This window comes from Methylobacterium sp. Leaf87 (assembly GCF_001422775.1).
GTDB lineage: Bacteria > Pseudomonadota > Alphaproteobacteria > Rhizobiales > Beijerinckiaceae > Methylobacterium.
The window spans coordinates 57,395-114,520 of sequence record NZ_LMMI01000034.1 but is presented as its reverse complement, the minus strand read 5'-3'; the positions used below and the strand labels follow the sequence as shown (position 1 = coordinate 114,520).

Sequence of the window (57,126 nt, the reverse complement as noted above, 5' to 3'; positions counted from 1 at the left end):
GTCCCGATGATCGGCCGACCCATGGGCTGATCGGGGAAGGCCGCCTCGGTGAAGGCCTCGTAGACCACGTCGTCGGGGGTATCCTCGATGGCGGCGTGTTCCTGAAGGATCACGCCCTTCTCACGCGCCAGCTCGCCGGCCTCGAACACCGAATCCGTGAGAATATCGCCGATGACGTCGAGGGCCACGCCGGCGTCCTCGCCCAGTACGCGGGCGGTGTAGCTCGTGCCCTCGGCGGAGGTGGCGGCGTTGATGTCGCCACCGACGTTCTCGATGTCCTCGGCGATGCGCCGGGCCGAGCGCGTGGTCGTGCCCTTGAACGCCATGTGCTCGATGAGATGGCTGAGCCCGCTCTCGTCCGGCCGCTCGTGCCGGGAGCCTGCGCCGACCCAGACGCCCAGGGTCGCCGTCGCGACACCCGGCATCGCCTCCGTGACGACGGTGACTCCATTGTCCAGGCGGGTGATCCGCAGGTCAGGGGAGGCGCCATGGGTGGCGAAGTGCTGGTTCATGGAATTCAGCCGGCCTTGGTGATGCGGGCGTGGGTGCGGATGAAGCTCTCCACGGCCGCCTGATCGTTGGCGACGCGGGAGAATTTTTCCTCGCGGTCGAGGAGGTCGGCGAGATGCGGCGGCAGGGCAGGGCGCGCTCCGCCGACGGCCTCGGACACGGCATCGGGGAACTTCGCCGCGTGTGCGGTCGCCAAGGCGACGACGGGCGTGCGCGGATCCTTATCGAGGAGCCGTCGGGCGGCATGGACGCCGATGGCGCTGTGCGGATCGATGACGTGACCGGTTTCGGCGAAGGTCCGGGCGATCTCGGCCTTCACGGCATCCTCGGGCACGGCGGTAGCGTCGAACTCGGCGCGCACGGTGTCGAGGACCGCCTCGTCGAGGCTGAACCCGCCCGACTGTTTCAGCCCGGCCATGAGCCGGCCGAGGCTGGACGAATCCCGGCCGAGGGCCTCGAACAGCAGACGCTCGAAATTCGAAGAGATCTGGATGTCCATGGAGGGCGAGGTGGTAGGCTGGACACCGCGGACCTCATAGGACCCGTGCTCCAAGGTCCGTGCCAGGATGTCGTTGGCATTGGTGCCGATCATCAGGCGATCGATGGGCAGGCCCATGCGCTTGGCGACCCAGCCGGCCAGGATGTCACCGAAATTGCCCGTGGGCACGGCGAACGAGACCCGCCGATGCGGTGCGCCGAGAGCGACCGCGCTGGTGAAATAATACACCGCCTGGGCGGCGACCCGCGCCCAGTTGATGGAATTCACGCCCGAGAGCTTCACCGCATCGGCGAACTCGGCGTGCTGGAACAGGGCTTTGACGATGTTCTGGCAATCATCGAAATTGCCGTCGATGGCGATGGCGTGGACGTTGTCCGCCCCGACCGACGTCATCTGCCGACGCTGGACCTCCGAGACGCGGCCCTCCGGAAACAGGATGAAGATGTCGACCTGATCGAGGCCGCGGAACGCTTCGACGGCCGCCGAGCCGGTGTCGCCCGAGGTGGCGCCGACGATGGTCGCCCGCGACCCGCGCGCCCGCAGGACATGGTCCATGAGCCGCCCGAGGAGCTGCATCGCCACGTCCTTGAACGCGAGCGTCGGCCCATGGAAGAGTTCGAGCAGGAATAGGTTGTCGTCGAGCTGGGTCAGCGGACACACGGCCGGGTGCCGGAACGTCGCGTACGAGTTCTCGATCATCCGATCGAAATCGGCATCCGCGATCTCGCCATCGATCAGAGGGCGCAGGACGATCTTGGCGGCATCGGCGTAGCGCAGGCCCGCGAGCCCCGCGATGGTTTCGTGCGACAGTTGCGGCCAGCTCTCGGGCACGTAGAGACCGCCGTCGCGGGCAAGCCCGGCGAGCAAGGCGTCGGAGAAGGAAAGGGGCGCCGCTGCGCCGCGGGTCGAAACGTGAAGCAAAGGGGCCTCCAGGAAGGCGCCCCGTCTACACCAAGCCGTCCGGCCTGTCGAAACCTGATGCGCCTCAGGTGCTGGTGCCCGGCGCCTTCTTGAGTTGGCACCCCGTGATGCGCCATGCACCGTCTGATTGTTTCTCCAGGGTGTAGAGGGCCACCCAGTCGATGCCGGCCTCGTCCTGCAGCTTCACACCGAGGGCGACACCGTTGGCATCGACATCCTCCACCCGGTCCACGCTGTAGCTTCGAGCGCGATAGACGGCGGCGTAGCCCTGTCGCACCATGGCGAGGAAGGTGTCGGGCGAGGGGAACATCCCCTGGATCGCAGGTGCAGCCTGGGCGTAGGCCGTCGCCGCATCGTCCTTCCGGAAAGCCTCGATCTGTCGGGTGACGGTGGCCCGAGCGGCCTCGCGCCCAGCTTCATCGGCGGCGTGCGCCGCGCTCCACGTCAAACCGAGGGTCAGCAACAGGATCGCGGCGCGCATGGGCACACTCCAGGGCGTGATCCGCCCTCCGAGAGAGTAGCGCACACCCCGTTGCCGGCAAGCCGACGGAGAACGGTCAGGCGGGGTCGGGTGCGTCGAAGAGGCGCTTCCAGGCGAACACACCGAAGACACCGATGAGGCAGCCGGCGATGCCGAACCACGTGAAGGCGTATTGCAGATGGTTGTTCGGAAGGTCGACCCGCAACTGACCGCCCTTCGGCCAGCCGCCCGGATTGGGAGTGGCGTCGGCTTCGACGAGATAGGGCAGAGGGGCCGCCAGCCCGGCTGCCGCGCTGATGCCGGCGATATCGCGGTTGAACCACTCGTTGCGCGCCGCATCGGGGGCGGGGACGAACATGGTCCGCGGCTCGGAACCCCGCAGGATACCGGTGATCGTGGTCTCGCCCGCGATCTGCCCGACCGTCCGGCTCGTCGGCGCTTTCAGTTCCGTGGGTACGAAGCCGCGGTTGACCAGCACCGTATCGCCCTCGGACCGCCGCAGCGGCGTCAGGACATAATAGCCCTGGAGCGCGCGACCGGGTGCGGCGCCGGCGGCCAAGCCATGGACGAGGGTCTCGCGGTCGTTGAGTAGCGTGCCGGTCACCCGCACTCGCCGAAACTCGTCGGCCTCTGGGTTCCACGTGCCCGGCGCCGGCAAGGACGCCGGTGGTTCGATGCGCGACCGGTCGAGGATGCGTCCGATGAGCGCTTCCTTCTGGCTCTTGCGATCGAGCTGCCAAACGCCGAGGCCGAGGAGAATCGCGAGACAAACGAGCGAGACGAGGCCGGGCGCGATCAGAGCTCGCACGGCCCCAGGTCGAACGGCCGACACTAGCGAAAGCGTCCCTGCTCGGCCTTGTTGGCGAATTGAAGGGCCGCGAGCACGCCCTTGAGAGGCCGAATGATGGCGAGGCTCAGACCAATGGAGAGCGAGCCGGCGACGACGGCGTGGACCCAGATCGGCGGCTCGTAGGAAATCTCCATCCACAGGGCGAGGCCGACCACGATGGTACCGACGATGGACATGACGAAGAAGGCCGGACCATCGCCGGAATTGAAGCCGGAATAGTCGAGACCGCAGGCTTCGCAGGACGGCGCGAAGGTGAGGAAGCCGTCGAACATGTGACCTTCCCCACAGCGCGGGCAGCGACCGCGCAGTCCTGTGGGAATCGGTGGGGGAAGCGGCCGCGTAGCGTCCAAGATTCGTACTCCTCGAGCCCGGGTGAGCATCGGCTCGATCTGGATATGGGGATAGGAGTTGGTCTCGACACGCGAAAGGGCGGCTCGCGCCGCCCTTTCATATCTCCCATGCAGCCGAGGGCGCTTACGATCAGTGGGCGGCGTGTCCGATGCCAGATCCCCAGACGTAGATCGAGGCGAACAGGAACAGCCAGACCACGTCAACGAAGTGCCAGTACCAAGCGGCGAACTCGAAACCGAGGTGCTGCTTCACGGTGAACTGACCGAGATACGCACGGTAGAGGCAGATGGCCAGGAAGATGGTGCCGATGATGACGTGGAAGCCGTGGAAGCCCGTCGCCATGAAGAAGGTCGCCGAGTAGATGCTGCCCGAGAAGCCGAAATGGGCGTGGGCGTACTCGTAAGCCTGACAGGCCGAGAACAGTACGCCGAGGATGATCGTCAGCCACAGACCATACTTCAGGCCCTTGCGGTCGTCGTGCAGCAGGGCGTGGTGCGCCCACGTGATGGTCGTGCCCGAGGTCAGCAGGATCAGGGTGTTGAGAAGCGGCAGGTGCCAGGGGTCGAAGGCTTCGATGCCCTTGGGCGGCCACGTTCCGCCGGTGAAATCGACGCGGGTCGATTGGATGGGGTCGGCGGTGTAGAGCGCGGCCTCGAAATAGGCCCAGAACCACGCGGCGAAGAACATCACCTCCGAGGCGATGAACATGATCATGCCGTAGCGGTGGTGGAGCTGCACCACGCGGGTGTGATCGCCGGTGTTGGCCTCGTGGACCACGTCTTTCCACCAGGCGTACATGGTGTAGAGCACGCCGATGGTGCCGGCACCGAAGATGTACGGACCCGGGCTGAGGGTGCCGATGGTGAGGCTCTTCATCCAGAAGACGGCCCCGAACGCCATCAGGAAGCCGGAGAAGGCGCCGATGAGCGGCCACGGACTCGGGGCGAGAATGTGGAAATCGTGGTTCTTGGCGTGCGCCTCGGCCATCTAACGTCTCTCCTGACCCCTGGGCCCCGACCGTGACGGCCCCGGGCTCTCTCATTGTTTCGGCTCGACCGGATGCCCGGCTTCCACGCTCAGACCCTTAATCGGCCGGGCGCGCTCTTGTCACGCTTGCTGCGTCAGAAATTCGATTTCTTTCCCGTGCCGCCCGTTGTCGCAAGCGCGGCCGTGGGCTGACCGTTCTTCGACGCGAAGTAGGTGTAGGACAGCGTCATCTCCGAGAGGTGCGCGGTGTTCGAATCCTGGCGTACGGCCGGATCGATGTAGAACACCACCGGGAAGTCCATGGTCTCGCCCGGCTGCAGGGTCTGCTCATTGAAGCAGAAGCACTCGATCTTGACGAAGAACGCGCCCATCAGCGCCGGCTGGACGTTGAAGGTCGCGATGCCGGTGGATGGTACGGTACCGGTGTTCTTCACCTTGAAAAAAACGGTCTTGGTTTCGCCCAGGCGGGCCGTGACTTCGGCGGCCTCGGCCTGGAAGCGCCAGGGCAGGCTGGAGGATACGTTGGTATCGAACCGGACCAGCATGCCGTCGTCGGTGGCGGCCGCCACCTGAGCGATGCCCTTGCGCGGGGTGCCGTCGAAGCCCGTTGCTTTGCAGAACATGTCGTAGAGCGGCACCGACGCGAAGGCGAGGCCGATCATTCCGAAGGCGAGGCCCGCGCAGGCGAACGCCGTGACGGCGGCCTTGCGGGAGGGATTCGTGCGATCGGTCATGGTGTCTCCCTCGCCACGCGTCAGAGCGCGCGATTGAGGACCTGAGGTCCGAGCTTCGCGATGGTCAGAACGTAGAAGATCGCCACGAGGGTGAAGAGGACGGCCGCGATGGCGAGGGAACGCTTGCGCCGGCGCTGCGCCTCCTCCGGCGTCAACGGCCGCGGCTGGTTCTGAAGGCCGCTCACGCGATCACCGTCCGAAACAGGCCAAGGCTGTGCTCGGCCAGAAGGGCGGAGAACAGTAGGAAGAGGTAGAGGATCGAGAAGCCGAACATGCCGAGCGCCGCCTTGCGCTCCGCCTCGCCCTCCCGATTGCGGAAAACGTGAACGCTGAAAGCCAGCATGCCGAGGCCACCCAGCAGCGCCGTCACGCCGTAGAGCAGTCCGCCGAAGCCGAGGAAGACCGGGGCGAGGCCGATGGGGAACAGGACGAGGGAGTAGTAGATGATCTGGCGGCGGGTCGATTGCGGCCCGGCCACGTTCGGCATCATCGGGATGCCGGCCTTGGCGTATTCGCCGGACTTGATCAGGGCCAGCGCCCAGAAGTGCGGCGGCGTCCAGATGAAGATGATGAGGAACAGGACGATCGACTCGATGCCGACGGAGCCTGTGACGACGGCCTGACCGATGACCGGGGGCAGGGCGCCTGCGGCACCCCCGATGACGATGTTCTGTGGCGTCGCACGCTTCAGCCACATGGAATAGAACACCGCGTAGAACACGATGGTGAAGGCGAGGAGCCCGGCGGCGAGCCAGTTCGAGGCGAGGCCGAGAACAAGGACCGAGCCGACGGATAGGACGATGCCGAAGGCCAGGGCTTCGTTGGGCTGGATGCGCCCGTCCGGAATCGGGCGCTTGGCCGTCCGGGTCATCACCGCGTCGATGTCGGCGTCCCACCACATGTTGAGGCAGCCGGAGGCGCCGGCACCAACCGCGATCATGAGCAGCGAGATCGTACCCACCACCGGCTGGATGTGGACGTTCGATACCGCCATGCCGACGAGTGCGGTGAAGATCACCAGCACCATCACCCGGGGCTTCAACAGGGCGAAGAAGTCGGAGACTTCGCCGCCGACGGCCATGATGACCGGTTGCGGCTCGGCGTCAGCGGATAGGCTGTTCGACAGGCTCGTCATGGGGACCTGCATGGGGACCTGATTGAGTTTGTCGTAGCGAATGGGGCTTCGGATCGCGCCGTCATCGAGTGTGACGTCCTGGCGCCGCCCTTTTCGGGATGCCCGCCCGCGAGTTCGGTGGGAAGGCATCCGGGAAAGAGCGAGGACCGCTGGCGCGGTCCTCGCAATCCGAAAAGCTGTGGCTTTTCTCTTAGTGGCCCGGCTCGTCAACGATGCGGGGCAGCGTCTCGAACTGGTGGAAGGGCGGCGGCGACGACAGCGTCCACTCGAGGGTGGTCGCACCTTCACCCCAGGGATTGTCGGCGGCGCGTCGGCTGGAGCGGAACGCCAGAACCACGCCGATGAAGAACACCACCATGCCGAGGGCGAAGATGTGCCCGCCCCAGGTCGAGACCTTGTGCCATCCGGCGAACGCCTCCGGGTAGTCGGCATAGCGACGCGGCATGCCGGCGAGACCGAGGAAGTGCATCGGGAAGAACAGTACGTTCGCGCCGATGAAGGCGAGCCAGAAGTGCAGCTTGCCTGCCCATTCGGGGATGATGTGGCCGGTCATCTTCGGGAACCAGTAGTAGACACCGGCGAAGATGATGAACACCGCGCCGAGCGAGAGCACGTAGTGGAAGTGCGCCACGACGTAGTAGGTGTCGTGCAGGTACTTATCGACGGCCGAGTTCGCGAGCACCACGCCAGTGACGCCACCGACGGTGAACAGGAAGATGAACCCGACGGCCCAATGCATGGCGGCGGTGAAGCGGATGGACCCGCCCCACATGGTGGCGATCCACGAGAAGATCTTTACGCCGGTGGGCACCGCGATCACCATGGTGGCGAACACGAAGTAGGACTGGGTCTGGAGCGACAGTCCGACGGTGTACATGTGGTGTGCCCACACGACGAAGCCGACGACGCCGATGGCCACCATGGCGTAGGCCATGGCGAGGTATCCGAACACCGGCTTGCGCGAGAAGGTCGAGATGATGTGCGAGACGATGCCGAAGGCCGGCAGGATCATGATGTACACTTCGGGGTGACCGAAGAACCAGAACAGGTGCTGGTAGAGCACCGGATCACCGCCGCCGGCCGGATCGAAGAAGGTCGTGCCGAAGTTGCGGTCGGTGAGCAGCATGGTGATCGCGCCGGCGAGAACCGGCAGCGACAAGAGCAGCAGGAACGCGGTCACCAGCATCGACCAGGCGAACAGCGGCATCTTGTGCAGGGTCATGCCCGGCGCGCGCATGTTCAGGATCGTGGTGATGAAGTTGATGGCGCCGAGGATCGAGCCGGCGCCCGAGAGGTGGAGAGCGAAGATCGCGAAGTCGACGGCGGGGCCGGGATGTCCGGCGCTGGAGAGCGGAGGGTAGACGGTCCAGCCGGTGCCGGCGCCGCTGGAGCCCGGAGCGCCCTCGACGAACAGCGAGCAGACGAGGCTGAGGAAGCCCGCCACCGTCAGCCAGAACGAGATGTTGTTCATGCGCGGGAACGCCATGTCGGGCGCGCCGATCATGAGGGGCACGAACCAGTTGCCGAAGCCGCCGATGAGGGCGGGCATCACCATGAAGAACACCATGATGAGGCCGTGGCCGGTCACGAACACGTTGTAGGTGCCGGGGTTGGCGAAATACTGGAGGCCGGGCTCCTCCATCTCCATGCGGATGCCGAAGGAGAGGAACGCGCCGATGATGCCCGCGCAGAAGGCGAACAGCAGATAGAGAGTGCCGATGTCCTTGTGGTTCGTGGACAGGAACCAGCGGGAGAAGAACGGCGGCTTGTGATCGTGGGCGTGGGCGTCGTGGTGCCCAGAATGTGCTGCGGCGTTAGCCATGGATAGACCTCAGTCCAGGTTTCTCTTGAATCTCATGAAACGAGGCCGGACCGGGCGCCCTTCGCGCCCGGTCCGGCCGGACCCGTCAGCGGGCCGCAGCGAACTTCGAGGTGTCGTTGTCGATCCGAGCGAACTTCGTCTTACCCTCGGCGAGCCACTTCGCGTACGCCTCGTCGCTCACGACCTGGACCGTGATCGGCATGTAGGCGTGACGGGCGCCGCAGAGCTCGGAGCACTGACCGTGATAGGTGCCCTCGCGCTCTGCCTTGAACCAGAACTGGTTGAGGCGGCCGGGGATGGCGTCGATCTTGAAGCCGAAGGACGGCATCGCCCAGGAATGCAGCACGTCGGCAGCGGTGACCTGGATCTTCACGATCTTGTTCACCGGCACGACCATGTCGTTGTCGGTGCCGAGCAGCTTGGGCTGCTTGTCCTCGTCGAGGTTGGCGTCGAACGTGAAGCCCCCGCCGTTCTCCACGGCCGGATACTCGTAGGACCAGTACCAGGCGTGGCCGATCACCTTCACCAGCACGTCGGCCTTCGGGTCCGAGAGCTGCGTGCGCAGCAGGCGGAACGAGGGAATCGCGACGGCGACGAGGATCAGCACCGGGACGATGGTCCAGGCCACCTCGATGAGTGTGTTGTGGGTGGTCTTCGAGGGCGTTGGGTTCGCCTTCTCGCTGAAGCGGAAGACGCAATACAGGATCAGCGCCAGCACGAAGAGCGAGATGCCGAACGAGAGCCAGTGCATGCCCTGCTCGAACGTGTGGATGTCCCGTGCATTCTCGGTGACCGGGACCTGACGGTCCATCTGCCAGGGCACGGGTTGACCGATGCCCGCCGCCAACGCGGAGGATGACGAGACGAGGACGGCGCCAAGCGCGGCAAGCCCCCATGATGACCGGTGTTGCGCCTGCGTCGTCCGCATCTGCCTCTCTCGGCTCCCCATGACGTGATCGATTGTCCCCGCGCCTCTTGCTATATTTAGACGAAAGCGCAAGTGCGTTCTGCGGGTGTTGCGGCATCCCGCGGATTTTGCCCACCTTGAATGCCGATCGGCGTGTCAGACCACATGGATTGTGGGGGCGCAACCGCAACAGCGTCGCATCGGCGGCATTCCAGCGGGTTACGCCGGGTCGGACTCGCGCGATGCGCGCGTTCCACCAAAGGGGAGTCCCGTCGTCAGGGAGGTTCGTGCCGGTCCGTGATCGAACGCCTCGAATTCATCCTCGCTCTCGCCCGCGAGCGTCATTTCGGCCGGGCCGCGCAGGTCTGCAACGTCTCGCAGCAGACCCTGTCGGCCGGCGTGAAGCAGCTCGAGGAACGCCTCGGCGTCATGCTGGTCCAGCGCGGCTCACGCTTCCAGGGCTTCACCCCGGAGGGCGAGCGGGTGCTCGAATGGGCGCGCCGCATCGTCGGGGATGCCCGTGCCATGCGGGAGGAGGTGGCGAGCCTCCGGCGCGGCCTGTCCGGGACCCTGCGGCTCGCCGCGATCCCCACGGCGACGCCCATCGTCGCAGCCCTGACGACGCCGTTCCGGATGCGCCACCCCGAGGTACGGTTCTCCGTGCACTCCACCACCTCGGGCGAGATCGGCCGCCTCATCGCCGATCTCGAGATCGATGCCGGCATCACCTACCTGGAGAACGAGCCGCTGGGACGCCTCACCGCCGTGCCGCTCTACCGCGAGCGCTACCGGCTGCTCACGGCGGTGGACGGCGTGTTCGGCGCCCGGGACTCGGTGACATGGGAGGAGGTGGCCCGCATCCCGCTCTGCCTCCTCACCCCCGACATGCAGAACCGCCGGATCATCGACCGGCACCTGACCAATGTCGGGCGGGTCTCGGCGCCGCTCCTCGAATCGAACTCGATGATCGTGCTGCTCACCCATGTCCGGACCGCGAAGTGGGCCAGCATCATGCCGGCAGTGCTGGCCGACAGCTTCCGCCTCAGCGAGCGGGTACGGGCCGTGCCCATCGTCGAGCCCGACGTCAGCCACCTTATCGGCCTCGTCGTGCCCGAGCGTGAACCGATGACGCCACTCTGCGCCGCCCTGATCGTCGAGGCCCGCGCCGCCGCATCCACCATCGCGCAGGATATTGCCTCTCTGTGAGGTTTGCCGTCCCGGCGATCTATGCCGTCGCTATGAGTTTTTGCGTTGCACAATCGGCTTTTGACAAAAATCCGTTGTCGACCAACGGAAAGGCGCGATTGATTCAAGCTCGGTGATATACCACCTTGGAACGAGAACAAGATAAACCGGGTGGAACAATGCTGCCGAACGAGCCCTGGAGCGAGCCCCGCGCCGCCGGGATCATCGCCGAACATCTTCATCTCGAAGGGGCGACCCTTCCGATCTTGCACGCCCTTCAGGAAACCTTCGGCTACGTCGACGAGGGGGCCGTACCGCTCATCGCCGACGCTTTGAACCTGTCGCGCGCCGAGATCCACGGCTGCATCACCTTCTACCACGACTTCCGCCGCGCCCCGTCGGGCAAGCATCAGGTGAAGCTGTGCCGGGCCGAGGCCTGTCAGGCCATGGGCTCGGACAAGCTCCACGCCGACATCCTCGCCCGCCTCGGGATCGATTGGCACGGCACAACTTCGGATGGGCAGGTCACCGTCGAGCCGGTCTACTGCCTCGGCCTCTGCGCCAACGGCCCCGGCGCCCTCGTGGATGACGAGCCCCTGGCCCGGCTCACCGCCGACTCCCTGGAATCGGCCCTCGCCGAGGTGAAGTCATGAGCATCACCCTCTACGTTTCCCGCGATGCCGTGGCCCTGGGACTCGGGGCCAACCGCGTCGCACGCGCCCTGTTCGCCGGTGCCGAGCGCCGGGGCCTCGACGTCACCATCGTCCGCACGGGATCGCGCGGGATGCTGTGGCTCGAGCCGATGGTCGAGGTCGGCACGCCGGACGGGCGCATCGCCTACGGTCCGGTCACCCCCGGGGATGTCGAGGCGTTGCTTGACGCCGGCCTGGTCGACGGCGGGGAGCATCCCCTGCGCCTCGGCGACCCCGAGAAGATCCCCTACCTCGCCCGCCAGCATCGCCTCACCTTCCAGCGCTGCGGCGTCGTCGATCCGGTCTCCGTCGAGGATTACCGGGCGCACGGTGGCTACAGGGGTCTGGAAGCGGCCCTGAAGCTCGATGCCGCCGGCATCGTCGCCGAGGTGCGCGAGTCCGGCCTGCGCGGGCGCGGCGGCGCCGGTTTCCCGGCCGGCATCAAGTGGAACACGGTGATGCTCGCCGCGTCGGACCAGAAATACGTGGTCTGCAACGCCGACGAGGGTGATTCCGGGACCTTCGCCGATCGCATGATGATGGAGGGCGACCCCTTCAACCTCATCGAGGGCATGACCATCGCGGGCATCGCGACGGGCGCTACGCGCGGCTACATCTACCTTCGCTCGGAATACCCGCAGGCCTTCGCGACCCTGAAGGAAGCCATCGCCAACGGGGTGAAGGCCGGATTCCTCGGCGCCGACGTCATGGGCTCCGGCAAAGCCTTCCACCTCGAAGTGCGCCTCGGCGCCGGCGCCTATATCTGCGGCGAAGAGACCTCGCTGCTGGAGAGCCTCGAAGGCCGTCGCGGCATCGTCCGCGCCAAGCCGCCGATCCCGGCGCTCAAGGGCTTCCTCGGCCAGCCGACACTGGTCAACAACGTGATGACCTTCACGGCCGTGCCCTACATCCTCGAGTACGGCGCCAAGGCCTATGCGGAATACGGCATGGGCCGGTCGCTCGGCACGCTGGCGATCCAGCTCGCCGGCAACATCAAGCATGGCGGTCTCATCGAGTACGCCTTCGGCATCACCCTCCGGGAGATCATCGAGGATTTCGGCGGCGGCACGCAGAGCGGCCGTCCGGTGCGCGCGGTTCAGGTCGGTGGCCCGCTCGGGGCTTACTTTCCCGATCACCTCCTCGACACGCCCCTCGATTACGAGGCGATGGCGGCCAAGAAGGGCCTCGTCGGCCACGGCGGCATCGTGGTGTTCGACGACACCGTGGACATGGCCAAGCAGGCGCGCTTCGCCTTCGAGTTCTGCGCGGTGGAATCCTGCGGCAAGTGCACCCCCTGCCGCATCGGCGCGACGCGCGGCGTGGAGACCATGGACAAGGTCATCGCCGGCACGGACACCCAGCGCAATCTGGCCGTCATTTCAGACCTTTGCGACGTCATGACCGACGGGTCGCTCTGCGCCATGGGCGGGCTCACCCCAATGCCCGTCATGAGCGCAATCACCCATTTCCCCGAGGATTTCGAGCGTGGCGGACACATGTCCGTCGCCGCCGAGTAAGGAGGCGCGACCCATGGCCCTCATCAAAGAGATCGATTACGGCACCCCGATCCGGGTGTCCGAGCAGACCGTGACGCTCACCATCGACGGTATGCACGTCACAGTGCCGGCCGGCACCTCCGTCATGGCCGCCGCCATGCACGCCGGCACGCAGATCCCGAAGCTCTGCGCCACCGATTCGCTGGAAGCCTTTGGCTCCTGCCGCCTTTGCCTCGTGGAGATCGAGGGCCGGCGCGGTACCCCCGCCTCCTGCACCACCCCGGCCGAGAACGGCATGGTGGTCTCGACGCAGACGGACAAGCTGGCCAAGCTCCGAAAGGGCGTGATGGAGCTCTACATCTCCGATCACCCCCTCGACTGCCTGACTTGCGCGGCCAACGGCGATTGCGAGTTGCAGGACATGGCCGGCGCGGTCGGCCTACGCGACGTGCGCTACGGCTACGACGGCGCCAACCACGTCAAGCCGTCCTCGGACCAGTACCTGCCGAAGGACACCTCGAACCCCTACTTCACCTACGATCCGTCGAAGTGCATCGTCTGCAATCGCTGCGTCCGCGCGTGTGAAGAGGTGCAGGGCACCTTCGCGCTCACCATCGAGGGCCGCGGCTTCGACAGCCGCGTCGCCGCCGGCCCGACGAACTTCATGGAGTCCGAGTGCGTGTCCTGCGGCGCCTGCGTGCAGGCCTGCCCTACGGCGACGCTCCAGGAGAAGTCGATCATCGAGCACGGCCAGCCCGATCACTCCGAGATCACCACCTGCGCCTATTGCGGCGTCGGCTGCTCGTTCAAGGCCGAGATGCAGGGCACCCGCGTGGTGCGGATGGTTCCCTACAAGGGCGGCAAGGCCAACGAGGGCCATAGCTGCGTGAAGGGACGCTTCGCCTACGGCTACGCCACCCACAAGGACCGCATCACCAAGCCGATGATCCGCGACAAGATCACGGACCCCTGGCAGGAAGTGTCGTGGGAGGTCGCCATCGACCGCGCCGCGTCCGAGTTCAAGCGCATCCAGAAGACATACGGCAAGGATTCGGTCGGCGGCATCACCTCGTCGCGCTGCACTAACGAGGAGGCTTACCTCGTCCAGAAGCTGGTCCGCGCCGCCTTCGGCAACAACAACGTCGACACCTGCGCCCGCGTCTGCCACTCGCCTACCGGCTACGGCCTGATGTCGACGCTGGGCACCTCGGCCGGCACCCAGGACTTCGCCTCGGTGGCGCATTCCGACGTCATCCTGGTCATCGGCGCCAACCCCACCGACGGCCACCCTGTCTTCGGCTCGCGGATGAAGAAGCGCCTCCGGGAAGGGGCAAAACTCATCGTCGCGGACCCGAGAAAAATCGATCTGGTGAAGTCGCCCCACGTCAAAGCCGACTTCCACCTGCCCCTGAAGCCCGGCTCCAACGTCGCCTTCATCAACTCGATGGCGCACGTCATCGTCACCGAGGGGCTGATCGACGAGGCCTACGTTCGCGAGCGCTGCGATCTCGGCGACTTCGAGGCCTGGGCGCGGTTCGTCGCCGACGAGCGCCACTCGCCCGAGGCCCAGGAGCGCTTCACCGGCATCGATCCGGCCGAGCTCCGGGGTGCCGCTCGCCTCTACGCCAAGGGTGGCGCGGCCGGCATCTATTACGGTCTCGGCGTGACCGAGCACAGCCAGGGCTCGACCATGGTCATGGGCATGGCCAACATCGCCATGGCCACCGGCAACATCGGCATGCTGGGCGCAGGCGTGAATCCGCTCCGCGGTCAGAACAACGTCCAGGGTTCGTGCGACATGGGTTCGTTCCCGCACGAACTGCCGGGCTACCGCCATGTCTCCGACGACGCGACCCGCGAGACCTTCGAATCCCTGTGGGGCGTCTCGCTCGACAAGGATCCTGGCCTGCGCATCACCAACATGCTCGACGAGGCCGTCGATGGCGCCTTCAAGGGCATGTACATCCAGGGTGAGGACATCGCCCAGTCCGACCCCGATACGCACCACGTCACAGCCGGCCTGATGGCGATGGAGTGCATCGTCATCCAGGACATCTTCCTCAACGAGACGGCAAAGTACGCCCATGTCTTCCTTCCGGGCGCTTCGTTCCTCGAAAAGGACGGCACCTTCACCAATGCCGAGCGCCGTATTTCCCGCGTGCGCAAGGTGATGCCGCCGCTCTCCGGCGTTGGCGACTGGGAGGGCACGATGCTGCTCTCGAACGCCCTGGGCTACCCGATGAACTACAGTCACCCGTCCGAGATCATGGACGAGATCGCCTCGCTCACCCCGAGCTTCAAGGGTGTGAGCTTCGCCAAGATCGACGAACTCGGCTCGATCCAGTGGCCGTGCAACGACGCGGCGCCGCGTGGCACGCCGATGATGCACGTCGACCGTTTCGTGCGGGGCTTGGGCAAGTTCATGATCACCGAGTACGTACCGACCGAGGAGCGCACGGGTCCGCGCTTCCCGCTCATCCTCACCACCGGGCGTATCCTGTCGCAGTACAATGTCGGCGCTCAGACCCGCCGCACTGAGAACTCGCGCTGGCACGAGGAGGACGTGCTGGAGATCCATCCGTTCGACGCCGAGGTGCGCGGCGTCGTCGACGGCGACCTCGTGGCGCTGGAAAGCCGCTCGGGCGACATCGCCCTCAAGGCCGTGGTCTCCGAGCGGATGCAACCGGGCGTGGTCTACACCACGTTCCACCATGCCAAGACCGGCGCCAACGTCATCACCACGGACTACTCGGACTGGGCCACCAACTGCCCCGAGTACAAGGTGACGGCGGTGCAGGTCCGGCGCACCAACCGGCCTTCCGATTGGCAGGCGAAGTTCTATGAAGAGGACTTCTCCCTGACCCGTATCGCGACCCAGTTGAATGCTGCCGAGTAGCCAGGACCTGAACGAGAACGACGCGCCGGCCGAGACCGCCCGGCGCGTCAAGACCTTGGTCGTCGCGTACGACGATCCCGCGGCCCGGCCGGGCGAGCGCGACCTCGCTGTCGAGATGCCGGTCAACCTCGTCTACGGCAGCGTGCCGTACGCGGTGATGATGACGACGCCGGCCGACCTCGTGGATTTTGCCTACGGGTTCAGCCTCACGGAGGGCATCGTGGCCTCGGCCGGCGAGATCCGGGACGTCACGGTCGAGATCGCCGATGGAGGCCTGCGCCTCCTCGTCGACCTCGCTCCGGGGCGCCTTCGTGAGCACCTTGCCCGCAAACGTGCCATCAGTGGCCGGACCGGTTGCGGCGTATGCGGGATCGACGATCTCTCCGCACTTCCCATGGCCGAAGCTCGCGTCGATGGGGCGGGCAGTGTCGGAATCGCCGCTATCGAACGGGCTCTCACCACACTCGGTGAGGCACAGGTGCTGAATCGTCGGACCCGCGCGGTTCACGCCGCCGCCTGGGCCAATCTCGACGGGTCCCTCTTCGCGATAAGGGAGGATGTCGGGCGTCACAACGGCCTCGACAAACTCATCGGCGCTCTGATGCGCGAGCGGATCGATCCGGCGACCGGTTTCCTCGTGATCACGAGCCGTTGCTCGTTCGAGATGGTCGAAAAGGCGGCCAGCCTCGGCGCGTCGATCCTCGTTGCCATCTCCGCTCCGACATCGCTGGCCATCGACCGGGCGCGGCTGCACGGCATGACCCTCTGCGCTATCGCCCGCTCCGACACCCTCACGGTCTTTCACGGTCGCGAGCGTTTGATCCTCGCCCCGTCTCTCTGATCGATCCTGCAACGCAAACGACGCGAGCGTCCCCATGAGCGCCATGACATCCGATCAGAAACTCGTCCGCATGGCGAACCAGATCGCCACCTTCTTCCGCTCGTATCCGGACGACGAGGCTGTTGCCGGCATCCACAAGCACATCGTGGCGTTCTGGACTCCCAAGATGCGCCACGCCCTCGTCGCTTTCGGCCCCACGGAAGGGAGTGGGCTCGATCCGCTCGCACTCCAGGCGATCACCGAGAAGCCTCAGGCAGAGAGCCCCGTGCGCGCTGCCACCCGGGACCCCGCGCTTCAGGGCGCCGGCGCGAGCGACGCCGGCTGACTGGGGGACGTCAGTCTTTGGCTGGCTCGCTCGGCGGTGTTGCCCCCGGCACGATGGTGGCGCCGCCGATCACCCGAACCGACTTCTTCTGATCCGCGGGTGGGTCCTTCCACGCTTTAGGCGCCTTCGCGTCGATTTGCGGCTGCATGGCAGCTGGTGTCGGCGCAGTGGCGTTCGTCGCTGGCGTCACGGACTTCGGGGCTTCGAGGGAGGCAGCCGCCGGCTCCCGCACTTCCGGCTTTGACGAAGGTGTCTCGGACAGGCGGGGTGCCTGCGGGGTGATCCGGCTAGCGGCCGGCTTCGGCGGAGGATTGAGCCGGACCACCTTACCCGGAGCTTGGGGGGGGATTTGAGCTTGCGACGGCGCGTCGGGATTCAAGCCCATTGGATTGCGGTCCAGCGGTTCGGCTCGGCCCACCCGAACGGCATCGAGCGGCGCGCGGCGAAGCGCTGCATTCGGAACGGTGCTGGGCGGTATGATTCGCTCCGCTTCACGGACGGGACGGCGCGGAACCGCCTCCTCCTCGGTCCAACCGTATCCCGGCGCCGGCCGCGCAACGCGCACCGGCGGCGAGGCGAAGGCGACGTTCAGACGTTGGCGACGAAGGATTGCGCCATCGTGGGCATCGACGAACACGCGCACGCGCTCGCCGTAGGGGTCGTCGGCTTCGACGACGTAGGCGCGACCGTCGAATTGGGGTCGGGTGACGGCAGTGAATCCGTGGTCGTTCAGTCGCCAGACCACGGCGCGCGGCGGCATCGGCATGTCGCGGTCGTCAAAATACTGCGCCATGGCGATTCCCGATCCGAAGACGGACAGGGTGAGGCCGCACAGTATCTTTGAGAGGCGCGGCATTGACGCGCGCGGACGGGGCTTGCTGCGCTGGTTCTGACCACGCACGATCATGAGGCCTCGTTCAGAAGGTTCGATCCGGAGGCCCGCTGTTGGCGCGGGTCCTCCGGTGGGTCTCCGCCAGGGCCTCGCCCCCGCATGCCGCTTGTGCCCGGCAAGGTCCTGTTAAGCGTGGGATTGGGGCGGGAATGCGAGGGCTTCGAGGCGGGTTTCTGTCGGGGTATGCCGAAGCAGGACTCGATCCAAACCCGTACCTGCGGCAACGGAGCGGGCCGTGAAACGTTCGCGCGCGCGGAAAAGGCTTACAAGCCGTCGGAACGGGCCTTGCTGGAGCGTTTAAAATCTGTCACTTTCCGTCGTTAGGACAGCAACGCTGTCCCATTTCCGGGGTAGTGACTTCCTGGATGGCCAAGGATCTCCGCGGGTGACGTTTCCGGCGAACAAACGAGATTCGAAGACGATCGCCATCGTGGCGATCCGGGTCCGCGTGGCTTGAGACCAAGCCGGCGTCGTGCCCGCGGGTCGCGGGCGCTTCCTCACCGAAGTCCCGCTGACAAACAGATCCGCTGAGAGCCGACGTCGTCGAGAGGATGCACCCGGGAGCCGTTTGGCGCTTGGGCACGAAACATGCTCGCAAGCGAGCACGTCGGAGGCGAGGAATGGTGAGCGTGGTCGCATCTGCTGAATTCGGGGCGCTTCAGGCGTCCATTCCAGCCACCCGAGACGGCGGTGCGCCGCTCGTCGTGCGGGATCAGGCGCTGCCCAAGGCTCAGGGGTTGTACGATCCTGCCCGCGAAGGCGATGCCTGCGGTGTCGGCTTCGTCGCCGACATGCACGATCGCCGGACCCACGCCATCGTCGTACAAGGGCTTCAAATCCTGAAGAACCTCGACCATCGCGGCGCCGTGGGCGCCGATCCTAAGATGGGCGACGGTTGTGGCATCCTCACGCAGATTCCGCATGCCTTCTTCACGGCCGAGTGCGCCACGCTCGGTATCACCCTGCCGGAGCCGGGCCATTACGGCATCGGCCAGTTCTTCCTGCCGAAGGACGACGAGGCGCGGCGGCTCATCGAGGAGATCGTCGAGAAGGCCCTGGCCGAGGAGGGCCTGCCGCTGCTCGGCTGGCGCGACGTTCCCGTGGACCCGAGCGACCTCGGGGTGATGGTCAAGGAGACCGAGCCCCACCACCGCCAGGTTTTCATCGGCCGCCCGGCCGCCATCACGGACGAGGACGCTTTCGAGCGCCGCCTCTTCACCGTCCGCAAGGTGATCTCGAACAAGGTCTACGGCCTCAAGGACCCGCGGGCCGACGTCTATTATCCCGTCTCGCTGTCGACCCGGACCATCGTCTACAAGGGCATGGTGCTGGTGACCCAGCTCGGCGACTATTATCGCGACCTGCAGGACGAGCGTTACGTCTCGGGCCTCGCCCTCGTGCATCAGCGCTTCGCCACCAACACCTTCCCGACCTGGCGCCTGTCGCACCCCTACCGGATGGTCGCGCATAACGGCGAGATCAACACCCTGCGGGGCAACGTCAACTGGATGGCTGCGCGCCAGGCCAGCGTCGATTCCGAGCTGTTCGGCAACGACATCTCGAAGCTGTGGCCGATCTCCTACGAGGGTCAGTCCGACACCGCGTGCTTCGACAATGCCCTCGAATTCCTCGTGCAGGGCGGCTACTCGCTGGCCCACGCCATGATGATGCTGATCCCCGAGGCGTGGGCGGGCAATCCGCTCATGAACGAGGAGCGCAAGGCGTTCTACGAATACCACGCCGCCCTGATGGAGCCGTGGGACGGTCCGGCCGCCGTGTGCTTCACCGACGGCCGCCAGATCGGCGCGACGCTGGACCGCAACGGCCTGCGTCCCGCGCGCTACCTCGTCACCGACGACGGCCTCGTGGTGCTCGCCTCCGAAATGGGCGTGCTGCCGATCCCCGACGAGAAGATCGTTGAGTCCTGGCGTTTGCAGCCGGGCCGGATGCTGCTCATCGATCTGGAGAAGGGCCGCATCGTCTCCGACGAGGAGATCAAGAGCGAGCTCGCCGCAGCCCACCCCTATGCCGAGTGGGTGAAGAACACCCAGATCGTGCTGGAGGACCTGAAGCCCGTGATCCCGCGCGCCTCGCGCTCGGACGTGTCGCTGCTCGATCGCCAGCAGGCGTTCGGCTACAGCCAGGAAGACCTCAAGCTGCTCATGGCGCCCATGGCCGTGACCGGCCAGGAGGCGGTGGGTTCCATGGGCACCGACACGCCGCTCTCGGCCCTCTCGGACAAGCCGAAGTCGCTCTACTCCTACTTCAAGCAGAACTTCGCGCAGGTCACCAACCCGCCCATCGACCCGATCCGCGAGGAGGCTGTCATGAGCCTCGTCTCGTTCATCGGTCCGCGCCCGAACCTCCTCGACATGGAAGGCGCATCCCGCAAGAAGCGCCTGGAAGTCCGGCAGCCGATCCTCACCAACGGCGATCTCGAGAAGATCCGCTCGATCTCGCACTTCGAGGACCGGTTCGACACGAAGACCCTCGACATGACCTTCCCGGCCGAGACCGGGGCGGCCGCCATGGAGGGCGCCGTCGACCGCCTGTGCGACCGGGCCGAGGTCGCCGTGCGCGGTGGCTACAACATCATCATCCTGTCGGATCGCGGCGTCGGCCCCGATCGAATCGCGATTCCCGCGCTCCTCGCCACGGCCGCCGTACACAACTACCTCATCCGCAAGGGGCTTCGCACCTCCGTGGGTCTCGTGGTGGAATCGGGCGAGCCACGCGAAGTGCACCACTTCGCGTGTCTCGCCGGCTACGGCGCCGAGGCGATCAACCCCTACCTCGCCTTCGAGACGCTGATCGCGATGAAGGACGAGTTCCCGCCGGACCTGACCCCGGACGAGATCGTCTACCGCTACATCAAGTCCATCGATAAGGGCCTGCTCAAGGTCATGTCCAAGATGGGCATCTCGACCTACCAGTCCTATTGCGGTGCGCAGATCTTCGACGCCATCGGCCTGAACTCGGCCTTCGTCGCGCGGGACTTCTTCGGAACCGCCACCACCATCGAGGGCATCGGCATGGCCGAGGTCGCCGAGGAGACGGCGCGCCGTCACACCGACGCGTTCGGCGATGCACCGGTCTACCGCACGGCGCTGGATGTGGGCGGCGAGTACGCCTACCGCCTGCGCGGCGAGAGCCACACTTGGACGCCGGATTCCGTGGCGACGCTCCAGCACGCCGTGCGCCTCGGCCTTCCCGAGCGCTACCGCGAATACGCCCGCCTCGTGAACGAGCAGGAGAGCCACCTCAAGACCATCCGGGGCCTGTTCCGCATCAAGCAGGCGGCTGAACTCGGCCGCGAACCCGTCGCCATCGAGGCGGTCGAACCGGCCGTAAACATCGTCAAGCGCTTCGCCACGGGCGCCATGTCGTACGGCTCCATCTCCAAGGAAGCACACGAAACCTTGGCCATCGCCGTGAATTCGTTCGGCGGCCGCTCGAATTCGGGCGAGGGCGGCGAGGAGGTCGAGCGCTTCAAGCCCATGGCCGATGGGCGTTCGCGCCGCTCGGCGATCAAGCAGGTGGCGTCCGGCCGCTTCGGCGTGACGACGGAATATCTCGTCAACGCCGATATGATGCAGATCAAGGTCTCGCAGGGCGCCAAGCCCGGCGAAGGCGGCCAGCTGCCCGGTCACAAGGTCGACGCCAAGATCGCCAAGGTCCGCTACGCCACCCCGGGCGTCGGCCTGATCTCACCGCCGCCGCACCACGACATCTATTCCATCGAGGATCTCGCCCAGCTCATCTTCGACTTAAAGAACGTCAACCCGGATGCCGACGTCTCGGTAAAGCTGGTGTCGGAAGTCGGCGTCGGCACCGTGGCGACTGGTGTCGCCAAGGCACGGGCCGACCACATCACCATCTCGGGATTCGATGGCGGCACGGGCGCGGCGCCGCTCACCTCCATCAAGCACGCCGGTGGTCCGTGGGAGACGGGTCTCGCCGAGACCCAGCAGACCCTTGTGCTGAGCCACCTGCGCGGCCGCGTGGTGCTTCAGGCCGATGGCGGCATCCGCACAGGTCGCGACGTCCTCGTCGCGGCGCTGCTCGGTGCCGACCAGTTCGGCTTTTCCACCGCGCCGCTCATCGCCGCCGGCTGCATCATGATGCGCAAGTGCCACCTGAACACCTGCCCGGTGGGTGTGGCGACGCAGGACCCCGTCCTGCGCAAGCGCTTCAAGGGCACGCCCGAGCATGTGGTCAACTACTTCTTCTTCGTCGCCGAGGAGTTGCGCGAGCTCATGGCAGCCATGGGCTACACCAAGCTCGAAGACCTCATTGGCCGGGCGGACTTCCTCGATACCCTCGAGGTGATCAAGCACTGGAAGGCGAAGGGCCTCGATTTCTCGAAGCTGTTCCACCGTCCGGACGTGCCGGCGCACGTGGCGATCCGGCATACGGAGAAGCAGAAGCACCCCATCGACGACGTCCTGGATCTGCGCCTCATTGCCGGTGCCAGGGCGGCGCTCGAGAGCGGCGAGGCTGTCGTGGTCGAGGATGTGATCAAGAATTCGGATCGCACCGCCGGCGCCATGCTGTCCGGCGCCGTGGCCAAGCGCTACGGCCACGAGGGGCTTCCCGACGACACCATCCGGGTGAACCTGTCGGGCACCGCCGGTCAGAGCTTCGGTGCCTGGCTCGCCGCAGGCGTCACCGTGGTGCTGACGGGCCATGCCAACGACTACGTCGGCAAGGGCCTGTCGGGCGGCAAGCTCATCATCCGCCCGTCCGACGCTCTGCGGGCGCCGTCCGCGCACACGATCATGGCCGGCAACACCGTGCTGTACGGCGCCATTGCGGGCGAGGCCTACATCCGGGGCTCGGCCGGCGAGCGCTTCGCCGTGCGCAACTCTGGCGCCATCGCGGTGGTCGAGGGCATGGGCGACCATGGCTGCGAGTACATGACGGGCGGCGTCGTCGTCTCCATTGGCGAGACCGGGCGCAACTTCGCGGCCGGCATGTCGGGCGGCATCGCCTACGTCCTCGATGCCGATGGCTCCTTCTCGGCCCGCTGCAATCTGTCCATGGTCGATCTCGAGCCCATCGAGGAGGAGGACGACCTGATGCGTCGCTTCCATCAGGACGGCGACCTCGAGACCAAAGGCCGCGTCGATATCCTTGCCGACATGTCGGGCCACGACGAGGAGCGCCTGAGCCAACTCATCACCAACCACCTGAAGTACACGGGCTCCCCGCGTGCCAAGGAAATTCTCGACGATTGGGCCGGCTACCGCACCAAGTTCGTCAAGGTGATGCCGGTCGAGTACCGCCGGGCACTGCGCGAGATGGAAATGGCGCGGATGCCTGTGGCAGCCGAGTAGGCTCCGCACTGCAGACCCGTGTCGTAACCCGACACGATCGTCGCTCGGGTGATCCTACCCAGAGGGTGGCGGTTTGCGCGACCGGGCGAACGACATGAGAAGCGAGCTGGCGAAGATGCCGGTTCGGAGGAAGAAAGCGGAACAGGCCGATCCGGCCGCTTTCCGTGCGACGGATCAGACAGACTCGCGAAAGACAGTCAGACGATGGGCAAGGTCACGGGTTTCCTCGAATTCGACCGGCAGGAGCAGAAGTATCAGCTCGCCGCCGACCGCGTGCGGCATTTTCGTGAGTTCACGCTGCCGCTGGACGAGCATGACCTGAAAAAGCAGGCGGCCCGCTGCATGGATTGCGGCATTCCGTTCTGCCACGGGGATACCGGCTGCCCGGTCCACAACCAGATTCCGGACTGGAACGAGCTCGTGTTCCAGTCGGATTGGGAAGAGGCGGCGCGCAACCTGCACTCCACGAACAACTTTCCCGAGTTCACCGGCCGCATCTGCCCTGCGCCCTGCGAGGAGGCCTGCACGCTGAACCTCGAGAATCAGCCTGTGGCGATCAAGACCATCGAGCAGGCCATCGCCGATCGCGCCTGGAACAACGGATGGGTCAAGCCCGAGCCGGCCAGCCACAAGACCGGCAAGAAGGTTGCGGTCATCGGGTCCGGTCCCGCCGGCATGGCCGCGGCGCAGCAGCTCGCTCGCGTCGGCCACGAGGTCCATGTCTTCGAGCGTGAGCCGAAGGCCGGTGGCCTGCTGCGCTACGGCATCCCCGACTTCAAGATGGAGAAGCGCCATATCGACCGGCGTGTGAAGCAGATGGAGGCGGAGGGCGTCCGCTTCCACTACGGCGTGAATGTCGGCGTGACGAAGCCCCTCGACGAGCTCTCGGCCGAGCACGACGCGGTTCTGTTCGCCGGAGGCGCAGAAGACCCGCGTAACCCGCAGCTGCCGGGTCAGGACCTGATCGGCGTGCACTACGCCATGCCGTTCCTCGTCCAGTCCAACCGCCGGGTCGGGGCGGAGCCGATGCCGGGCAACGGCGAACAGCCGATCCTCGCAACGGCGAAGAACGTCGTCGTCATCGGCGGCGGCGACACGGCGTCCGATTGCGTCGGGACCTCGTTCCGCCAGGGCGCCCTGTCTGTGACGCAGCTCGATATCCGCCCGCGTCCGCCGGAGCGCGAGGACAAGCTCTCGGTCTGGCCGTACTGGCCGACGAAGATGCGAACCTCGTCGAGCCAGGCCGAGGGCGCCGAGCGCGAGTTCCAGGCGGCGACCCTGCGTCTCGAAGGCAAGAAGGGTAAGCTCACCGGCGTGGTCTGCACCCGCGTCGACGAGAAGCGCCAGCCCGTCCCGGGCGGCGAGTTCGTGCTGCCGGCCGATCTCGTCTTCCTGGCGATCGGCTTCGCCGGCTCCGTTCGTAAGGGCTTGCTGGAAGAATCCGGTGTGACCATGGACAAGCGTGGCAACGTCACTGCCGACACCGTCGATTATCGGACCTCGAACGAAAAGATCTACGTCGCCGGCGACATGCGCCGTGGGCAATCTCTCGTGGTGTGGGCGATCCGCGAGGGCCGGCAGGCCGCGCGGTCCATCGACGAGGCGCTCATGGGCGCCAGCGTCCTGCCGCGATAGGAAAGCAGGGGCGCCGGTTCAGCCCGGCGGCCAGCGGAAGTCGTCTGCCCGCCCCGGTTGCGTCACGGGTGCGGCACCCCGTAGGAGTGCCCGCTCGACGTTGCCGGATGGATCGGCGTCGCGGGGCCGCCCGCTGATAAGCGTTCCTCCAGGCGCGAGTTCAGCCCTTCCAAGCGGAATCACCGGCCCGGCGGCCGGTTTGACCGGCAGGGCCGGGATGCCGGGTGGCTCTGGGAGACTCGGCAGCATGGCGGTGATCTGGCGGTCGATGGCCGCCGCATCGTCGAGGCGAGGAGCCTCACCCTCGGCCGGTACAGCGGGAGCGGTTGCGACCGGGACGGCCGGCGTCGCGCTCGTCCCCATCATCCGCTTCAACTCGACATCGGCGAAGTGCGCGAGTTTGCGCGCGCCGGCCTTGGTGAAATGGACGCCGTCGCCAGCGCGCAGCTTCGCCTCCTGTCCGTCGAGATCCGGCCCCGTGGCGGCGTAGCGGTTGCGGTCGTCGACGAAACCCGGCCAGATATCGACGTAGGTCTGACCCGCTTTGGCAACGCGCTCGCGGGCGATATCGTTGATTTCGGCGAGATCCTTGGTGAGGGATTCGCTGCGCATCGGCGGCACTCCGACCCAGATCAGCGGGATCTTGTGGTCGGAGAACACCTTCACCAGGGCTTCGACGCGCTCCCCGTAGATCTGGCGCCAACGTTCGCTAAGGGGCTCGATGGTCTGGTCGCCATCCCGGATCGGTTGACGGTCGTTCGCACCGACCATCACCAGCGCATACGCGACCTTCGGAGTGGACTTGAGGGTGTCCTCGACGGCCTTCGGCCAATCCACGATATCCTTGCGTACCAGGCCACTGTCGGCGCGCGATCGGTCGACGATGCCGATCTCGGTGTTGTCCTCGAACACATCGGTGAGTCCGGTGCCGAGGGAGCCGGCCAGGGAATCCCCGAATACCGCGATCCGGGTGGCGGGCTCGGCCTTGGGCACGGTGGGCTTCGGCTGCGCGATGACCGGCGCCGGGCGCGGCTTGCGCCGGACCGCACGAGGATCGTCGGCATAGGTGGGCGTGCGCGGCCGCGGCGTCGGGCGAATGGTCGGCGTCGGCGCCGGCTGTGCCTGCTGGGGCCGGTCCTCCCACGGCCAATAGAACTGGCGCGGTGCTTCCTGCGGCGGCGGCGCGTAACGACGGTTCGACTGCCGGGCGCCATAGCCGCCGTCGTCGCGGTAATACTCCCGCGCCCTTCGCGAAGGCGCGTCGTAGGAATCGCCCCATTGCGCAGCGGCGGGCGGGGCCGCACCGAGGAGCAGGACGAGGCCAACGAGGGAGGACCAAGCCGCGCGAGGTGTCGGCAGCGTCATGACGAACCTTCTCGAGAACCGGACGGGCCGGTGCGGTAGACCTAATCCTAACCGAGGACGGGCCCTCGGTCTAAGGGCAACGTCGTCAGGGACGGTGCTTCAGGTGTTCGAGGAGCGCGGGTGTCGCGTAACCATCGGCCGGCAATCCTTGCTCGATCTGATAGCGGCGTACCGCCTCGCGCAGTTTCGGCCCGGCCCGGCCGTCGGGCTCGCCGGCATAGAGCTTTCGGGCGGACAGGCCCGTCTGCAGGGCCTGGAGGCCGGCTTTGTCGAGGCGGGCCGCGTCGCTCGGCCATGGCGCGACGAGGGAAGGTCCCCCGGCGAGACGGTCGGCGAGGTGGCCGACGGCGAGGGCGTAGGAGTCGGAGGTGTTGTAGGCCCGCACCACCTCGAAATTGTCGGTGATCAGGAAGACCGGCCCCCCGAGGCCTCCGGGCAGGAAAAGGCTGGCGTTTCCCGAGGACGGCAGGGGCGCGTTATCTGTTCGGCGCACGCCCCGCCGGGCAAAGTCCGACAGGTCGGCTCGGTAGGCCGTCAGGTCGAAGCCCGGCGGCAGTGTGACGGCATAACCCCAGGAGAGGGCCGGATTCCAGCCGAGGGACTTCAGGTAGTTCGCGATCGAGGCCAAGGCGTCGGCCTGCGAGCCCCAGATGTCTCGGTGGCCGTCGCCGTCGAAATCGACGGCATGGGCGAGGAAACTCGAGGGCAGGAACTGGACTTGCCCCATCGCCCCGGCCCAGGAACCTTTCATCCCGGACGGCGCGATGTCGCCGCGTTCCAGGATCGTGAGCGCCGCCAGGAGTTCATCTCGGAATAGGGTGCCGCGGAATCCCGCCTGAGCCAGTGTGGCGAGCGCCCGGACCGTCGGCACCGTGCCGGCGCTGGCGCCAAAATCGGACTCGACCCCCCAGAATGCCAGGACGATCCAGCGCGGTACGCCGAAGCGTGCCTCGATCGCCGCGAGGGTGGGGGCGAGGCGCGCCGCCTGTGCCTGTCCACGTGCGATGCGGCCCGGAGAGACCGCGCCGACGAGATACTCCCAGACGGGACGGGCGAACTCGCCCTGGCGCCGGGTGCGTGCGAGGACATCCGGGTCCGCCGTGGTCACACCGGAGAAGGCCGCGGCAAAGGTCCTGGGCGAGACCCCGCGGCTGAGGGCGTCGGGGCGCAGTGCTTCGATGAAGGCACGGAGATCCGTTGGCGCCGGAGGCTTCTCCGCTGCGGGCAGCTTCGAAGTGGGCTTCGTGGGCTCGGACCTCGCGGTACCGCAGGCCGCGAACAGAAGCACGACGGCGAGGCGAAGGCCCCTCACGTGCGGTTGCGCTTCGTCAGGGCATCCTCCCAGGCGAGCGCCTGGCCGACGATCCCTTCGAGACTGGCATGGCGCGGCGTCCAGCCTAACCCCCGGATCCGGTCCGCCTGGGCGATGATCCGCGCCGGGTCGCCAGGACGGCGCGGGCACAGCCGAACCTCGAAATCCTTGCCGGACACGCGTTTGACCACCTCGATGACGTCGAGGACGGAGTAGCCCTGGCCGTAGCCGCAATTCATGGTCAGACTCTCGCCGCCGCCGCGCAGGTGGTCGAGGGCGACTCGGTGCGCCTCGGCGAGGTCCGAGACCTGGATGTAATCCCGCAGGCACGATCCGTCCGGCGTCGGGTAGTCGGTGCCGTAGACGTCGAGGTGGCTGCGCTGACCGAGGGCGGCTTGCGTCGCGACCTTGATGAGATGGGTCGCGTTCGGGGTCGACTGTCCGGTGCGTCCGCGCGGGTCCGCACCCGCGACGTTGAAGTAGCGCAGAATCACGTAGGTGAAGCCGTGCGCCCTCGCGGCATCGGCGATCATCCACTCGCTCATGAGCTTGGAACGCCCATAGGGATTGATCGGAGCGGTCGTGAGATCTTCCGGCACGGGTACGATATCGGGCTCGCCGTAGACGGCTGCCGTGGACGAGAAGATGACGTGGCGGACGCCTTCACGCACGGCCGTCTCGATGAGGGCGCGGGTTTTGACCGTGTTGGCGAGGTAGTAGCCCAGGGGATCGGCGACGGAATCCGGAACGACGATGCGCGCGGCGAAATGCGCCAAGGCGTCGATGCCATGTTCGCGGATGATGCCGGCCACCAGTGTCTGATCGGCGATATCACCGGTGACGAGGGTCACTTCCGGCGGCAGGGCCCAGTCGAAGCCCGTCGAGAGATCGTCGAGCACCACGACACTCTCATGACCTGCGTCGAGCAGGGCCAGAACCATGTGGCTACCGATATAGCCCGCCCCACCCGTCACCAGAACAGCCATGCCGACATCCCCAAGCAGATTGCGCAAGAGTGGTCACCGGGTCTGCATCGAAAACCTCCGGTTCACCAACTCTTAAGCGGGTGAGGCGTTGGCTGGCCGATGCGAACCTGCTCAGGACCGTGGACACCCGATATATCGTAAAACCTTCGCATCGGTTATGCCGTCTCACGGTCACGCTGTAAGACCGGTCTCGGGATGCTGTCGTGCGACGCCTCCGAGGCTCGTCCCACCCCATTCGATACCGGGTCCCGCTCGATGAAACCGATTCGCAAGGCCGTTCTTCCCGTCGCTGGCCTCGGGACCCGATTCCTTCCCGCGACCAAGGCGATGCCGAAGGAGATGCTCACCGTCGTCGATCGCCCCGTGGTGCAACACGTCGTCGATGAGGCGCGCGAAGCCGGGATCGAGCATTTCATCTTCGTCACCGGGCGCGGCAAGGCGGTGATCGAGGACCATTTCGACATCTCGTTCGAACTCGACCGGATGCTCCTGGAGCGCGGAAAGCAGGCGGCCTACGACGACCTGAAGCGCGATCTGCCCGCGGCTGGCCAAACCAGCTTCACCCGCCAGCAGGAACCCCTCGGCCTGGGCCATGCCGTATGGTGCGCCCGCGAGATCGTCGGCGACGAGCCCTTCGCCGTTCTCCTGCCGGATATGCTCAGCCGCGGCTGCATGCAACAGATGCTGTCGGCCTACGAACGCCACGGCGGCAACGTGATCGCCGTCGAGGAGGTCGCCCCCGAGGAGACCCACCAGTACGGCATCGTCAGCGTCGGCGACACCTTCGGTCAGACCTTCGAGATCACCGGTATGGTCGAGAAGCCCAAGCAGGGCACCGCCCCGTCGAATTTCATCATCTCGGGTCGCTACATCCTTCAGCCGGAAATCTTCGAAGTGCTGTCCCACGGCAGGAAGGGCGCTGGCGGCGAAATCCAACTCACCGACGCGATGATCGAGCTGGCGCAGTCGCAGGACTTTTTCGGCATGCGCTACGAGGGTCGGACCTACGACACCGGTTCGAAGCTCGGTTTCCTCACGGCCAACCTCGCCTACGCTTTGGAACGCCAAGACCTCGGCGGTCCGTTGCGGGCCGAGATCGCCCGTCTGCTGGCTGAGGCTTAGCCGGCACCCGCGCCGCTCGCGAGCGATGGACGGCCTCAGCGAAAAGCTGAGCAAATCCTCCGAAAACTCTTGCGTTTTGTGCGGCGCACACTAGTTTGTGCATTGCGGGAGCGCGATGGCGTCGCGCTCCCGTTGCCCTTCTTGGGCGTTTCCTCCCTAGACTTCGGGCCGCTCTTCGGAGCGGCCTTTTTTTCTGTGTGAACCAGCCACGCGCGATGAGCGCCCTGTGTCCGATACGGCGGCCGCCCAGACCGGCAAATGTCGCTGAGATCACGATTCAAGTTTCGATTTGGATCACGGCGCCGCTCGGCTGTGGCCAGTGCTCACCCATTTTACCGCTACCGAGGCAGGGCTGGGAGCTAGGGCGCAGGCACAAAGTCCCCTCGTCGCAGGCGTGTCCGAGTTTGAGGTTCGGCATGAAGCAGGCCCGGGCCTGCCTCTTCCGGGGGCTCGATCTGGATGCCGCTTATCGCGAGCGTCCTGTTCGATTCGGCGGACGCTTCGCTGCACCGCTACGATGCCCTCACCCTGGCGGTGGTCAAGATCTGGATCGCGATGCTCGCAGTGCGGAGGGAAACCAGGGAGGAGGCGAAAATCATCGCCCCGTATCAAGGGATCGGAACCGTCGTGAAACTCTTCAGGATCGGGGTCGGATCCTGGATCTAACCGGAGGCCAGCGTTCCACGCTTCTCATGCGTCCCGCCCTTCACGGGCTTCTTCTATGCCAGCATCGGCTTCTACATCGCACGGGTCTGGCGCTATCCCGACCAGCACGCCGGATGGGCAGTGGTACCCTTGGGGGAAGTTCGGCTCGTGGGACCGTCTGATGATCGCGTCTTATGTGCTCGTCACCCTCGTGAGCCGGCCGCGGGAAGTCCGGCGGTCGGCTCGCGGGGAAGGCCGGCCAATGCAAAGGCCGGTAGCGTCGCCGATCATCTCAGTTGAGGTACGTCCGAATCCAGTTCGGGGAAAGGATTTCGCCTTCCTCGGTGATGATCCAAGGCTGCTTGGCAGGATCGGTGAGGGCGCCGGCGGCGGCCTTGATGGCCTCGCGCAGGGTGTCGTAGCGCTCGGGCTGAGCGAGAGGAGCCGGGATCGGCGCAGTCCGCCAGATGGTCAGATCGGCGGGACGTTCGAGGGCTTCGGTTTCCATGGGTCCTGTTCCTTGATCGAGAGGGTCGCTCCCCGCGATGCCGGCTGTTCGGTCTCACCCTTTGTAAGGGGGGCAACCTGAACGGCCGCTGCGGAAAGTGATCGGCAATGGCAGCATCTCTGGGGCGGCTTTGCGATCTTTTCGGGCGCAATCCTGAAGGTTGCGTCCGTTTCGACGCAGGCTCAGACCGACGGTATGAGCCTCGCTGCGTCCGCTGCTGCTTTGGAGATACCGCTTTGTCGGGATACGGGTCTTCTCTGGGTCTGCCCTATAGGTAGGCTGTAGCTGTCGCCTTGGAATTGAACGGTGTGCGAACGCACCCGGATCGTCCCTGCGCTTGAGCATCAGTTGACCCTAGAGGCGTCACCGAGCGGTTAATGCCGCATTGCAGCAAATGGGTTCTCCCATTTTTTGGAAGAGGATGGTGATGGCGGACCGGTTTGTGCGAATGGCGGCGGGCGCGGCGCTCGTCCTGCTCGCGCTCCTCGTGGCGCAGCCCTACGTGACGGCTTTCCTGTTCGCGTCACGAACCCCACGCGCCATCACGGCTCGGGGGGATCTGGCATCGGTGGAGACCGCCACCGTTGCGCTTTTCGCCCAAGCGAGCCCGTCCGTGGTCCATGTCTTCGCACAGGCCGCGGCACAGGGGCGTGCGCTCCTCGGCGCGGAGTCCGAGGATGGCGGAGAGCGGGAGGGCAGCGGATCGCAAACGGGCACGGGCTTCGTATGGGATGCGGGCGGGCACATCGTCACCAACAACCACGTCGTGGCCGCTGCGGCGCAGGGGGGCGGCTCCGTCTCGGTGCGGCTCTCCTCCGGGGTGGTGGTGCCGGCTCGCATCGTCGGGGCCGCGCCGAGCTACGACCTCGCCGTACTCCGACTCGGCCGCACCACGCCCCCACCGCCGCTCGCCATCGGCACCTCCGCCGACCTCAAGGTCGGCCAAGCCACCTATGCCATCGGCAATCCGTTCGGCCTCGACCACACCCTGACCACCGGCGTCGTCAGTGCACTCCAGCGCCGCTTGCCGACGGCCGAGGGCCGTGAACTTTCGGGCGTGATCCAGACGGATGCGGCGATCAATCCGGGCAATTCCGGCGGGCCCCTTCTCGATTCGGCCGGGCGCCTCATCGGCGTCAACACGGCGATCTTCTCGCCGTCCGGGGCCAGCGCCGGCATCGGCTTCGCCATCCCGGTGGACGTGGTCAACCGCGTCGTGCCCGAACTCATCCGGAACGGGCGCACGCGCAATCCAGGTATCGGCATCATCGCCGGACAGGAATCGGTCACCGCCCGCCTGGGAATCGACGGGGTCGTGGTGGTACGGGTGATCCGGGGGTCGCCGGCGGCGCAAGCCGGCCTGCGCGGCGTCGATCCACAGACGGGCGCCATCGGCGACGTTATCGTGGCGGCCGGGGATCGGCCGATCCATCGCCTGGCCGACCTCACCGCCGCCATGGCGGCCGCAGGCATCGACGCCACCATGGATCTCACGGTCGAGCGCGACGGCCGTCCTCGGCGCGTCCGTGTCACCACGACGGATGTCGCCGAAGCGCGACGCTGACAGGTGACGCCGCCCTTCATGTCCTTTGGACGCGCGAATGGTCTAAGGTCGAAGATCACGAGAGCGGCCGATGCGTCCTGACCCTCGCCTTCTGGCGATCCTCACACTGATTCTGTTGAACTCCAGCGCACAGGCGGGGGAGGGGGCACGACCGCGCGCGGCGCGGCTGCCCTGTCCGCAGGATGCGCCGGAGGGCGTGCGCCTGCCGGACCGGCCGGGCTGTTCGACCCTGCCGACGGCCAGGCCGCCCGATGGGGATGGGTTTCGCGATGTCGGGGGCGTGCGTCTGCGTGTCGGGGGCCGCGTTGGCGCCGAGTACGGAAGCGCCCGATGACCCTGCTGCTCGCGGGCTTCGGCCTCTTGCTGATGTGGAGGCTCGGCCGAAACGCCCTGCGCCGTTCGCCCGCCGCCACGACGCGGCTCCTGCGGCGGGTCGGGGGGTACGCGGCCCTGGCTGCGGCCGGACTGGTCCTGGTCCGGGGCCGGCCTGAGCTCGGGGTGATCCTCGTCGTCGCGGGTCTCTGGCTCCTCGAGGGTGACGCCGGCCTGCGCCACCGGTGGAGCGCGCTGTCGCGGCGGGTCCGCGGCAAGCCTCCCCTACAGGCGGATCTCGACCGCCGGCACGCCGGCCGGCGTGAACACGCTGAGGCTGACGCCGACCCGCGGTCGCGCCGTCCGGCGGACCCAGGGGCGATGACGCAGGAGCAGGCCTATGAGGTCCTGGGGCTTGAGCGCGGGGCGTCCCTGGAGGACGTCCGCACGGCTCACCGAACGCTCATGAAGCGGCTCCATCCCGACCAGGGGGGGACGGCCGAGCAGGCGGCGCGCGTCAACGCGGCCCGAGACAGGCTGACGAACCGACATCGCTGATACTCCACGCGCGTGCCAGAGGGATCGTAGGGACGTGTCTGCCGGCATGACGAGCCGGCCCCGCGCCGCCGCGAGGGACGGCTCGGGTCGAGCGCCGATCCGGACGGGATCGGCGAATCCGCGGATGGATCAGCTTCGGGTGGCGAAGCAGCTGAAACCGCTGCGCTTCAGGGTGTTGCAGGCATCCTGGGCCGCATCCTGCTCGGAGAACCCCGAGAAGCGCGCGCGGTAAAGGGTGGCGCCGCCGTGCTCGACCTTCACCGTGTAGGGCGCAGCTCGGGACAGGGAGCCGCCGGCACGGCTGCGCGCCTCGGCGAGCATGGATTTCGCCTTGTCCTCGTCGTCCATGGCACCGAGCTGGATCACCCAGGCGGTGGGGGTCACTTTGGCGCCCGAGACGGTCTTAGGCGCGGATTCCGTGCGCGGACCGTCGACGGAGGCGAGCCGCGCCGGGCTCTTCACGCCCATCGGAAACGGAGAACCCGGTGCCGTCGGGGCGTAGGCCTGGGCGTTGGCCGGCAGGCGTCCCTTGACGCCAGCGCTACCCGGAGTGGTGGTTGCCCGGCTCGGGGAAATGTCGAGGGGTTGCGCCGTCGAGGCGGTCGTCTCGACATCCTCGTCGTCCGCCGATGCCATCTGCGTGCGCGTGCGCGAAGCGCCGTCGGCCACCACGGCAGGGCGCGCGCGCTCGGCGACCTCGATCGTGGCCGGGGTCTGGCGGTTGCCCGCATAAGCGCGGGGAAGGTTGGCTCGCACGAGATCAGCCATGATCTTGTCGCGGCTCGCCCCGGACTTGCCGCCGAGGACGATGGCGACGATCTGGCGGTCGTCGAGCCGGGCAGCCGTCATGAGGTTGAAGCCGGAATCGCGCGTGTACCCGGTCTTGATCCCGTCGACGCCCTGGACATTGCCGAGGAGACGATTGTGGTTGCCGATCACGCGACCACGGAACGCGAAGGAGCGGGTCTGGAAATAGCGGTAGTAGCGGGGGAAGCGATCCTGGATGGCACGGGCGAGCACCGTAAGGTCGCGGGCCGTGGTGATCTGATCGGAATCCGGCAGGCCCGACGCGTTGGCGTAATTGGTCCGGCCCATGCCGAGAGCCTTCGCCTTCGCGGTCATCATCTCGGCGAAGCGCGGCTCGGACCCGGCGATGTTTTCACCGATGGCGCAGGCCACATCGTTGGCCGATTTCGTCACGATGGCCTTGATCGCGTCTTCGACGGAGATGGTCGAACCGGGACGCAGGCCGAGCTTCGACGGTGATTGCGACGCGGCGAAGGATGAGATGGTGAGGGGCGACTCGAGGGTGTAGCGACCGCGCTCGAGTTGCTCGAAGAGCATATAGAGGGTCATCACCTTGGTGATGGACGCCGGGTGACGCAGGGAATCTTCGTTGACCGCGTGCAGGGTCTTGCCCGTCTTCACGTCGACGACCATCGCCGCGTAAGGCGGGCTATAGCCGCCGCCGCCACGATGATGGGCGCGCCGCTTGGCTTCTGCGGGGGAGGCCATCGTGGCCAGGACCGCCGCCGCCGCGAGCAACGCGGGCAGGGATCGCTTCAGGCCCGGACGCGGGGCTCGCGCGGGGTCGGCCATCGCGTGGTTGGGAACGCTACGCATCACGACTCACTGCCTCGACAGGCACGGCACGGGGCCGGCTTGCACCGCAACATCGGGGCGGGGAGGCATCTGCGCCGCCGTTACCCCGCAACATCTGTCAATCAGGCTAGGTGGATGCAGTTACGGCCGGGTTAATGAGGTGCGCTGGATTTTGCCGGTTATATTGCGATGCATCATAACCCTTGACGTTCTATATTGCATCGCACAAATAAGCGGAGCCGGCGGTCCGCGTCTGGCGGGCCGCTGTCCGCGGCAGACCGATGTCGATGCCAAGGGGATGCCCGCCAGGGCAGTGCCAGACGATGAACATGATGACGCAAGCGTTCGAAAAGACCTCCGCCCTCTTCAAGGCTGGCGCCGACGACAAGGCTGGCTTGGGCACCGCGATCAAAGGCTTCACGGCCGTGGCCAAGGCGAACCAAAGCGCCAGCATCGAGTGGGCGGATTATGCCCGCCAGTCCCTTGCAGAGGGCAGTGCCACCATGAAGAAGCTTGCCGCCGCGCGCACCCCGCAGGCCGTCTTCGAAATCCAGGCCGCCTACCTCAAGGGCTCGTACGAGCGCCTGATGACCCAGACCCAAGTCATGCGCGACCTTTATTCCGGCCTCGCCGGTACGATGAAGTCCCAGGGCACCAGTGCAAAGCTGCCCGCCACCATCTGATCGTCCTCCCGGACCCATCGTTTCATCGGCCCCGCGCGTCACAGACGCGTGGGGCTTTTTTTCGCTTGCCTCGACCCCGAGCCGGGGTCGGCCGGCGGACAAGTGCGCGCAGCCGACTGGCGAAGTCGCCCATCGCCCTATAGATTGTGTTCACCACCCGCACGGCTCGCGAGACGGGGTGTCTCGACGGTGCCGTGCCGCCTCATGGGGTCGATGCGATTCAGATGTCCGACGTCCTGAAGCAGGGCATAGCCATGACGCAACGGCGCGAGGATTATCGCAACGCACGCGATGCGCCGCTCCGACCCGAGCCAAGGGCGGCCTCGAATCCCGACGATCCGGGGAACGGCGATGACGGCCGGTCTGGCACGGCGATCATCACCCGAACCAAGCCGAAGACGAAGCGCCCGAGTCTGTATCGCGTCCTGCTGCTCAACGACGATTACACGCCGATGGAGTTCGTCGTGCATGTCGTCGAAAAGTTCTTCAACAAGTCTCAGGAAGACGCCTACCAGATCATGATGCACGTACACCAGAACGGTGTCGGCGAATGCGGCATATTTACCTATGAGGTCGCCGAGACCAAGGTGACGCAGGTGATGGACTTCGCCCGCAAACACCAACATCCTCTCCAGTGCGTTATGGAAAAGAAATAGGCACCCCCACACAGAGGCCACGCTTTGCCCAGCTTCTCTCGCAGCCTTGAACAAGCTCTCCACCGCGCCCTGGCGCTCGCCGGTGAGCGGCGGCACGAATACGCGACGCTGGAGCACCTCCTCCTCGCCCTTGTGGACGATCAGGACGCCGCGGCAGTCATGCGGGCCTGCAACGTCGAGGTCGACACGCTCAAGCGTAGCCTCGTCGAGTACGTCGACACTGAACTTGCCAACCTCATCGGCGATGGACGCCAGGACGCCAAGCCCACGGCGGGCTTCCAGCGCGTGATCCAACGCGCGGTGATCCACGTGCAGTCCTCGGGCCGCGAGGAAGTGACGGGGGCCAACGTGCTCGTGGCGATCTTCGCCGAGCGCGAGAGCCATGCCGCCTATTTCCTGCAGGAGCAGGACATGACCCGCTACGACGCGGTCAACTACATCAGCCATGGGATCGCCAAGAGGCCCGGGTCGTCCGAGCCGAAGCCCGTACGGGGTGCCGAAGAGGAATCCGCAGCCGAACGCCCGAGCGGAGACGACAACGACGCCCGTCCGAAGAAGAAGGGCGATGCCCTCGAGGCGTACTGCATCAACCTCAACAAGAAGGCCCGCGACGGCCGGATCGATCCGCTCATCGGCCGTGAGACCGAGGTGCAACGCACGATCCAGATTCTGTGCCGGCGTCAGAAGAACAACCCCCTGCTGGTGGGCGATCCCGGCGTCGGCAAGACCGCCATCGCCGAGGGGCTGGCGCGCAAGATCATCCACAAGGAGGTGCCGGAAGTCCTCATCGACGCCACGGTGTTCTCCCTCGACATGGGCACGCTGCTCGCCGGCACCCGCTATCGCGGCGACTTCGAGGAGCGCCTCAAGCAGGTGATGAAGGAGATCGAGGCGCACCCCAACGCGGTGCTGTTCATCGACGAGATCCACACGGTGATCGGCGCCGGCGCAACTTCGGGCGGGGCCATGGATGCGTCGAACCTCCTGAAGCCAGCACTGGCCAACGGCTCGCTCCGCTGCATCGGCTCGACCACCTACAAGGAGTACCGCCAGTACTTCGAGAAGGACCGCGCCCTCGTGCGCCGGTTCCAGAAGATCGACGTCAACGAGCCGTCGATCCCGGACGCCATCGAGATCGTGAAGGGGCTGAAGCCGTACTTCGAGGAATTCCATAAGCTCAAGTACACCACCGAGGCGGTGAAGGCGGCCGTGGAACTCTCGGCGCGCTACATCAACGATCGTAAGTTGCCCGACAAAGCGATCGACGTCATCGACGAGACCGGCGCCTCGCAGATGCTGGTGCCGGAGGCGCGCCGCAAGCGGACCATCGGTGTCAAGGAGATCGAAGCCACCATCGCCACCATGGCGCGCATCCCGCCCAAGACCGTGTCGAAGGACGACGCGGTGGTGCTGAAGAACCTCACCGACAGCCTCAAGCGCGTCGTCTACGGCCAGCCCAGCGCCATCGAGGCCTTAACCTCGGCGATCAAGCTGGCCCGCGCCGGCCTGCGCGATCCCGACAAGCCCATCGGCTCGTACCTCTTCGCCGGCCCCACGGGTGTGGGCAAGACCGAGGCGGCCAAGCAGCTCGCGGCCTCCCTGGGCGTCGAGATGCTGCGTTTCGATATGTCGGAATACATGGAGCGTCATACGGTGAGCCGCCTCATCGGCGCGCCCCCCGGTTATGTCGGCTTCGACCAGGGCGGCCTGCTGACCGACGGCATCGACCAGCATCCGCATTGCGTGCTGCTGCTCGACGAGATCGAGAAGGCCCATCCAGACCTGTTCAATATCCTGTTGCAGGTGATGGACCACGGCAAGCTCACCGATCACAACGGCAAGCAGGTCGATTTCCGCAACGTGATCATCATCATGACCACGAATGCGGGCGCTTCCGATCTGGCGAAGTCGGCCTACGGATTCACCCAGACCAAGCGCACGGGCGACGATGTGGAGGCGATCAACAAGCTGTTCGCGCCGGAATTCCGCAACCGTCTCGACGCGATCATCTCGTTCGGCCACCTGCCGAAGGAGGTCGTCGCCAAGGTGGTGGACAAGTTCGTCCTCCAGCTCGAGGCGCAGCTCGCCGACCGCAACGTCACCATCGAACTGTCCGACGAGGCGCGCGAGTGGCTGGTGGAGCACGGCTACGACGATGCCATGGGTGCCCGCCCCATGGCGCGCCTGATCCAGTCCACCATCAAGACGCCGCTCGCCGACGAGGTGCTGTTCGGACGCCTCAAGGACGGCGGTGCCGTACGGGTGGTGGTGAAGACGCCCGAGGAGGGTAAGAAGCAGGCCCTCGGCTTCGAGTTCCCGGCCGGTCCGGTGACCCCGAAGCCCGAAAAAGACGTGACCAACGCGGTCAAGAAGCACAAGCGTACGCGGGCCAAGGTCTCCCCGCGGAAGAAGGACGACGGGTCCGGCAACGGGGGCTCGGGAAACGTTCGCACCGTGCCGAAAGTACCGTTGGTCAAAGCCTGAGCCGTCGAGACATGGAGCGGGATCGGTCGGGTCGTGCCGGTCGGTCCCGCTGCTGTTTCAGGGAGGCGAACGGCACCTCGATTCAAGCGGTCGACACGCGGGCTTGCGATGGTTAGCAAGCGGGCCTTGAGGCGCCGGCGCTTCGGTTCAGCGCACGGTCCGTGTGGTCCAGTCAATCATCAGGGGGCATCCGAATGAGCGATCTGCATGAGGGCCCCCTCACGCCGGTACAACATCAGTCCGCGCCTGCTGCGACACGGCGCGACGATCGACGCGCGCGCCGCCGCCGTCGCCACAGGGGAGAAGAGATTCTCGGCTGGATCCTCGTCCCGATCATGGTGGTGGGACTCTATTGGGGAATCAATGCCGGTTTCGACGCGCTGGGCACGTCGCCGGGACAGGTTTGGGACCAGTTGATGCAGGTCAAGGCGATGATGGAGAAGCGCAGCTGAGGTCTCGTCGCGGATACGATGTCCGGGACGACGTTTCAGGCGCGACTTCTCACACCCGCGTCAGGGCGTGGATCGAGAACAGGCCCTCGGCATCGGTCCATGCGGCCTGTGGCATCCAGCCCGCCGCGACAGCCAGGGTCCGGAAGCTGTCGAGCGTGTACTTGTAGCTGTTTTCCGTATGGATCGTCTCGCCCTCGGCGAAGGCGAAGGTGTGGCCCGCGAGGTGAATCGTCTGCGCCCGCCGGCTCACAAGATGCATCTCGATGCGCGACGCGTCCGCGTTGAAGAAGGCCCGGTGGCCGAACCCCTCGACGTCGAGGATCGCCCCGAGTTCGCCCGCGATGCGAATGAGCAGGTTGCAGTTGAACGCCGCCGTCACCCCAGCCGCGTCGTCGTAAGCCGCCTCCAGCACGGTCCTGTCCTTCACGAGGTCGACGCCGACGATGAGGGTGGCGCCAGGCCCGAGCACCCGGCCGAAATGCGCCAGCAGGTACGTCGCCTGGGGCGGCTCGAAATTGCCGATGGTGGAGCCGGGAAAGAACCCCGCGACGGCATCGTGCGACAGCCCGTCCGGCAGGGTGAAGGCGCGGGTGAAATCCGCCGCCACGGGCGCGATGGCGAGGTTCGGGAAGTCGGCGGCCAGGGTCTCGGCCTCGCTGTGCAGGAACGTCTCGGAGACATCCACCGGCACGTAGGCGGCGAGGTCCGGCCGGTGCACCAGGAGGCGACGCACCTTCACGGTTGAGCCGCTGCCGAGCTCGACCAGATTGGCCCGAGCCGGGAGGCATGCGGCGATCTCGGCACCTCTGGTATCGAGGATGCCGAGTTCCGTGCGGGTCGGATAATACTCCGGCTGGCGGGTGATGGCCTCGAAAAGGTCCGACCCGGCCGCGTCGTAGAAATACTTCGCGGACAGGAATTTCTGCGGCGCCGAGAGGCCGGCGACGACGTCGTCCTCGAATTGCTGGCGGGCGTCCCGGGCAGCCAGGGGCTTCGCGTTCGTGAAGACGGGATTGATGGTCAACGCTGGAGTCTCCGGGACGCGGGCTTCATTTCAGATGCGGATGTCGGACAAGCGCAGGCCCGTGAACTGCCAACGCTGATGCGGATAGAAGAAGTTCCGGTAGCCCACGCGGGCATGGCCTTCGGGCGTCGCCACCGACGAGCCGCGCAGAACGAACTGGTTCGACATGAACTTGCCGTTGTACTCGCCGAGCGCCCCGTCCACGGGCCGATAGCCCGGATAGGCCGTGTAGGCACTGCGGGTCCATTGCCAGACGGAGCCGAAGGCATCGGCGAGGCAACCGTCGCGGGCCGCCACTTCCCACTCGAACTCCGTGGGCAGGTCGCGTCCGGCCCAGCGCGCGTAGGCGTCGGCCTCGTAGTAGCTCACGTGGCTGACGGGCAGGGACGGGTCGATGGGCCGGATTCCGGCGAGCGTCATGGAAGTCCAGCCGGCTTCGTCCTGGCGCCAGTAGCCCGGCGCGTTCCAATCCTCGGCCTGGACCGCGAGCCAGCCGTCGGAAAGCCAGAGTTCGGGCCGGGTGTAGCCCCCATCGGCCATGAAAGTGAGCCATTCAGCGTTCGTCACGAGCGCGCGATCGAGGGTGCCGCCCTGGATCAGCACGTCGTGCCGGGGTGATTCGTTGTCGAACGAGAACCCCTCGCCGCCATGCCCGATCCGGGTGATGCCCCGGGCCAGGTCGACCTTGCCCGACGCGGCGGATGGCGCAGGAAAACGCCAGTCCGCGTCGTAGGCCGGGCCAAGGGGGTTCTGCGCGAAGGCATGCAGGATATCAGTGATCAGCAATTCCTGGTGCTGCTGCTCGTGATAGAGCCCGATTTCAAGAATCGGCAGCAGCGTTTCGAGGGCCGCCGCCGAGGCCTGCGCGAGAAGCGCGTCCACGGCGCGATCGACATGCGCCCGGTAGCCCGCCACCTCCGCGGTCGTCGGCCGGGTGATGAGGCCGCGCAGGATACGGGGCTGACGCGGACCAGCAGCGACGTAGTACGAGTTGAACAGGTAGTGCAGGCGCTCGTCATAGAGCGCGTATCCCGGCAGGTGCGCTCGGAGCAGGAACTGCTCGAAGAACCACGTCGTGTGAGCGCGGTGCCACTTCGTCGGACTCGCATCCGCCATGGACTGGACCTGCTGGTCCTCCGGCGACAGGGGGGCGGCCCGGCGCTCGGTCTCGTCACGGACATGGTGGAAGGCAGCGATCCAGGCCGTGCGGTCGACGGGCTTGGAACCGAGATTCGGGGGCGGGAAAGCGGGGCGGCCGGACAACGCAGGTCCGGTATCGCGAAACGCTGCGGTCGCTGCCATGCCGATATCTCCAGAAGCTCGTGGTTTCGGAACATATGGTGGACGCGACATTCGGCAACGGCCGCCGGGCCGGTCGGTTCGTCGCGGTTCGTCGGGCTTGCGACGCGGTGTTCGAGGACGATCGCCTTTTTCGTGCCTTGGTCACATCCTCTTAACCGGGCGCCATCGACACTTGCTCCCTTGGGTGGGACGTCGGACCAGGTTCGGATGCGGAACAATCTCATGGCGGGCACGGCCACGATTCCCGTGGCGACGGGCGCGAACCCGACCCCGACGATCCTCGTGTTCGATTCGGGACTCGGCGGCCTCACTGTGCTGGAGCAGGTGCGCCGCGCCCGCCCGGACGCGGCCTACGTCTACGCAGCCGACGACGCCGCCTTCCCGTATGGCCGCCTGGACGAAGCAGCCCTCGTCGACCGGGTGCTCGCCGTGATGGACCGCCTCGTCGCGCTCCACCGGCCCGACCTCGTGGTCATCGCCTGCAACACCGCTTCGACCCTCGTCCTGCCGGCCCTGCGCCAGCGCTTCACGATTCCGTTCGTCGGCGTCGTTCCACCAATTAAACCAGCCGCGGAAGCCACGCGCTCGCGCCGGATCAGCCTGCTCGCCACCCCCGGCACGGTGGCGCGCACCTACACCCACGAACTCATCGAATCCTATGCCGCAGCCTGCGCCGTGACCCTGGTGGGGGCCCCGAACCTCGCCGGGTTCGCCGAGGCGGAGCTTGCCGGTACCCCCGTGGACGATGTGCGGCTCTCCGCAGAGATCGCCCCGTGCTTCAGTATCAGCGACGACGGGCGCCGCACCGACGTGGTGTGCCTCGCCTGCACGCATTACCCCCTGCTGCTGGCCCGTTTCCAGGCCCTGGCGCCGTGGCCGGTCCTGTGGATCGACCCCGCTCCTGCCATCGCCCGCCGGGTGACGCAGCTCCTCGGCGCGCCGCCGCGTGGTATGGACCACCGCGCTGGCTCCATACTCGGGGCCTTCACGGGCGGCGCCGGGCTCACCGAGCCCCTGCGGGCCTCCCTCGCCCTGCGCGACGTCACCTCCGTCGCCGTCGAGGCGATGCCCCTCGGGCTCCAGTGAGAGCACTTTCCCGACGACGAAGCCGGCTCGGCATTGACGGGGGCACGGCCCTACTCTAGGGAAACGCACGTGACGCGGTCCCGACGAGGGGCCCCGAAACGTTTTCAAGCGCACCCGTGAGTCGGCTTCGGCCGCTCTGTCGTTCCGCGTCAGGCCATAGGGCCGGTCCGGAAAGAGGAGGGCGCGTTCCTCGACATATCTCCGTTGCGAGAGGAACCGCGATGTCAAAACGTATTCAGGCGAAGCACAAGCTCGATCGCCGCATGGGCCAGAACATCTGGGGCCGCCCGAAGAGCCCCGTCAATCGCCGCGAGTACGGCCCAGGCCAGCACGGCCAGCGCCGCAAGGGCAAGATGTCCGACTTCGGCACTCAGCTGCGCGCCAAGCAGAAGCTGAAGGGCTACTACGCCAACATCACCGAGAAGCAGTTCCGCCGCTACTACGCCGAGGCCATCCGTCTCCGGGGCGATTCGGGCGAGAACCTGATCGGCCTGCTCGAGCGTCGCCTCGACGCCGTGGTCTATCGCGCCAAGTTCGTGCCGACCCCGTTCGCCGCGCGCCAGTTCGTCAACCACGGCCACGTCAAGGTCAACGGCCAGCGGGTGAATATCGCCAGCTACCTCGTGAAGACCGGCGACGTGATCGAGGTCAAGGATTCCTCGAAGCAGCTCGAAATCGTCGTCGTGGCATCGCAGCTCGCCGAGCGTGACGTACCGGATTACATCGAGGTGGATCACGCCAAGATGACCGCCCGCGTCACCCGCATCCCCAACCTCGGCGAGGTGCCCTACCCCGTCCAGATGGAACCGAACCTCGTGATCGAGTTCTATTCGCGCTGATCCGCCCGGATCGCAGCCGATGTGAAAAGGGCCGCCCCATGGGGCGGCCCTTTTTGTTGGTCGGGCGTTCCTTCGCGAGGCGTGGGTTTGGTGGGCGCCGTTTCGCATCGGCCCTTACTGAGACCCGGCATCCACGCTTGGCCGATGTCTAACGGGGAAGAGAGGGGCGATCCTTCAGGTTCCGTGCGCGCAACGCCTCCGACGCCTGCTGCGCGCTCGGCGGCATCTCCTGGGCGCGGGCGCCATCCGGAGCGAGGAGACCGGGTCCCGCGTCGGTCCGGTCCCGACCGGACAAGGCATAACCTGCGTTCACGCCCGCATAGGCACCGGTAAAGTCTTCCGGCCAGGCCGGGACGGCCAGGGCCGCGAGCCAGATCAGGCTGAGCGGGACGATTCGCATGGTCTCTCCACCTGGAATTTCCGGGCTGAAACGCGAAACGGCGGCCCCGGGGGACCGCCGCTCGCTCGAACTGAACTTGGAACCATGGCCAAAGGACGGCCGGGCTCACGGATCAATCGTCGACGTTGATGCTCTGGGCCTCACGACCCTTCTGACCCTCGACAACACCGAGCACGACCTGCTGGCCTTCGGCCAGTGATTCGAGGCCGGCGCGCGACAGGGCTGAACGGTGCACGAAAACGTCCTTGCCGCCATCGTTGACGGACACGAAGCCGAAGCCCTTGGCCGGATCGTACCACTTCACGGTGCCGCTCATCTCCGTGGAGGGGCCGCTGGCGAAGCGTCCGCCGCCACGGTCGCCGCCGCCAGCGCTGCCGTAGCGATCGCCGCCACCGGCGGGGGCGCCATAACCACCACGGTCGCCGCCGAAGCGGTCGCCGCCGCCGAAGCCGCCGGTACGGGGCGGACGCGCATCGCGCATGGGGGCCGCCTCGGCCGTGGAGGTGTCGACGCTGGTGACGTCGGTCACCTGCGGACCCTTCTGGCCCTGGGCCGTATGGACCGTCAGGCGCGTGCCGGGCAGAAGGTCGGCATGGCCTGCGGCTTCGACGGCGCGGATATGGAGGAAGGCATCGCCCGAGCCGTCAGCCAGCTCGACGAAACCGAAGCCCTTCTCCTTGTTGAACCACTTGACCGTCGCATCGCGCTCCGGTCCCGAGGGGGCTGCCGCCGCGCGCGACGGGGCGCGGTCGAAGCCGCCGCCACCGCCGAAGCCGCCACCGTAGCCACCGCCGCTCGGCGGAGCCTGATCGGGCCAACGCGGCTCGGCTCCACCCTCATCGAAGCCGCGCTTCTGCGGCCCCCTGAAATCACGACCACGTCCCATAGAAAGCTCGCAAAAACCGTCCGCCGACCATCATTTGTGAATACCGCGTGCGCGCCATCCCAGACAGCCCACGCTCCGCACTATCATTACCCCCGGCAGCGGTGACCAAGAATAACGCCTTAGTCCTGACTGAAACGCGCCACTCTCGCAAGGTCCATTTGGGCGCCCGAGCGACGGTTCCCTTAATTTTGTGCGGCAAAATGCGTAGCGGATCGGGGTGGGTGCAGAAAGACTGTGGGAAGGTTTGGTTCCGATCGCCCTTGTACGTCGAACGCGGGCGGATTTGGGTCCGACGTTAGGAAAGCGAAAAGGCTCGTGGGTTAAGGGTGATGCCGGGCCGATCCGAGTGAGCGGACCGGAGCCGAATGCTGCCGCATGATCGCCACACCAACGTTTCCGGACCTGTCCGCCCTGGTCGTGGACGAAAGCTTGTACATCCGCCGTATTGTGCGGGACATGCTCATGCGCGTCGGCATCAAGCGCGTCCTCGAGGCTCCCGACGGGGCCGAGGCGCTCGGGGTGCTGGCAGAGAGCAAGCCGGACATCACCATCATCGATTGGGATCTGGCGATTCTCTCGGGTGAAGAGTTCATTCGTCTCGCCCGCACACCGACCACATCGCCTTCTCCGACGGTCCCGATCATTCTGATGCTCGCTCAGCCGCGCCGCAACGTGGTCGACCGTGCGATCTCGCTCGGCGTCAACGAGATCATCGCTAAGCCCTTCTCCCCGAAGACCCTTTGGTCGCGCCTCGACGAGGTGATCCACCGGCCGCGCCCATTCTCCCAGGTCAAGAGCCTGCTGCGGCCAGTGCCGCGGCTCGCCGCCGCCGGCAAGGCGTAGCCTGACCGACGCAGAAGCGCCGCGCCAAGGGCGATCCGCGCAACGAATCCAGGGCTTTGCAGTTTGCCCGCGACACCTGTAGCGTGGAGCCTGAATGATGATCCGGCTCTCCGCCTGGGATCACGCGGAAGGACTTCGGCACAGCCGATGCGGGAAGAGAGTGCCGCGACCATCCCGGCCCGCTCCATGGCCGGCCCGATCACCCCCACGGTCGCGCCGGGGGAAATGCAACGATCCGGAACGCAGGCCACCACCCACCGGCCGCCGCGGCGGAACGCTTACGCCGCCCTCGATCTCGGCACCAACAATTGCCGTCTCCTTATCGCCGAGCCCGCATCCCACGGGTTTCGAGTCATCGATGCGTTCTCGCGCATCGTACGCCTCGGCGAAGGCCTCGGAAATGCCGACCGCCTGAGTGAGCCCGCCATCGAGCGTACCATCGATGCCCTTCGTGTTTGCCGTGCGAAGATGCAGGCGCGCGGTGTCGTACGCGCCAAGATCATCGCCACGGAAGCCTGCCGGCTCGCAGTGAACGGCGCGGCTTTCGTCGAGCGTGTACGCGACGAGGTCGGTCTCGATCTCGAGATCGTCGATCGTCAGACAGAGGCTTACCTCGCGGTCACGGGCTGCGCGGCTTTGGCCGACCCCTATGCCGAATCGGTGGTGATCTTCGATATCGGCGGCGGCTCCACGGAGATCGCATGGCTCGACGGCGCGGCCACGAACCCGTCCACCGACCCGACCCTGCGCATCCGCGCCTGGGACTCCCTGCCGGTGGGCGTTGTTACTCTCGCGGAGCGTCACGGCGGCGCCGACGTGACGCGCCTGACCTTCGAAGGCATGGTGGAAGAAGTGGCCGACATGCTCGCCCGCTTCGCGATCCGTGCGGCGCCCGCCGCCAATGCCCGGCACTTCCACCTGCTCGGCACGTCGGGAACGGTGACGACGCTCGCGGCCATGCATCTGCGCCTCGCCCGTTACGAGCGTCGCCGCGTCGATGGCCTGTGGATGAGCGACGGCGAGGTCGGGGGCGCCATCGACGACCTCCTCGACACGCGTCTCGACCAGCGGGCGGACAATCCTTGCATCGGGCGTGACCGGGCCGACTTGGTGCTGGCGGGGTGTGCGATCTTGGAAGCAATCCGGCGGGCGTTCCCATCCGATCGCCTGCGGATCGCCGATCGCGGCCTTCGCGAGGGGCTTCTGATGAACATGATGCGTGAGGACGGCGTGTGGCGCCGTGGGGGTTACCGGTGAGTGACAGGCGTGGTGCCGGTGCAGGGTTGCGCGGCGAACTCAAGCAACGGGTGAAGACCGGGCGCGGTCGTACGGCTTCGCAGAAACGCTGGCTGGAGCGCCAGTTGAACGATCCCTATGTCGCCCGTGCGAAACGCGAGGGCTATCGCTCGCGGGCCGCCTTCAAGCTCATCGAGATCGACGAGCGCTTCAAACTCCTGAAGCCCGGCCAGCGTATCGTCGATCTGGGCGCCGCCCCCGGCGGCTGGTCGCAAGTGGCGGCTAAGATCGTCGGCGACACCGGTCGCATCGTCGGGATCGATCTCCTCGAAATCGAGCCCATGGCCGGTGTCGAGTTCATCACCCTCGACTTTCTCGACCCTGCGGCACCCCAACTGCTCACCGGCCTGCTTGGCGGGCCGGCAGACCTGGTCCTGTCTGACATGGCTGCCAATACCACCGGCCACAAGCAGACCGACCACCTGCGCATCATCGGTCTGGCCGAGACGGCCGCCGAGTTCGCCCGTGAGATTCTCGCCCCCGGTGGGTCTTACCTTGCGAAGGTTTTCCAAGGCGGTACCGAAGGCAGCCTTCTCGCTGATCTGAAGCGCGATTTCGCTAGTGTGCGGCATGTCAAGCCGAATGCCAGCCGTGCCGATTCGAGCGAACTCTACGTTCTCGCCTCGGGCTATCGTGGTGGGCGGCGATCGGACGACGCGGAAGAAGCCTAAGAACTCTCGGCTCCGGCCGGGTTGTTCCTCGGCTGATCCGAAAGGTCCGCCGACCCGACACATTGCACGGATATCCGAGCGACGCCGAGTGCGCGACGCACAAGGCACGCGGCTTGCCTAGCCAGCCTGGAAGTATCTTGCATTAAAATGCTGGGTTTATTCAAATTAAAGATGCGGCCTGCGATTTAATGGCAGTCAAAGTCGCGACTGATTTCAGAAAATTTTCATTTCTCATGGTTATACCAGATCGATGCTCTTTCTGAAATCGATCGGGTAATATCGATGACACAATTCAGATTGTCGATCCGGACTCGTCTGATCGGTGCTTTCGCGATCGTAATCGTTCTCATGACCGGTATCGGGGTGGTGGCGCTGCAGGCCACGCGTACCATCAATGATCATCTCGTGCAGGTTCAGTCGGATTCTTTGCCGAGCGTGGCGAAGGCTGGCGAAATTACATCCTGGATGGCGCGTTACGCTATCAGTGTCTATCGCCACAGTGCGCTCCTCGATCCGGATTCCAAGAAGCGGGCCGACACCGAGCTTGATGAGCGTGGGGCTCATGTGGCGAAGGTGGTCGGAGAGTACGCGGCTCTCATCAGTTCGCCCGAAGAGCGAGTCTTGTACGACCGGATCAAAGCCAATTGGGCTGCCTATCAGGTTGAGGTCACGGAGATCCTGGCGCTGTCACGCAGAGGCTTGAACGAGGATGCTTTCGAGCGCCTCCAGGGCAAAGCCTCCGAACTCCAACGCTCGTCGATCGACACATCCAACGAGTTGGCCGCTTTGAACAGCAGCCTCGCCGCACAATCACGCCTCGCGAGCGAGCAGGCGTTCGAGCGAACTGAAACCATCGTGCTGACCGTGGTCGGAGGCGGGCTCGTCCTGTCGATCTTGCTCGCAGTTTTCATCATTCGAGGCATTACCGGCGGGATCGGTGCCGTCGTCCGGCCAATGACCGCGCTCGCGGAAGGCGATCTCACCGCCGTGATCCCGAACCAGGGCAATGGCACCGAGATCGGCCGCATCGCCGACGCCGTTCAGGTCTTCAAGGACGGTCTCATCCGCATGAAGTATCTGGAGGAGGAGACCACCTTGGCGCGTGCCGGAGCCGAGGCCCAGCGCCGGCAAGGCATGCGTGACATGGCCGATTCGTTCGAACGGGCGGTCGGTGGAATCGTCGGTTCGGTGGGAAGCGCTGCAGCCGAACTCCAGGCGACGGCTCAGACAATGACCGCGACGGCGACTCAGGCGGGCACTCGGTCCGTCTCCGTCGCAGCGGCGGCCGAAGAGGCTGCCATCAACGTTCAGACCGTGGCGGCCGCGGCGGAAGAACTCGGTTCGACGGTCCAAGAGATCGGACGGCAGGTCCAGGGCTCGGCCCACCTGGCGGAGGTCGCCGTGCGCGAGGCTGGTGCAACCGCCGCCCTGGTACAAGATCTCAGTGGCGCCACCGCCCGGATCGGCGACGTGGTCAAACTCATCGCCGATATCGCGTCGCAGACCAACCTTCTTGCCCTCAACGCAACCATCGAGGCGGCGCGAGCTGGCGAGGCCGGACGCGGATTCGCGGTGGTCGCGGCGGAGGTCAAGGAGCTCGCGAGTCAAACCGCACGCGCAACCGAGGAGATCGGCAGCCAGATCGCCCGCATCCAGGGGGCGACGGGAGACAGCGTGACCGCCATCGCCGGGATCCGCGGTCGAATCGGCGAGATCAGCACCGTCGCGATCTCGCTTGCGGCGGCCGTGGGACAACAGGGTGAAGCAACCCAGGAGATCGTCCGAAACGTCTCCCAGGCGGCTGCGGGTACGGGCGAGGTGACGGTGAACATCGCCGCCGTCGCGTCGGCCGCCGAGGAGACCGGTACGGCCGCCACTCGGGTTCTTGCGTCGGCCTCCGACCTGTCGCGTCAGTCCGGCCATCTCAGTGCCGAGGTCGAGCGGTTCCTCGCCAGGGTCCGCGCCGCCTGAGCGGTTCAGAGCGCCTCCGTTCTTGCCGCGATGCCACGGTCGGTGCCTAGGGTGCTGGAAACGACCACGCGATTCACCATCTGAGTAGCGGCGGCAGCCTGCCGCCCAGATGGAAGGAACCCATGCATGACCACCGAGCGCGCTGTGCTGGCAGGAGGTTGTTTCTGGGGGATGCAGGACCTCATCCGTAAACAGTCGGGCGTCATCGCGACGCGGGTCGGTTATTCAGGCGGTGAGGTGCCGAACGCAACCTATCGCAATCACGGCCGTCATGCCGAAGCGATCGAGATCCTGTTCGACCCTGAGGTGATCGGCTATCGCAAGCTTCTGGAGTTCTTCTTCCAGATTCATGATCCGACCACGGTCGATCGGCAGGGAAACGATCGGGGACCGGGTTACCGATCGGCAATCTTCTACGAGAGCGAGGCGCAGAAGGCAGTGGCCGAAGACACCATCGCCGATGTCAATGCATCCGGGTTATGGCCCGGCAAGGTGGTGACTGAAGTCTCGCCCGTCGGGCCATTCTGGGAGGCCGAACCAGAGCACCAGGACTACCTGGAGCGCATTCCGAACGGCTACACCTGTCACTTCATACGGCCGAACTGGACGCTGCCGCGCCGGGCCGACGCTGCCTGACGCGGTCCGCAATGGGGCTCGCGCCGCCGTATCGTTGCGGCCGGTGCGCGCTCCCGTTGCGTACGCGCTCGGGACCGTTGGACATTCAGTCAACACGACAGTCAACAGGAAGAACCGTCCGTTTCGATCGTGAATCGATCAGTATCGTCGTCATCATCGAAAGGGGCATAGATCGTGCCTGTGACGTCCGGCTTTGCTCCGGAGTTCGATTTCGGAATGGTCCAGCGTTCCCTATGCGGCTCGAAGGACCGGACTTGCTGGTCGATCATCTAACCCGCTGCCCAGTTGATGTGAGACGTTTTTTTTCCACCGAATCATTAGAATCCGATGCGTCCCGGATCGCTTCGCTTAATGAGGTCCGTGCACCTTTCTGTCCGAGACCAATGAGTTCTCCAACCGCCGCAGGTTGTCGGCCTTGAAGCCGCAGCCTGATGGGGGGCGTCCGGGAAAAGCGAGGAGCGGCACATGATCAGTGCGGTGTCGATCAGCAGCGGCGGCATAGCGGCGGCCACCCAACGGTTCGCCCAAGCCGCAGAGGGGATCGCCACGATCGGCACGAGCCTGCCTGCGGCGGCACAGGTCGATCTGTCGACCACGGCGATGCAGCTTCTCGCGGCCAAGACGGACGTTTCCCTGAACACCGTGATGCTCCGCTCCTCGCTCGATATGGAGAAGCGCGTCCTCGATATTCTCGCCTGACCGCTTCCATCCTTGCCGGGAACACGCAAAGCTCCTAAGAGCCAAGGGCGTCGAGAACGCGTCGGGGTGTAGCGCAGTCTGGTAGCGCATCTGGTTTGGGACCAGAGGGTCGTAGGTTCGAATCCTATCGCCCCGACCATTTTTCGACTGGTAACCCGAGACCGTTGGGAATCGTCCGATGTCGAGCGCCCGGATCTATCAACCTGCGAAGGACGCGTCGCAGTCAGGGCTCGCCCGCACGAAGGTTTGGGTCCTCGAATTCGACCAAAGCGCACCGCGTGAGACCGACCCGCTGATGGGATGGACGAGCTCCTCGGATATTCTCCAGCAGGTCCGCCTGGAGTTCGAGACGCGCGACGAGGCCATCGCCTATGCCGCGCGTGCCGGCTTATCCTACCGGGTCGAGGAGCCTCAGAAACCGATCGTTCGGAAGGGGCTGTCCTACTCCGATAACTTCAAGTTCAATCGTACGGCGCCTTGGACGCATTGAGCGCAGCCGAGTCTATTCCGGTCAGAGCTGCATCAGTATCGTCACTGCACCGAAGATCAGCACTGCGGTAACCGTCACAGCCAACAGGATCAGCGCAGCGCGCGATTCGCGAAGATCGTTCTCTGTCATGGCCCCAGGCTAGCGCCGGCAACTTACAAAGCCAATGACTTAATCTTTGGTCTTTTGGCGTTCACGCCATGCCGCGTACGGATGATCTTCGGCGGGTACCGGGTGATGCGTCACCTGCATCGGTTGGTCAGCCAAGGGGCGACAGAGTTCGGCGTAGATGCCCGCACTGATGAGGCCGTAGGTTTCGGCCTCCTCCGCTGTATAGGCGAAGTAGGCTTCGCGGATGCCTGCGAGTCGCATGGCGGCATGGCACATCGGACAGGGACGTCCGCTGGCATAGACGACACAATCGTCGAGCTTTGCCGATCCCAGAATGCGGCTCGCCTCCCGGATCGCAACCATCTCGGCATGATCAGTCGGATCCCGCGTCTCGGCCGTGCGATTGACGGCACGTACGAGGACAGCTCCGTCCCGCACGATCACGGCCCCATACGGACGGCCTTCGGCGAGCACATTGCCGTGGGCCAGCGTGACGGCGTCGAGAAGATGGGCTTCATGGGTCATGGCTGAAGGCTCTCCAGGGCCGGGCTTCAAAACGAATGGTCAGAATGCGTAGCGGACGGTGCAGTACGGCATCCGTTCGCTGAGGAGTGCGGTGAAACGGGCAAGCCACCGGCCTTTCCAGCCTGTGCGGTAGCGCAGATTGGTACCCCCACCCTGGGAGATCTTGGCTTCCTGAATGTCGGGGCGCCAGAGGAGATCCTCGGCCTTGGGATGCCAACCCAGATTGACCGCATGCAGATCGTCATTGTGGGTCAGCATGATGATCTCGGCTTTCACCTGCGCCCGCGCTGCGCGCCCGATCCCATCATCGATCGCTGTGAAGAGCTCAGCCCAGTCCGCTTCCCAGCCTTCGTAAAGGATGACCGGCGAGAAGTTCAAATGGACTTCGTAACCGGCGGCCACGAAGTCGTCGATGGCGGCGATCCGCTCTCGAATCGGGCTCGTGCGGACGTCGACGATACGGGCGATGCGCTCGGGCATCAGCGAGAACCGAATGCGGGTCTTTCCCTGCGGATCGTAGGCGAGAAGGTCGCGGTTCACCGCCTTGGTTGCGAAGGATGCCTTTGCGTTGGGCAATGCGCGGAACAGGCCGATGAGGTCGCGCACGGTGTCGCTGATCGCGGCATCGACCGAAAGATCGCCGTTCTCGCCGAGATCGTAGACCCAGAGGGCGGCGTCGACGCTGTCCGGCGCGGACAAGGGCCCCTGACGCTCGGCATGCCGACGGATCGCGGCACAAACCGCCTCGACGTTGACGAACAGTGAGATCGGATTGGCGAATCCCTTGCGGCGCGGCACATAACAATAGGCGCACGCCATAGCGCAGCCGTTCGATGTCGAAGGGGCAATGAAGTGAGCACTGCGCCCATTCGGACGCATGGCCAGCCCCTTCTTCACCCCCAGGACAAGCGTAGAGCGCTTGATCCGCACCCAATCGTCAACCGAGCCGGCGTTGCCGTGGAGGTCCGGGATGTTCCAATGTGACGGTACCTGGATGCGCTGTGCGTCGGGGAAGCGATCCAAGATCTCACGGCCGCGCGGAAACGTTGTTACTGCCGCCTCGTGATAGATCGTCCGAACATCGATGAAGTCGCGCGAGAGTCCCATTAAGGAGACATGGGACTCGGCGAGCCGGTGGCGACCCGCATGCAACCTGCTGGCTGTGGACACGTCGGCGCAGGACATCGACACCCATCAGAGGCGCGCCAGCAGCTCTGCTTTCTTGGACGAGAATTCCGCTTCCGTCAGCACGCCCTTGCGTTGGAGTTCGGCCAGTCGTTCCAGGGTCGTCAGAACCTCGTCGGCCGGGGATAGCGCGCGCGCCGGGCCCGCTTCCACCCGATGAATGGGTTCAGGCGTGAACGGCTTGGGCTGAAGGGTGGTATCTCGCTGGACGGGCGTGTCGGGTTCGGTGGAGGTCGATGAGGAAACGAACGATTCGCCACGATCGTCGTCGATCCGACGCAGGGATTCGAGAGGAATGGCCCCGTCAGGACCGGAGAACCGTAGGCCGCCAGTGCCACCCTGCTGCTGCGAAACCCCGGTGATGTGCTGCCCTGCCGTTCCATAGAGAATGACATTCCCATCCATCGCGATGGCGAGGCGTTGGGCATGCGGAAAATAAGCATAGCGCAGACCGTTTTGGGAGCCCGAAGTCGCGGGCCGTCCGAGGTGCTGCGGCCACCAGGCATCCGACGTGACGCTGGTGATTGGAAAGCCGACTGCCGGCAGGGCTTCGGCCAGAGTGCTGCACAATGCACCGACGCGGGCTTTGAGCTCCGCGTCGAACATGTTGCCGATCATCGTCATGCCACCCGAGGACCACTGACCGAAGCCGCCGAGTTCGCGGTGGTTGAACTGTGCCATGGTGCCGTTTCCGGCCTGTAAGGCATCGACGAGATGGCGGATGGCGTCGAGGCTTACTCCGTACCGGTCGGCGATGGTTTGCAGGCCGTTCGGTTGGTCGGTCATCGTTGAGTACCCCATGGGAGGGTGAGGCGATGCATCGGGAAGCGATCGATCCCGCCGAACTCCGTGATGCATCCTTGACCCCAGAATGGTGCCCCGCGCCAGGCTTCGCAACGCAAAAAGTTTTCTCGGGCGCGGACCTTCGAGGGAAGCGTGAGCGTTCCCGTTTCGGTTTTGGCGTGCCGACGTGCCCGATGAGAGCGCCGCATCGGGCAGGGCGCCGTCCCTGGAGCAGTTATGGCCGACGATTTTTCTCAGACGGGCAAGGCGTCCGCCACCCGCTCGCGTATCAAGGAAGGCTCACCCTATCCGCTGGGGGCAAATTGGGATGGGCTTGGGGTGAATTTCGCCCTGTTCTCGGCCCATGCCACGAAGGTCGAGCTCTGCTTGTTCGACGATGCGGGCGAACAGGAACTCGAGCGCATCGAACTGCCGGAGTACACGGACGAGATCTGGCACGGGTATCTACCCGATGCGAGGCCAGGTACCATTTATGGCTACCGCGTACACGGTCCATACGATCCGAAAGCCGGTCACCGCTTCAATCCCAACAAGCTGCTCATCGATCCATATGCCAAAGGTCTCGTTGGCTCCATCACCTGGAACCCGGCCCTGTTCGGGTACCAGATGGAGACAGGCGACGATCTGACCTACGACGAGCGCGATTCCGCGCCGTTCACCCGCCGTAGCCGGGTGATCGATCCGGCCTTCACCTGGGGGCGGGACCGCAAGCCGCATGTGCCGTGGGAGAAGACGATCTTCTACGAGACGCACGTAAAAGGCTTCACCAAGCTTCATCCGGCCGTTCCGGAGAAGCTGCGCGGCACGTATGCAGGTCTTGGGACACCGGCGGTGCTCGATTACATCAAGAGCCTTGGCGTCACGTCCGTCGAGTTGCTGCCGGTCCACGCCTTCGTGCAGGACGACTATCTCCAGGAAAAAGACCTGGTGAACTACTGGGGTTACAACACGATCTCGTTCTTCACCCCAGCCCGGCGTTATTCGGCAGTGCCTGATTTTGCCTTCTCCGAATTCAAGGAGATGGTCGCGCGCATGCATGGCGCCGGTCTCGAAGTAATCTTGGATGTCGTCTACAATCATACGGCGGAGGGCAACGAGAAGGGGCCGACGCTATCCTACAAAGGTGTCGATAACGCTTCGTATTATCGCTTGATGCCCAAGGAGCCGCGTTACTACATCAACGACACCGGCACCGGGAATACCTTCAATCTTTCCCACCCGCGGGTTCTGCAACTCGTTACCGACTCGCTACGCTACTGGGCGACCGAGATGCGCGTCGACGGATTCCGGTTCGATCTTGCGACGATCCTCGGCCGCGAGCCCCATGGGTTCGACGAAGGGGGCGGGTTCCTCGATACCTGTCGCCAGGATCCCGTGCTCAATTCCGTCAAACTGATTGCCGAGCCCTGGGATTGCGGCCCCGGCGGCTACCAGGTCGGTGGTTTTCCACCCGGCTGGGCCGAGTGGAATGACCGGTACCGTGACGACGTTCGCGGCTTCTGGCGGGGGGACCTCGGCTTGCTTCCGTCGCTTGCGTCCCGAATCACTGGCTCAGCGGACAAATTCAATAAGCGCGGGCGCAAGCCCTGGGCATCGGTGAACTTCCTAACCGCCCATGATGGTTTTACGCTGAACGATACGGTTTCGTACAACGACAAGCACAACATGGCGAATGGGGAGAATAACCGAGACGGGCACTCCCACAACCTCTCCAACAATTACGGCGTGGAAGGGCCGACGGAGGATCCGGAAATCCGGGCCGTGCGCCTGCGCCAGATGCGCAACATGATGGCGACGCTGTTTCTGTCTCGAGGCACGCCGATGCTGCTCGCTGGTGACGAGTTCGCCCGGACCCAGAACGGCAACAACAATGCCTATTGTCAGGACAACGAGATCTCTTGGCTCGATTGGGGCGCCATCGGACCAGAGGAGCGCGACCTCACCGAGTTCACACAGCGGCTGATGATCCTTCGTGAATCGTTGCCGATTCTCACCCGTGGACGGTTCCTCACCGGTGAGTTCGACGAGGAACTCGGTGTACGCGACGTGACGTGGCTAACCCCGGCCGGCACTGAGATGACGCCGGAGAACTGGTCGCAGGGTGATGCTCGGTCACTGGCGGTCGTTCTCGACGGCCGGGCGCAGGTCTCGGGTATCCAGCGCCGGGGCGGCGACGCCACGTTGCTGCTGCTCTACAATGCCTACCACGATCTCGTGTCGTTCACTTTGCCGGCAACCATAGGCGCTTCCGCGTGGACGCGCCTCCTCGACACCAATCTGCCTGACAGTCAGGAAGTGGTCAGCGTACCGATCGGCGAACGCTACGATGTCACGGGTCGCTCGATGCTTATGTTTGTGCTCAAGCCCGAGGAGGTCGAGGACGCCGAGGTGACCGAGATGGAGCGTTCGTACCAGCATGTGATGCAGGCGTTCGAGCGCGCCAACATCGACAGCGTCCGCTTCGGCGCGCGCAAGGATTGATGTGGGTCCGGGACGGTGCTTCGTTCGCATCGTCCCGCTTGTCGTCTACGCACGCATGCTATCGAACATAGCCCTGCAGCGAACCGAAAGTGCGATAGGCGAGTTGAGCTCGTGAAGGTCAGGCATCCTCGAAACCCCGATTGGCGCGTCATGTTCGCTCTGTGGATCAGGGAGCGTCGTTGGGGCGGGGAGCGACGGAAGGAGACAAGGCGGTGCCGCAGGGAGACAAGTCGCGCTACACCGATAAGCAAGTTCGTAAAGCCGACCACATCGCGGAGTCGTATGAGGCCCGCGGTGTTCCGGAGGATGAAGCCAAGGCTCGTGCCTGGGCCACCGTGAACAAGGACGACGGTGGTGGAAAGAAGCCTGGCGGAGCCGGCCGCGGCCGCTCAACTGATCATCCGGCTGCCAGGAAAGGCGGCGAAATTGGCGGCAAGGCGTCTGCAGCGCGTACGGCGGAACAGCGCTCGGCCTCGGCGAAAAAAGCTGCCGAGACGCGCAAGCGGAATGCCGCCAACGCCTGAAACGCAGCCCTGCCCGATGCAGGGCCGCGCTCGGCTTCGGATCAGGCCATCGCAGCTTTGAGGTGCTGATCGACCTTGTCGAGGAAGCCTGTGGTCGAGAGCCATTTCTGCTCAGGGCCGACGAGAAGGGCGAGGTCCTTGGTCATGAACCCGGCCTCGACGGTATCGACGCAGACGGTCTCCAGAGTCGTGGCAAACTTGGCCAGATCCGCGTTGCCGTCGAGCTTGGCCCGGTGCGCGAGGCCCCGCGACCATGCGAAGATCGACGCGATGGAGTTGGTCGATGTCTCCTTGCCCTTCTGGTGTTCTCGGTAGTGCCGCGTCACCGTACCGTGAGCCGCCTCGGCTTCGACGGTCTGGCCGTCCGGGGTGAGGAGCACGGAGGTCATCAGGCCGAGCGAGCCGAACCCCTGCGCCACGGTGTCGGACTGCACGTCGCCGTCGTAGTTCTTGCAGGCCCAGACGTAGCCGCCCGACCACTTGAGGGCCGAGGCCACCATATCGTCGATGAGGCGGTGCTCGTAGGTGATGCCGGCGGCATCGAACTTGGCCTTGAACTCGTTCTGGAACACCTCCTCGAACAGGTCCTTGAAGCGGCCGTCATAGGCCTTG

At 65.7% G+C, this 57,126-nt stretch carries 53 protein-coding genes and 1 tRNA gene (2 of these 54 only partly in view); 29 read left to right on the top strand and 25 right to left on the bottom strand.

From position 1 onward, the window contains the following. The 11 genes from ASF22_RS15375 to coxB form a co-directional block, all read right to left on the bottom strand. Positions 1-512, bottom strand: the 5' end (the start) of a protein-coding gene (locus ASF22_RS15375) for a pitrilysin family protein (protein WP_056265898.1). Its footprint begins 784 nt before the window's first position; 512 of the gene's 1,296 nt are visible here — the first part of the coding sequence; the start codon lies at positions 510-512; the stop codon falls past the left edge of the window. 5 nt (positions 513-517) lie between these two features. Continuing rightward, complete coding sequence (gene thrC, locus ASF22_RS15370) at positions 518-1,930, bottom strand: threonine synthase (protein WP_056265895.1); 1,413 nt, start codon at positions 1,928-1,930, stop codon at positions 518-520. A gap of 64 nt (positions 1,931-1,994) precedes the next feature. Next, entirely contained in the window at positions 1,995-2,411 is a 417-nt protein-coding gene (locus ASF22_RS15365) for a DUF4864 domain-containing protein (RefSeq protein ID WP_056265892.1), read from the bottom strand. A 76-nt stretch (positions 2,412-2,487) separates the two neighbouring features. Further along, positions 2,488-3,219 carry an SURF1 family protein gene (locus ASF22_RS15360; protein ID WP_244474307.1) on the bottom strand — a complete coding sequence of 244 codons (732 nt, stop codon included), beginning with the start codon at positions 3,217-3,219 and terminating at the stop codon, positions 2,488-2,490. Positions 3,220-3,242: 23 nt separating this feature from the next. Continuing rightward, positions 3,243-3,641, bottom strand: a complete 399-nt coding sequence (locus ASF22_RS15355) for a DUF983 domain-containing protein (protein ID WP_056172168.1) — start codon at positions 3,639-3,641, stop codon at positions 3,243-3,245. Positions 3,642-3,741: 100 nt separating this feature from the next. Continuing rightward, a complete protein-coding gene (locus tag ASF22_RS15350; RefSeq protein ID WP_056171676.1) occupies positions 3,742-4,599 on the bottom strand; it encodes a cytochrome c oxidase subunit 3 in 858 nt (285 codons plus the stop codon). A 134-nt stretch (positions 4,600-4,733) separates the two neighbouring features. Next, positions 4,734-5,333, bottom strand: coding sequence for a cytochrome c oxidase assembly protein (locus ASF22_RS15345; RefSeq protein ID WP_056171674.1), 600 nt, complete (start codon positions 5,331-5,333; stop codon positions 4,734-4,736). Positions 5,334-5,353: 20 nt separating this feature from the next. Beyond that, positions 5,354-5,518, bottom strand: coding sequence for a hypothetical protein (locus tag ASF22_RS24545; protein ID WP_056171672.1), 165 nt, complete (start codon positions 5,516-5,518; stop codon positions 5,354-5,356). Then, a complete protein-coding gene (locus ASF22_RS15335; RefSeq protein ID WP_056172166.1) occupies positions 5,515-6,468 on the bottom strand; it encodes a heme o synthase in 954 nt (317 codons plus the stop codon). The genes ASF22_RS24545 and ASF22_RS15335 overlap by 4 nt, the downstream gene beginning before the upstream one ends. Positions 6,469-6,658: 190 nt before the next feature. Further along, positions 6,659-8,290: a cytochrome c oxidase subunit I gene (gene ctaD / locus ASF22_RS15330; protein WP_056171670.1), complete on the bottom strand. Its 1,632-nt coding sequence runs from the start codon at positions 8,288-8,290 to the stop codon at positions 6,659-6,661. Positions 8,291-8,375: 85 nt separating this feature from the next. Then, positions 8,376-9,218: a cytochrome c oxidase subunit II gene (gene coxB / locus ASF22_RS15325; protein WP_056265885.1), complete on the bottom strand. Its 843-nt coding sequence runs from the start codon at positions 9,216-9,218 to the stop codon at positions 8,376-8,378. A gap of 276 nt (positions 9,219-9,494) precedes the next feature. Here coxB and ASF22_RS15320 point away from each other — a divergent pair, with 276 nt between their 5' ends. From ASF22_RS15320 to ASF22_RS15295, 6 genes are all read left to right on the top strand, one after another. Next, positions 9,495-10,403 (top strand): LysR family transcriptional regulator, encoded by a 909-nt coding sequence (locus ASF22_RS15320; protein ID WP_056171667.1) that lies wholly within the window; start codon positions 9,495-9,497, stop codon positions 10,401-10,403. A gap of 158 nt (positions 10,404-10,561) precedes the next feature. Beyond that, positions 10,562-11,035: a formate dehydrogenase subunit gamma gene (locus ASF22_RS15315; protein ID WP_056171665.1), complete on the top strand. Its 474-nt coding sequence runs from the start codon at positions 10,562-10,564 to the stop codon at positions 11,033-11,035. Next, on the top strand, positions 11,032-12,591 hold the full coding sequence (locus ASF22_RS15310; RefSeq protein ID WP_056265882.1) for a formate dehydrogenase beta subunit: 1,560 nt from the start codon (positions 11,032-11,034) through the stop codon (positions 12,589-12,591). The genes ASF22_RS15315 and ASF22_RS15310 overlap by 4 nt, the downstream gene beginning before the upstream one ends. Before the next feature lie 13 nt (positions 12,592-12,604). Next, a complete protein-coding gene (gene fdhF / locus ASF22_RS15305) occupies positions 12,605-15,466 on the top strand; it encodes a formate dehydrogenase subunit alpha (protein WP_056171661.1) in 2,862 nt (953 codons plus the stop codon). Continuing rightward, complete coding sequence (gene fdhD, locus ASF22_RS15300) at positions 15,453-16,307, top strand: formate dehydrogenase accessory sulfurtransferase FdhD (RefSeq protein WP_056265880.1); 855 nt, start codon at positions 15,453-15,455, stop codon at positions 16,305-16,307. Before fdhF ends, fdhD begins: the two co-directional genes overlap by 14 nt. Before the next feature lie 34 nt (positions 16,308-16,341). Continuing rightward, entirely contained in the window at positions 16,342-16,632 is a 291-nt protein-coding gene (locus tag ASF22_RS15295) for a formate dehydrogenase subunit delta (RefSeq protein WP_056171658.1), read from the top strand. Between the two features lie 10 nt (positions 16,633-16,642). On the opposite strand, the gene ASF22_RS15290 is transcribed toward ASF22_RS15295, so the two are convergent. Further along, entirely contained in the window at positions 16,643-17,539 is an 897-nt protein-coding gene (locus ASF22_RS15290; RefSeq protein WP_244474306.1) for a hypothetical protein, read from the bottom strand. A gap of 653 nt (positions 17,540-18,192) precedes the next feature. Here ASF22_RS15290 and gltB point away from each other — a divergent pair. Next, entirely contained in the window at positions 18,193-22,860 is a 4,668-nt protein-coding gene (gene gltB / locus ASF22_RS15285) for a glutamate synthase large subunit (protein ID WP_244474310.1), read from the top strand. Positions 22,861-23,064: 204 nt separating this feature from the next. Further along, positions 23,065-24,495 (top strand): glutamate synthase subunit beta, encoded by a 1,431-nt coding sequence (locus ASF22_RS15280; protein ID WP_056265875.1) that lies wholly within the window; start codon positions 23,065-23,067, stop codon positions 24,493-24,495. An 18-nt stretch (positions 24,496-24,513) separates the two neighbouring features. Here the strand turns inward: ASF22_RS15280 and ASF22_RS15275 are convergent, their stop codons facing one another. The 3 genes from ASF22_RS15275 to galE all read right to left on the bottom strand — a co-directional run bounded on the left by ASF22_RS15275 (position 24,514) and on the right by galE (position 28,158). Further along, positions 24,514-25,860 (bottom strand): SGNH family hydrolase, encoded by a 1,347-nt coding sequence (locus tag ASF22_RS15275; protein ID WP_056265873.1) that lies wholly within the window; start codon positions 25,858-25,860, stop codon positions 24,514-24,516. 85 nt (positions 25,861-25,945) lie between these two features. Next, positions 25,946-27,088, bottom strand: a complete 1,143-nt coding sequence (locus ASF22_RS15270) for a lytic murein transglycosylase (protein WP_056266156.1) — start codon at positions 27,086-27,088, stop codon at positions 25,946-25,948. An 80-nt stretch (positions 27,089-27,168) separates the two neighbouring features. Beyond that, positions 27,169-28,158 carry a UDP-glucose 4-epimerase GalE gene (gene galE, locus ASF22_RS15265; RefSeq protein ID WP_056171650.1) on the bottom strand — a complete coding sequence of 330 codons (990 nt, stop codon included), beginning with the start codon at positions 28,156-28,158 and terminating at the stop codon, positions 27,169-27,171. A 255-nt stretch (positions 28,159-28,413) separates the two neighbouring features. On the opposite strand from galE, the gene galU reads away from it, so the two are divergent. Together galU and ASF22_RS24950 are read left to right on the top strand one after the other, a co-directional pair. Further along, a complete protein-coding gene (gene galU / locus ASF22_RS15260) occupies positions 28,414-29,280 on the top strand; it encodes a UTP--glucose-1-phosphate uridylyltransferase GalU (RefSeq protein ID WP_056171649.1) in 867 nt (288 codons plus the stop codon). A gap of 459 nt (positions 29,281-29,739) precedes the next feature. After that, a complete protein-coding gene (locus tag ASF22_RS24950; protein ID WP_056265869.1) occupies positions 29,740-29,946 on the top strand; it encodes a DUF817 family protein in 207 nt (68 codons plus the stop codon). A 271-nt stretch (positions 29,947-30,217) separates the two neighbouring features. Here the strand turns inward: ASF22_RS24950 and ASF22_RS15250 are convergent, their stop codons facing one another. Continuing rightward, complete coding sequence (locus ASF22_RS15250) at positions 30,218-30,433, bottom strand: hypothetical protein (protein WP_056171645.1); 216 nt, start codon at positions 30,431-30,433, stop codon at positions 30,218-30,220. A 427-nt stretch (positions 30,434-30,860) separates the two neighbouring features. On the opposite strand from ASF22_RS15250, the gene ASF22_RS15245 reads away from it, so the two are divergent. The 3 genes from ASF22_RS15245 to ASF22_RS23245 all read left to right on the top strand — a co-directional run bounded on the left by ASF22_RS15245 (position 30,861) and on the right by ASF22_RS23245 (position 32,867). After that, entirely contained in the window at positions 30,861-31,997 is a 1,137-nt protein-coding gene (locus ASF22_RS15245) for a trypsin-like peptidase domain-containing protein (protein ID WP_056266153.1), read from the top strand. A 70-nt stretch (positions 31,998-32,067) separates the two neighbouring features. Then, positions 32,068-32,331, top strand: a complete 264-nt coding sequence (locus ASF22_RS23250) for a hypothetical protein (protein ID WP_082478727.1) — start codon at positions 32,068-32,070, stop codon at positions 32,329-32,331. After that, on the top strand, positions 32,328-32,867 hold the full coding sequence (locus ASF22_RS23245) for a J domain-containing protein (protein WP_082483746.1): 540 nt from the start codon (positions 32,328-32,330) through the stop codon (positions 32,865-32,867). Before ASF22_RS23250 ends, ASF22_RS23245 begins: the two co-directional genes overlap by 4 nt. A 129-nt stretch (positions 32,868-32,996) precedes the next feature. On the opposite strand, the gene ASF22_RS15235 is transcribed toward ASF22_RS23245, so the two are convergent. After that, positions 32,997-34,466, bottom strand: coding sequence for a D-alanyl-D-alanine carboxypeptidase (locus ASF22_RS15235; protein WP_056171641.1), 1,470 nt, complete (start codon positions 34,464-34,466; stop codon positions 32,997-32,999). Between the two features lie 326 nt (positions 34,467-34,792). On the opposite strand from ASF22_RS15235, the gene ASF22_RS15230 reads away from it, so the two are divergent. The 4 genes from ASF22_RS15230 (at position 34,793) to ASF22_RS15215 (ending at position 38,744) form a co-directional block, all read left to right on the top strand. Further along, positions 34,793-35,152 (top strand): phasin family protein, encoded by a 360-nt coding sequence (locus ASF22_RS15230; protein WP_244474305.1) that lies wholly within the window; start codon positions 34,793-34,795, stop codon positions 35,150-35,152. Positions 35,153-35,406: 254 nt separating this feature from the next. Beyond that, entirely contained in the window at positions 35,407-35,808 is a 402-nt protein-coding gene (gene clpS, locus ASF22_RS15225; RefSeq protein WP_056172158.1) for an ATP-dependent Clp protease adapter ClpS, read from the top strand. Positions 35,809-35,832: 24 nt separating this feature from the next. Next, complete coding sequence (gene clpA, locus ASF22_RS15220) at positions 35,833-38,292, top strand: ATP-dependent Clp protease ATP-binding subunit ClpA (protein ID WP_056265866.1); 2,460 nt, start codon at positions 35,833-35,835, stop codon at positions 38,290-38,292. Positions 38,293-38,486: 194 nt separating this feature from the next. Beyond that, positions 38,487-38,744, top strand: a complete 258-nt coding sequence (locus tag ASF22_RS15215; protein ID WP_056265863.1) for a hypothetical protein — start codon at positions 38,487-38,489, stop codon at positions 38,742-38,744. Positions 38,745-38,793: 49 nt separating this feature from the next. Here ASF22_RS15215 and egtD read toward each other — a convergent pair whose 3' ends face one another. Both egtD and egtB read right to left on the bottom strand, forming a co-directional pair. Continuing rightward, on the bottom strand, positions 38,794-39,732 hold the full coding sequence (egtD, locus tag ASF22_RS15210; protein ID WP_056266149.1) for an L-histidine N(alpha)-methyltransferase: 939 nt from the start codon (positions 39,730-39,732) through the stop codon (positions 38,794-38,796). A 66-nt stretch (positions 39,733-39,798) separates the two neighbouring features. Then, a complete protein-coding gene (egtB, locus tag ASF22_RS15205) occupies positions 39,799-41,070 on the bottom strand; it encodes an ergothioneine biosynthesis protein EgtB (RefSeq protein WP_056265860.1) in 1,272 nt (423 codons plus the stop codon). A 222-nt stretch (positions 41,071-41,292) separates the two neighbouring features. Between egtB and murI the strand changes: the two genes are divergently transcribed. Together murI and rpsD are read left to right on the top strand one after the other, a co-directional pair. Continuing rightward, on the top strand, positions 41,293-42,156 hold the full coding sequence (murI, locus tag ASF22_RS15200; RefSeq protein ID WP_244474309.1) for a glutamate racemase: 864 nt from the start codon (positions 41,293-41,295) through the stop codon (positions 42,154-42,156). Between the two features lie 221 nt (positions 42,157-42,377). Next, positions 42,378-42,995 (top strand): 30S ribosomal protein S4, encoded by a 618-nt coding sequence (gene rpsD / locus ASF22_RS15195; protein ID WP_056086744.1) that lies wholly within the window; start codon positions 42,378-42,380, stop codon positions 42,993-42,995. Between the two features lie 148 nt (positions 42,996-43,143). On the opposite strand, the gene ASF22_RS15190 is transcribed toward rpsD, so the two are convergent. Both ASF22_RS15190 and ASF22_RS25210 read right to left on the bottom strand, forming a co-directional pair. Next, positions 43,144-43,395: a hypothetical protein gene (locus ASF22_RS15190; RefSeq protein WP_056265856.1), complete on the bottom strand. Its 252-nt coding sequence runs from the start codon at positions 43,393-43,395 to the stop codon at positions 43,144-43,146. A 112-nt stretch (positions 43,396-43,507) separates the two neighbouring features. Further along, positions 43,508-44,281 carry a cold-shock protein gene (locus tag ASF22_RS25210; protein WP_056171628.1) on the bottom strand — a complete coding sequence of 258 codons (774 nt, stop codon included), beginning with the start codon at positions 44,279-44,281 and terminating at the stop codon, positions 43,508-43,510. 375 nt (positions 44,282-44,656) lie between these two features. Between ASF22_RS25210 and ASF22_RS15180 the strand changes: the two genes are divergently transcribed. The 8 genes from ASF22_RS15180 to ASF22_RS15145 all read left to right on the top strand — a co-directional run bounded on the left by ASF22_RS15180 (position 44,657) and on the right by ASF22_RS15145 (position 50,887). Next, positions 44,657-45,124, top strand: coding sequence for a response regulator (locus ASF22_RS15180; RefSeq protein ID WP_056171626.1), 468 nt, complete (start codon positions 44,657-44,659; stop codon positions 45,122-45,124). Positions 45,125-45,271: 147 nt separating this feature from the next. After that, positions 45,272-46,381 (top strand): Ppx/GppA phosphatase family protein, encoded by a 1,110-nt coding sequence (locus ASF22_RS15175; protein ID WP_056265853.1) that lies wholly within the window; start codon positions 45,272-45,274, stop codon positions 46,379-46,381. Further along, on the top strand, positions 46,378-47,091 hold the full coding sequence (locus tag ASF22_RS15170) for an RlmE family RNA methyltransferase (RefSeq protein WP_056265849.1): 714 nt from the start codon (positions 46,378-46,380) through the stop codon (positions 47,089-47,091). The genes ASF22_RS15175 and ASF22_RS15170 overlap by 4 nt, the downstream gene beginning before the upstream one ends. Before the next feature lie 282 nt (positions 47,092-47,373). Then, positions 47,374-49,062, top strand: coding sequence for a methyl-accepting chemotaxis protein (locus ASF22_RS15165; RefSeq protein WP_056265845.1), 1,689 nt, complete (start codon positions 47,374-47,376; stop codon positions 49,060-49,062). A gap of 126 nt (positions 49,063-49,188) precedes the next feature. Then, positions 49,189-49,698 carry a peptide-methionine (S)-S-oxide reductase MsrA gene (msrA, locus tag ASF22_RS15160; RefSeq protein WP_056171617.1) on the top strand — a complete coding sequence of 170 codons (510 nt, stop codon included), beginning with the start codon at positions 49,189-49,191 and terminating at the stop codon, positions 49,696-49,698. Between the two features lie 465 nt (positions 49,699-50,163). Then, positions 50,164-50,397, top strand: a complete 234-nt coding sequence (locus tag ASF22_RS15155; RefSeq protein WP_056265842.1) for a hypothetical protein — start codon at positions 50,164-50,166, stop codon at positions 50,395-50,397. 62 nt (positions 50,398-50,459) lie between these two features. Then, positions 50,460-50,536 (top strand) — tRNA-Pro (locus tag ASF22_RS15150). A 39-nt stretch (positions 50,537-50,575) separates the two neighbouring features. Then, positions 50,576-50,887, top strand: coding sequence for an ETC complex I subunit (locus ASF22_RS15145; protein ID WP_056265839.1), 312 nt, complete (start codon positions 50,576-50,578; stop codon positions 50,885-50,887). A 168-nt stretch (positions 50,888-51,055) separates the two neighbouring features. On the opposite strand, the gene ASF22_RS15140 is transcribed toward ASF22_RS15145, so the two are convergent. The 3 genes from ASF22_RS15140 to ASF22_RS15130 form a co-directional block, all read right to left on the bottom strand. Continuing rightward, positions 51,056-51,520, bottom strand: a complete 465-nt coding sequence (locus ASF22_RS15140; protein ID WP_056265836.1) for a nucleoside deaminase — start codon at positions 51,518-51,520, stop codon at positions 51,056-51,058. A gap of 39 nt (positions 51,521-51,559) precedes the next feature. Continuing rightward, a complete protein-coding gene (locus tag ASF22_RS15135; RefSeq protein ID WP_056265835.1) occupies positions 51,560-52,627 on the bottom strand; it encodes a spore photoproduct lyase family protein in 1,068 nt (355 codons plus the stop codon). Between the two features lie 87 nt (positions 52,628-52,714). After that, positions 52,715-53,491, bottom strand: a complete 777-nt coding sequence (locus tag ASF22_RS15130) for an SHOCT domain-containing protein (protein WP_056265832.1) — start codon at positions 53,489-53,491, stop codon at positions 52,715-52,717. Between the two features lie 234 nt (positions 53,492-53,725). Here ASF22_RS15130 and glgX point away from each other — a divergent pair, with 234 nt between their 5' ends. Beyond that, positions 53,726-55,990, top strand: a complete 2,265-nt coding sequence (gene glgX, locus ASF22_RS15125) for a glycogen debranching protein GlgX (protein ID WP_056171607.1) — start codon at positions 53,726-53,728, stop codon at positions 55,988-55,990. A 212-nt stretch (positions 55,991-56,202) separates the two neighbouring features. Further along, on the top strand, positions 56,203-56,514 hold the full coding sequence (locus ASF22_RS23240) for a plasmid stabilization protein (RefSeq protein WP_082483744.1): 312 nt from the start codon (positions 56,203-56,205) through the stop codon (positions 56,512-56,514). A 41-nt stretch (positions 56,515-56,555) separates the two neighbouring features. Here ASF22_RS23240 and ASF22_RS15120 read toward each other — a convergent pair whose 3' ends face one another. Next, positions 56,556-57,126 carry the 3' end of an NADP-dependent isocitrate dehydrogenase gene (locus ASF22_RS15120; RefSeq protein WP_056265829.1) on the bottom strand. Its footprint extends 641 nt past the window's final position, so only the last 571 of its 1,212 coding nucleotides appear in the window; its start codon lies beyond the right edge, outside the window; its stop codon occupies positions 56,556-56,558.

Excerpts from the sequence above, each read along its gene's own strand:
- murI (WP_244474309.1), top strand. The coding sequence starts at position 41,293 with ATGGCGGGCACGGCCACGATTCCCGTGGCGACGGGCGCGAACCCGACC.
- ASF22_RS15345 (WP_056171674.1), bottom strand. The coding sequence starts at position 5,333 with ATGACCGATCGCACGAATCCCTCCCGCAAGGCCGCCGTCACGGCGTTC.
- glgX (WP_056171607.1), top strand. The coding sequence starts at position 53,726 with ATGGCCGACGATTTTTCTCAGACGGGCAAGGCGTCCGCCACCCGCTCG.
- galU (WP_056171649.1), top strand. The coding sequence starts at position 28,414 with ATGAAACCGATTCGCAAGGCCGTTCTTCCCGTCGCTGGCCTCGGGACC.
- ASF22_RS15235 (WP_056171641.1), bottom strand. The coding sequence starts at position 34,466 with ATGGCCGACCCCGCGCGAGCCCCGCGTCCGGGCCTGAAGCGATCCCTG.
- ASF22_RS15180 (WP_056171626.1), top strand. The coding sequence starts at position 44,657 with ATGATCGCCACACCAACGTTTCCGGACCTGTCCGCCCTGGTCGTGGAC.
- ASF22_RS15130 (WP_056265832.1), bottom strand. The coding sequence starts at position 53,491 with ATGACCGACCAACCGAACGGCCTGCAAACCATCGCCGACCGGTACGGA.
- ASF22_RS15250 (WP_056171645.1), bottom strand. The coding sequence starts at position 30,433 with ATGGAAACCGAAGCCCTCGAACGTCCCGCCGATCTGACCATCTGGCGG.
- ASF22_RS15175 (WP_056265853.1), top strand. The coding sequence starts at position 45,272 with ATGCGGGAAGAGAGTGCCGCGACCATCCCGGCCCGCTCCATGGCCGGC.
- ASF22_RS15190 (WP_056265856.1), bottom strand. The coding sequence starts at position 43,395 with ATGCGAATCGTCCCGCTCAGCCTGATCTGGCTCGCGGCCCTGGCCGTC.
- fdhD (WP_056265880.1), top strand. The coding sequence starts at position 15,453 with ATGCTGCCGAGTAGCCAGGACCTGAACGAGAACGACGCGCCGGCCGAG.
- msrA (WP_056171617.1), top strand. The coding sequence starts at position 49,189 with ATGACCACCGAGCGCGCTGTGCTGGCAGGAGGTTGTTTCTGGGGGATG.
- ASF22_RS15135 (WP_056265835.1), bottom strand. The coding sequence starts at position 52,627 with ATGGGACTCTCGCGCGACTTCATCGATGTTCGGACGATCTATCACGAG.
- ASF22_RS15335 (WP_056172166.1), bottom strand. The coding sequence starts at position 6,468 with ATGACGAGCCTGTCGAACAGCCTATCCGCTGACGCCGAGCCGCAACCG.
- ASF22_RS15140 (WP_056265836.1), bottom strand. The coding sequence starts at position 51,520 with ATGACCCATGAAGCCCATCTTCTCGACGCCGTCACGCTGGCCCACGGC.
- ctaD (WP_056171670.1), bottom strand. The coding sequence starts at position 8,290 with ATGGCTAACGCCGCAGCACATTCTGGGCACCACGACGCCCACGCCCAC.
- ASF22_RS15365 (WP_056265892.1), bottom strand. The coding sequence starts at position 2,411 with ATGCGCGCCGCGATCCTGTTGCTGACCCTCGGTTTGACGTGGAGCGCG.
- ASF22_RS15155 (WP_056265842.1), top strand. The coding sequence starts at position 50,164 with ATGATCAGTGCGGTGTCGATCAGCAGCGGCGGCATAGCGGCGGCCACC.
- ASF22_RS15165 (WP_056265845.1), top strand. The coding sequence starts at position 47,374 with ATGACACAATTCAGATTGTCGATCCGGACTCGTCTGATCGGTGCTTTC.
- ASF22_RS15230 (WP_244474305.1), top strand. The coding sequence starts at position 34,793 with ATGAACATGATGACGCAAGCGTTCGAAAAGACCTCCGCCCTCTTCAAG.
- ASF22_RS15295 (WP_056171658.1), top strand. The coding sequence starts at position 16,342 with ATGAGCGCCATGACATCCGATCAGAAACTCGTCCGCATGGCGAACCAG.
- ASF22_RS15215 (WP_056265863.1), top strand. The coding sequence starts at position 38,487 with ATGAGCGATCTGCATGAGGGCCCCCTCACGCCGGTACAACATCAGTCC.
- coxB (WP_056265885.1), bottom strand. The coding sequence starts at position 9,218 with ATGCGGACGACGCAGGCGCAACACCGGTCATCATGGGGGCTTGCCGCG.
- ASF22_RS15290 (WP_244474306.1), bottom strand. The coding sequence starts at position 17,539 with ATGATCGTGCGTGGTCAGAACCAGCGCAGCAAGCCCCGTCCGCGCGCG.
- ASF22_RS15145 (WP_056265839.1), top strand. The coding sequence starts at position 50,576 with ATGTCGAGCGCCCGGATCTATCAACCTGCGAAGGACGCGTCGCAGTCA.
- ASF22_RS15275 (WP_056265873.1), bottom strand. The coding sequence starts at position 25,860 with ATGACGCTGCCGACACCTCGCGCGGCTTGGTCCTCCCTCGTTGGCCTC.
- ASF22_RS15350 (WP_056171676.1), bottom strand. The coding sequence starts at position 4,599 with ATGGCCGAGGCGCACGCCAAGAACCACGATTTCCACATTCTCGCCCCG.
- fdhF (WP_056171661.1), top strand. The coding sequence starts at position 12,605 with ATGGCCCTCATCAAAGAGATCGATTACGGCACCCCGATCCGGGTGTCC.
- ASF22_RS25210 (WP_056171628.1), bottom strand. The coding sequence starts at position 44,281 with ATGGGACGTGGTCGTGATTTCAGGGGGCCGCAGAAGCGCGGCTTCGAT.
- galE (WP_056171650.1), bottom strand. The coding sequence starts at position 28,158 with ATGGCTGTTCTGGTGACGGGTGGGGCGGGCTATATCGGTAGCCACATG.
- ASF22_RS15310 (WP_056265882.1), top strand. The coding sequence starts at position 11,032 with ATGAGCATCACCCTCTACGTTTCCCGCGATGCCGTGGCCCTGGGACTC.
- clpS (WP_056172158.1), top strand. The coding sequence starts at position 35,407 with ATGACGCAACGGCGCGAGGATTATCGCAACGCACGCGATGCGCCGCTC.
- ASF22_RS15280 (WP_056265875.1), top strand. The coding sequence starts at position 23,065 with ATGGGCAAGGTCACGGGTTTCCTCGAATTCGACCGGCAGGAGCAGAAG.
- ASF22_RS15355 (WP_056172168.1), bottom strand. The coding sequence starts at position 3,641 with ATGCTCACCCGGGCTCGAGGAGTACGAATCTTGGACGCTACGCGGCCG.
- ASF22_RS23250 (WP_082478727.1), top strand. The coding sequence starts at position 32,068 with ATGCGTCCTGACCCTCGCCTTCTGGCGATCCTCACACTGATTCTGTTG.
- rpsD (WP_056086744.1), top strand. The coding sequence starts at position 42,378 with ATGTCAAAACGTATTCAGGCGAAGCACAAGCTCGATCGCCGCATGGGC.
- ASF22_RS23245 (WP_082483746.1), top strand. The coding sequence starts at position 32,328 with ATGACCCTGCTGCTCGCGGGCTTCGGCCTCTTGCTGATGTGGAGGCTC.
- ASF22_RS24950 (WP_056265869.1), top strand. The coding sequence starts at position 29,740 with ATGCCGCTTATCGCGAGCGTCCTGTTCGATTCGGCGGACGCTTCGCTG.
- ASF22_RS15315 (WP_056171665.1), top strand. The coding sequence starts at position 10,562 with ATGCTGCCGAACGAGCCCTGGAGCGAGCCCCGCGCCGCCGGGATCATC.
- ASF22_RS15245 (WP_056266153.1), top strand. The coding sequence starts at position 30,861 with ATGGCGGACCGGTTTGTGCGAATGGCGGCGGGCGCGGCGCTCGTCCTG.
- egtB (WP_056265860.1), bottom strand. The coding sequence starts at position 41,070 with ATGGCAGCGACCGCAGCGTTTCGCGATACCGGACCTGCGTTGTCCGGC.